General features: G+C 68.4%; 54 protein-coding genes. 18 read left to right on the top strand and 36 right to left on the bottom strand.

Going from position 1 to position 56,266, the window contains the following annotated elements; all coding sequences use genetic code 11:
* Window positions 1–78 precede the first annotated feature (78 nt).
* From C998_RS0100275 to C998_RS0100265, 3 genes are all read left to right on the top strand, one after another.
* The gene (locus C998_RS0100275) at window positions 79–450 is read left to right on the top strand and encodes a DUF5362 family protein (protein ID WP_018868833.1); all 372 of its coding nucleotides are present in this window, start codon (window positions 79–81) and stop codon (window positions 448–450) included.
* 96 nt (window positions 451–546) lie between these two features.
* Window positions 547–1,113, top strand: a complete 567-nt coding sequence (locus C998_RS0100270) for a hypothetical protein (RefSeq protein WP_018868832.1) — start codon at window positions 547–549, stop codon at window positions 1,111–1,113.
* Between the two features lie 59 nt (window positions 1,114–1,172).
* The gene (locus C998_RS0100265; RefSeq protein ID WP_018868831.1) at window positions 1,173–2,612 is read left to right on the top strand and encodes a DUF945 family protein; all 1,440 of its coding nucleotides are present in this window, start codon (window positions 1,173–1,175) and stop codon (window positions 2,610–2,612) included.
* 3 nt (window positions 2,613–2,615) lie between these two features.
* Here C998_RS0100265 and C998_RS0100260 read toward each other — a convergent pair whose 3' ends face one another.
* Complete coding sequence (locus tag C998_RS0100260) at window positions 2,616–3,584, bottom strand: sigma-54-dependent Fis family transcriptional regulator (protein ID WP_018868830.1); 969 nt, start codon at window positions 3,582–3,584, stop codon at window positions 2,616–2,618.
* A 332-nt stretch (window positions 3,585–3,916) separates the two neighbouring features.
* Between C998_RS0100260 and C998_RS0100255 the strand changes: the two genes are divergently transcribed.
* The 4 genes from C998_RS0100255 (at window position 3,917) to C998_RS0100240 (ending at window position 8,800) form a co-directional block, all read left to right on the top strand.
* The gene (locus tag C998_RS0100255) at window positions 3,917–5,902 is read left to right on the top strand and encodes a TonB-dependent copper receptor (RefSeq protein WP_018868829.1); all 1,986 of its coding nucleotides are present in this window, start codon (window positions 3,917–3,919) and stop codon (window positions 5,900–5,902) included.
* Window positions 5,903–5,928: 26 nt separating this feature from the next.
* A complete protein-coding gene (locus tag C998_RS0100250; protein WP_018868828.1) occupies window positions 5,929–6,477 on the top strand; it encodes a copper chaperone PCu(A)C in 549 nt (182 codons plus the stop codon).
* 76 nt (window positions 6,478–6,553) lie between these two features.
* Window positions 6,554–7,096, top strand: coding sequence for an FHA domain-containing protein (locus C998_RS0100245; RefSeq protein WP_018868827.1), 543 nt, complete (start codon window positions 6,554–6,556; stop codon window positions 7,094–7,096).
* Window positions 7,097–7,099: 3 nt separating this feature from the next.
* Complete coding sequence (locus C998_RS0100240) at window positions 7,100–8,800, top strand: serine/threonine-protein kinase (protein ID WP_018868826.1); 1,701 nt, start codon at window positions 7,100–7,102, stop codon at window positions 8,798–8,800.
* Window positions 8,801–8,819: 19 nt separating this feature from the next.
* Here C998_RS0100240 and C998_RS0100235 read toward each other — a convergent pair whose 3' ends face one another.
* The 10 genes from C998_RS0100235 to C998_RS0100190 form a co-directional block, all read right to left on the bottom strand.
* Complete coding sequence (locus C998_RS0100235) at window positions 8,820–9,863, bottom strand: LysM peptidoglycan-binding domain-containing protein (protein ID WP_018868825.1); 1,044 nt, start codon at window positions 9,861–9,863, stop codon at window positions 8,820–8,822.
* Between the two features lie 63 nt (window positions 9,864–9,926).
* On the bottom strand, window positions 9,927–10,769 hold the full coding sequence (locus C998_RS0100230; protein WP_018868824.1) for a PP2C family serine/threonine-protein phosphatase: 843 nt from the start codon (window positions 10,767–10,769) through the stop codon (window positions 9,927–9,929).
* Window positions 10,770–10,916: 147 nt separating this feature from the next.
* The gene (locus C998_RS0100225; protein WP_018868823.1) at window positions 10,917–11,477 is read right to left on the bottom strand and encodes a rhodanese-like domain-containing protein; all 561 of its coding nucleotides are present in this window, start codon (window positions 11,475–11,477) and stop codon (window positions 10,917–10,919) included.
* A 99-nt stretch (window positions 11,478–11,576) separates the two neighbouring features.
* A complete protein-coding gene (locus C998_RS0100220; protein WP_018868822.1) occupies window positions 11,577–12,527 on the bottom strand; it encodes a PDC sensor domain-containing protein in 951 nt (316 codons plus the stop codon).
* Between the two features lie 115 nt (window positions 12,528–12,642).
* Window positions 12,643–12,861, bottom strand: coding sequence for a hypothetical protein (locus C998_RS0100215; protein WP_018868821.1), 219 nt, complete (start codon window positions 12,859–12,861; stop codon window positions 12,643–12,645).
* A gap of 61 nt (window positions 12,862–12,922) precedes the next feature.
* Window positions 12,923–13,927, bottom strand: a complete 1,005-nt coding sequence (gene hypE, locus C998_RS0100210) for a hydrogenase expression/formation protein HypE (protein WP_018868820.1) — start codon at window positions 13,925–13,927, stop codon at window positions 12,923–12,925.
* Window positions 13,924–15,012: a hydrogenase formation protein HypD gene (hypD, locus tag C998_RS0100205; protein ID WP_018868819.1), complete on the bottom strand. Its 1,089-nt coding sequence runs from the start codon at window positions 15,010–15,012 to the stop codon at window positions 13,924–13,926. Before hypD ends, hypE begins: the two co-directional genes overlap by 4 nt.
* Window positions 15,009–15,266, bottom strand: coding sequence for a HypC/HybG/HupF family hydrogenase formation chaperone (locus C998_RS0100200; protein WP_018868818.1), 258 nt, complete (start codon window positions 15,264–15,266; stop codon window positions 15,009–15,011). The genes hypD and C998_RS0100200 overlap by 4 nt, the downstream gene beginning before the upstream one ends.
* Before the next feature lie 4 nt (window positions 15,267–15,270).
* Window positions 15,271–17,619 carry a carbamoyltransferase HypF gene (gene hypF / locus C998_RS0100195; RefSeq protein WP_018868817.1) on the bottom strand — a complete coding sequence of 783 codons (2,349 nt, stop codon included), beginning with the start codon at window positions 17,617–17,619 and terminating at the stop codon, window positions 15,271–15,273.
* Window positions 17,616–17,876, bottom strand: a complete 261-nt coding sequence (locus C998_RS0100190; RefSeq protein ID WP_018868816.1) for a hydrogenase maturation nickel metallochaperone HypA — start codon at window positions 17,874–17,876, stop codon at window positions 17,616–17,618. Before C998_RS0100190 ends, hypF begins: the two co-directional genes overlap by 4 nt.
* Window positions 17,877–18,321: 445 nt before the next feature.
* On the opposite strand from C998_RS0100190, the gene C998_RS0100180 reads away from it, so the two are divergent.
* A complete protein-coding gene (locus C998_RS0100180) occupies window positions 18,322–19,662 on the top strand; it encodes an ethylbenzene dehydrogenase-related protein (RefSeq protein ID WP_018868814.1) in 1,341 nt (446 codons plus the stop codon).
* 71 nt (window positions 19,663–19,733) lie between these two features.
* Window positions 19,734–20,051 carry a hypothetical protein gene (locus C998_RS0100175; protein WP_018868813.1) on the top strand — a complete coding sequence of 106 codons (318 nt, stop codon included), beginning with the start codon at window positions 19,734–19,736 and terminating at the stop codon, window positions 20,049–20,051.
* Between the two features lie 92 nt (window positions 20,052–20,143).
* Here C998_RS0100175 and C998_RS0100170 read toward each other — a convergent pair whose 3' ends face one another.
* Both C998_RS0100170 and C998_RS0100165 read right to left on the bottom strand, forming a co-directional pair.
* Window positions 20,144–21,283 carry an acyl-CoA desaturase gene (locus C998_RS0100170; protein WP_018868812.1) on the bottom strand — a complete coding sequence of 380 codons (1,140 nt, stop codon included), beginning with the start codon at window positions 21,281–21,283 and terminating at the stop codon, window positions 20,144–20,146.
* Window positions 21,284–21,408: 125 nt separating this feature from the next.
* Window positions 21,409–23,454 (bottom strand): hypothetical protein, encoded by a 2,046-nt coding sequence (locus C998_RS0100165; RefSeq protein ID WP_018868811.1) that lies wholly within the window; start codon window positions 23,452–23,454, stop codon window positions 21,409–21,411.
* Between the two features lie 104 nt (window positions 23,455–23,558).
* Between C998_RS0100165 and C998_RS0100160 the strand changes: the two genes are divergently transcribed.
* On the top strand, window positions 23,559–23,933 hold the full coding sequence (locus C998_RS0100160; RefSeq protein WP_018868810.1) for a group 1 truncated hemoglobin: 375 nt from the start codon (window positions 23,559–23,561) through the stop codon (window positions 23,931–23,933).
* Window positions 23,934–24,145: 212 nt separating this feature from the next.
* On the opposite strand, the gene C998_RS0100155 is transcribed toward C998_RS0100160, so the two are convergent.
* The 9 genes from C998_RS0100155 to C998_RS0100115 form a co-directional block, all read right to left on the bottom strand.
* Entirely contained in the window at window positions 24,146–25,270 is a 1,125-nt protein-coding gene (locus tag C998_RS0100155; protein ID WP_018868809.1) for a Fic family protein, read from the bottom strand.
* A 259-nt stretch (window positions 25,271–25,529) separates the two neighbouring features.
* Window positions 25,530–26,003: a hydrogenase maturation protease gene (locus tag C998_RS0100150; RefSeq protein ID WP_018868808.1), complete on the bottom strand. Its 474-nt coding sequence runs from the start codon at window positions 26,001–26,003 to the stop codon at window positions 25,530–25,532.
* A 210-nt stretch (window positions 26,004–26,213) separates the two neighbouring features.
* Complete coding sequence (gene brnA / locus C998_RS0100145) at window positions 26,214–26,423, bottom strand: type II toxin-antitoxin system BrnA family antitoxin (RefSeq protein WP_018868807.1); 210 nt, start codon at window positions 26,421–26,423, stop codon at window positions 26,214–26,216.
* Between the two features lie 25 nt (window positions 26,424–26,448).
* Window positions 26,449–26,721, bottom strand: a complete 273-nt coding sequence (locus C998_RS0100140) for a BrnT family toxin (RefSeq protein ID WP_018868806.1) — start codon at window positions 26,719–26,721, stop codon at window positions 26,449–26,451.
* Window positions 26,722–26,799: 78 nt separating this feature from the next.
* Entirely contained in the window at window positions 26,800–28,098 is a 1,299-nt protein-coding gene (locus tag C998_RS0100135; RefSeq protein ID WP_018868805.1) for a Ni/Fe hydrogenase subunit alpha, read from the bottom strand.
* Window positions 28,095–28,883, bottom strand: a complete 789-nt coding sequence (locus C998_RS0100130; RefSeq protein ID WP_018868804.1) for an oxidoreductase — start codon at window positions 28,881–28,883, stop codon at window positions 28,095–28,097. Before C998_RS0100130 ends, C998_RS0100135 begins: the two co-directional genes overlap by 4 nt.
* Window positions 28,880–29,755 (bottom strand): FAD/NAD(P)-binding protein, encoded by an 876-nt coding sequence (locus C998_RS0100125; protein ID WP_018868803.1) that lies wholly within the window; start codon window positions 29,753–29,755, stop codon window positions 28,880–28,882. Before C998_RS0100125 ends, C998_RS0100130 begins: the two co-directional genes overlap by 4 nt.
* Window positions 29,745–30,218, bottom strand: a complete 474-nt coding sequence (locus C998_RS0100120; RefSeq protein ID WP_018868802.1) for a cyclic nucleotide-binding domain-containing protein — start codon at window positions 30,216–30,218, stop codon at window positions 29,745–29,747. The genes C998_RS0100125 and C998_RS0100120 overlap by 11 nt, the downstream gene beginning before the upstream one ends.
* Window positions 30,215–31,327: a sulfite reductase subunit A gene (locus C998_RS0100115; RefSeq protein ID WP_018868801.1), complete on the bottom strand. Its 1,113-nt coding sequence runs from the start codon at window positions 31,325–31,327 to the stop codon at window positions 30,215–30,217. Before C998_RS0100115 ends, C998_RS0100120 begins: the two co-directional genes overlap by 4 nt.
* 157 nt (window positions 31,328–31,484) lie before the next feature.
* Here C998_RS0100115 and C998_RS0100110 point away from each other — a divergent pair, with 157 nt between their 5' ends.
* From C998_RS0100110 to C998_RS0100100, 3 genes are all read left to right on the top strand, one after another.
* A complete protein-coding gene (locus tag C998_RS0100110; protein WP_018868800.1) occupies window positions 31,485–32,492 on the top strand; it encodes a 2-hydroxyacid dehydrogenase in 1,008 nt (335 codons plus the stop codon).
* Between the two features lie 99 nt (window positions 32,493–32,591).
* Window positions 32,592–34,601: a CocE/NonD family hydrolase gene (locus C998_RS0100105; protein WP_018868799.1), complete on the top strand. Its 2,010-nt coding sequence runs from the start codon at window positions 32,592–32,594 to the stop codon at window positions 34,599–34,601.
* 33 nt (window positions 34,602–34,634) lie between these two features.
* The gene (locus C998_RS0100100) at window positions 34,635–35,936 is read left to right on the top strand and encodes an acetyl-CoA carboxylase biotin carboxylase subunit family protein (protein ID WP_018868798.1); all 1,302 of its coding nucleotides are present in this window, start codon (window positions 34,635–34,637) and stop codon (window positions 35,934–35,936) included.
* Window positions 35,937–36,557: 621 nt separating this feature from the next.
* Here C998_RS0100100 and C998_RS0100095 read toward each other — a convergent pair.
* Complete coding sequence (locus tag C998_RS0100095; RefSeq protein WP_018868797.1) at window positions 36,558–37,571, bottom strand: class 1 fructose-bisphosphatase; 1,014 nt, start codon at window positions 37,569–37,571, stop codon at window positions 36,558–36,560.
* A 191-nt stretch (window positions 37,572–37,762) separates the two neighbouring features.
* Between C998_RS0100095 and C998_RS0100090 the strand changes: the two genes are divergently transcribed.
* The 3 genes from C998_RS0100090 (at window position 37,763) to C998_RS0100080 (ending at window position 40,610) form a co-directional block, all read left to right on the top strand.
* Window positions 37,763–39,028, top strand: coding sequence for a 6-phosphofructokinase (locus C998_RS0100090; protein WP_018868796.1), 1,266 nt, complete (start codon window positions 37,763–37,765; stop codon window positions 39,026–39,028).
* Window positions 39,029–39,121: 93 nt separating this feature from the next.
* Window positions 39,122–39,601: a PA2779 family protein gene (locus C998_RS0100085; RefSeq protein WP_018868795.1), complete on the top strand. Its 480-nt coding sequence runs from the start codon at window positions 39,122–39,124 to the stop codon at window positions 39,599–39,601.
* 7 nt (window positions 39,602–39,608) lie between these two features.
* On the top strand, window positions 39,609–40,610 hold the full coding sequence (locus C998_RS0100080; RefSeq protein ID WP_018868794.1) for a PA2778 family cysteine peptidase: 1,002 nt from the start codon (window positions 39,609–39,611) through the stop codon (window positions 40,608–40,610).
* Window positions 40,611–40,635: 25 nt separating this feature from the next.
* Here C998_RS0100080 and C998_RS0100075 read toward each other — a convergent pair whose 3' ends face one another.
* The 4 genes from C998_RS0100075 to glyQ form a co-directional block, all read right to left on the bottom strand.
* Window positions 40,636–41,280: a hypothetical protein gene (locus C998_RS0100075; protein WP_018868793.1), complete on the bottom strand. Its 645-nt coding sequence runs from the start codon at window positions 41,278–41,280 to the stop codon at window positions 40,636–40,638.
* Between the two features lie 114 nt (window positions 41,281–41,394).
* A complete protein-coding gene (locus C998_RS0100070; protein ID WP_018868792.1) occupies window positions 41,395–42,135 on the bottom strand; it encodes a 1-acyl-sn-glycerol-3-phosphate acyltransferase in 741 nt (246 codons plus the stop codon).
* A 12-nt stretch (window positions 42,136–42,147) separates the two neighbouring features.
* Window positions 42,148–44,229: a glycine--tRNA ligase subunit beta gene (gene glyS, locus C998_RS0100065; RefSeq protein ID WP_018868791.1), complete on the bottom strand. Its 2,082-nt coding sequence runs from the start codon at window positions 44,227–44,229 to the stop codon at window positions 42,148–42,150.
* 91 nt (window positions 44,230–44,320) lie between these two features.
* Entirely contained in the window at window positions 44,321–45,268 is a 948-nt protein-coding gene (gene glyQ / locus C998_RS0100060) for a glycine--tRNA ligase subunit alpha (protein WP_018868790.1), read from the bottom strand.
* A 113-nt stretch (window positions 45,269–45,381) separates the two neighbouring features.
* On the opposite strand from glyQ, the gene C998_RS0100055 reads away from it, so the two are divergent.
* A complete protein-coding gene (locus C998_RS0100055) occupies window positions 45,382–46,572 on the top strand; it encodes a cation diffusion facilitator family transporter (protein ID WP_018868789.1) in 1,191 nt (396 codons plus the stop codon).
* Between the two features lie 218 nt (window positions 46,573–46,790).
* Window positions 46,791–48,200, top strand: a complete 1,410-nt coding sequence (gene glnA / locus C998_RS0100050) for a glutamate--ammonia ligase (RefSeq protein WP_018868788.1) — start codon at window positions 46,791–46,793, stop codon at window positions 48,198–48,200.
* A gap of 176 nt (window positions 48,201–48,376) precedes the next feature.
* Here glnA and C998_RS0100045 read toward each other — a convergent pair whose 3' ends face one another.
* From C998_RS0100045 to C998_RS0100005, 9 genes are all read right to left on the bottom strand, one after another.
* The gene (locus tag C998_RS0100045) at window positions 48,377–48,580 is read right to left on the bottom strand and encodes a cold-shock protein (protein ID WP_018868787.1); all 204 of its coding nucleotides are present in this window, start codon (window positions 48,578–48,580) and stop codon (window positions 48,377–48,379) included.
* Between the two features lie 181 nt (window positions 48,581–48,761).
* On the bottom strand, window positions 48,762–49,517 hold the full coding sequence (locus tag C998_RS0100040) for an SDR family NAD(P)-dependent oxidoreductase (protein WP_018868786.1): 756 nt from the start codon (window positions 49,515–49,517) through the stop codon (window positions 48,762–48,764).
* Window positions 49,514–51,253, bottom strand: coding sequence for a SpoIIE family protein phosphatase (locus C998_RS0100035; protein ID WP_018868785.1), 1,740 nt, complete (start codon window positions 51,251–51,253; stop codon window positions 49,514–49,516). Before C998_RS0100035 ends, C998_RS0100040 begins: the two co-directional genes overlap by 4 nt.
* A 5-nt stretch (window positions 51,254–51,258) precedes the next feature.
* Window positions 51,259–51,564: an STAS domain-containing protein gene (locus C998_RS0100030; protein WP_018868784.1), complete on the bottom strand. Its 306-nt coding sequence runs from the start codon at window positions 51,562–51,564 to the stop codon at window positions 51,259–51,261.
* 27 nt (window positions 51,565–51,591) lie between these two features.
* A complete protein-coding gene (locus tag C998_RS15315; RefSeq protein WP_018868783.1) occupies window positions 51,592–52,794 on the bottom strand; it encodes a methyl-accepting chemotaxis protein in 1,203 nt (400 codons plus the stop codon).
* Window positions 52,791–53,903, bottom strand: coding sequence for a chemotaxis response regulator protein-glutamate methylesterase (locus C998_RS0100020; RefSeq protein ID WP_018868782.1), 1,113 nt, complete (start codon window positions 53,901–53,903; stop codon window positions 52,791–52,793). The genes C998_RS15315 and C998_RS0100020 overlap by 4 nt, the downstream gene beginning before the upstream one ends.
* Window positions 53,900–54,535, bottom strand: a complete 636-nt coding sequence (cheD, locus tag C998_RS0100015) for a chemoreceptor glutamine deamidase CheD (protein ID WP_018868781.1) — start codon at window positions 54,533–54,535, stop codon at window positions 53,900–53,902. Before cheD ends, C998_RS0100020 begins: the two co-directional genes overlap by 4 nt.
* Window positions 54,532–55,356, bottom strand: coding sequence for a protein-glutamate O-methyltransferase CheR (locus tag C998_RS0100010; RefSeq protein ID WP_018868780.1), 825 nt, complete (start codon window positions 55,354–55,356; stop codon window positions 54,532–54,534). The genes cheD and C998_RS0100010 overlap by 4 nt, the downstream gene beginning before the upstream one ends.
* 23 nt (window positions 55,357–55,379) lie before the next feature.
* Window positions 55,380–56,266: methyl-accepting chemotaxis protein (locus tag C998_RS0100005; RefSeq protein ID WP_018868779.1), on the bottom strand; the 887-nt coding region annotated here is incomplete at its 5' end.

Below are 56,266 nucleotides of genomic sequence, written 5' to 3'. Positions count from 1 at the left end.
GCGGTTCGGCTGCTACACTTCGGCAAGGCGTCGGCGGCTGCGGGCGACCTGCCACTGAGGGAGAGAAAAAGGGGAATCATGAACGAGACAACCAGTACGACCGGCGTGCGCGAACTCATCGAGCCGGTTTATCGCGGCAAATTCTGGATGCAGCTGATCGGGGTCATGCTGATCCTGTCCGGGGTGCTCACGGCCCTGTCGATCATCGGCATCATCGTGGCCTGGATCCCGATCTGGGCCGGCGTGGTGCTGATGCAGGCCGCCGGCAGTTTCGCCCGCGCCTACGAGCGCGATGACGAGCTGGAGGCGAAGAATGCCATGGGCCGGCTGCGCACCCACTTCACCATCATGGGCGTGCTCCTGCTGGTCTACATCCTGCTGATGGTGCTGGGTTTCCTGTTCGGCATCGGCGCGGGGATGATGGGCATGAGCGAGCTTCAGGGCATGTAACCCGGGCAGTCGGGCCGCCAGCCGCGGCCCATTGCCTTTTGCGGCCCGTCGTCATAGCTTCTCCGGTATGTTCATCGTCCAGAACGGAGGTTCGTGATGACCCGCTCGCCAGCCGTGCTGTTCGCCGTTTCGCTTCTGCTCCCCGTTCCCGCGCTGGCCGGGCCGGATGCCGGTGAGGCGGAAGCCGATGCCTTCACGCGTGCCTACGCGGATTCCTGCCTGAGCGGAGTGAGCGATCTGGAGGCACTGCGGGCCGAACAGGAGGAAGACGATCTGCTGCGTCCGGAGCTGGCCGCGCCGTTTCTGGGCGGACAGGAAGGCGAAGCCTGGCGTCTGGAGTCCGAGGCCGGGCGTTTCGTGCTGGCCCTTCCCGAGGGTGACACGTTCTGTGCGGTGCACGCGCGTCGCGCCGATGTCGAGCATGCGCACGAGGCGTTCGTGCGTCTGATCTCGGAGGCCCCCGACCCGATCGAGGCCCGTGAGGTCCGCGATGACACCCGGGATGTGCCGGGGCGTGGCCCGACGCGAACCGTATCCTGGGAATGGGCGGTGCCCGAAGCCCCTCTCAAGCAACTGTTCACCCTGAGCCTGGCACCGGCCGACGATGACGGCCGGGGCCAGCTGATGGGGTCGGCGGCCCTGGTGACCGCGGACGACGACTGAGCCCCGGGCGTTGCTCGCCCGGGGCACACTGGCAACACCCACTAAAGAAGGGAGTCATTATGGCAAGTGGACTGGCGAAGGCCGGCGTGGCCGTCGGTGTCGTCGTGCTGGGCGGAGCGGCCTGGGCGGGCGGTGACCGTCTGGTTCAGGCGCAGGCGCAGGACAGCCTGCAGGAGGCGCTCGACCGCTTCGAGGCGGATGCCGCGGCGGTGGACGAGTTCGACGTGATCCGGCTCGCTTATGACCGGGATGCCGGGACGGTCGATTATCGCTTCCGCTACCGCCCGGAGTCCGACAACCCGCTGCACGAGCCGCTGGCGGAACTGCAGGGCACGCCGGAGCCGAGCGTGAGTGCCAGTGGGCGCATGGAGGTCGAGGATTACGGCCTCGCCCGCTGGGTCAGTGGCCAGCCGTTCCGCGCGGCCGGTACGCTGCCGTGGGCCGAGGCGGTGGCGGCCGACCTGCCCGCACTGGAGCAGGATCACTGGGCCACGCTGGAGGTCGCCCATCGCCCCGGGGGCGACACCCGCATCCAGCTGCAGGGCACCGGTTATGACGGCGATCTGCTGATGGCCGGCCAGCATCGCATCGGCGAGCTGTCCTGGGACGCCTGGGAGGCCTCCGCACAGATCGCGGGCGAGGCCGGTCTGCAGGCGCTGCACGCCGAGCTGCCCCGGGCCTGGGTCGGCGTGCCGGGCGAGGTGGATCTGCGGATCGACGGCCTGCGCATGCGCGGCGACAACCTGGTCATCGTCGACTCGCTGTTGGTGGAAGGCGATTCCGAACTCGCGCTGGACGGGATCGAGGGTGAGTTCGACGACGGGTCTTTCCGCATGCGCGACCTGCGTCTGGCGGGGGTGACCCGCGAGACCGATGGTCGCTCGCGCAGTGACCTGAGTCTGGAGCTGGGCGAGACCCGGGCGGAAGGCCTGACCGGTCTGCAGCAGTTCCACGCCGAGCTGCATCTGGACCTCGATGCCGCCGCCGTCCGCGAGGCCGGGCGTCTGGGCCGCGAGGTCGAAGCCGGCGTGCACGCGCTGGAGGATGTGGACGCCCTGTATCAGCAGTGGCTGATGGATACCGCCTCGCACGGGGCCGCTCTGGAGCTGCGGGAACTGCGGGTGGTGGACGCCCGGGGCGATGCCCTGGACGGCAGCCTGACGCTGCGGGCCGGGGAGATCCCGCCGGCCGCCTGGCAGGGCCCGGGATTGCTGGAGTATCTGTCGGGTTCGTTGCAGGCGGGCGTGGACCGGGGGCTGATCCGCACCTCGGTGCGCGAGGACATGGCCCTGCGTGAGCCGCATCGGCCGGCGGCGGAGGTGGATCGCGAGGCCGAGGAGATCGTGGCCATGCTGATGCAGGGCGCGCGCGAGTTCCCGCTGTTCACGGTGGAGGATGACCGGGTCCGGCTGGACGTCGAGGTCGCCGAGGGCATGATCGTGGTCGATGGCGAGCCGATGATGGCGGTCACCGACCTGATGATGCTGCTGCAGGGATAGCGATCAGGCGATCTGGTATTTTTTCATGCGGTAGAGCAGGGTGTCGCGGGTCAGGCCCAGCAGGCGGGCGGCCCGCGACCGGTTGCCCGCGGTCTGTTCCAGGGCCTGGCGGATCAGGTCCATCTCCAGGCGCTCCAGGCTAAGCCCTCCCGGCGGGATCACGAACGGCCCGCCGGCCTGGTCCTGCGGGGTCTGCAGCCAGGCATCGGGCAGATCGCCCGGGTTGACCTCGGCACCGCTCATGAAGATCACGCAGCGCTCGACCAGGTTCTTCAGCTCGCGCACGTTGCCGGGCCAGGGCCACTGGCCGAGCCAGCGCAGCAGTGCGGGCGTGAACCGCGGCGGTTCCACGCCGTGGTGTTCCGCCAGTGTGACGCGAAAGTGTTCGGCCAGGCGGCGCACGTCTCCCTGGCGGCTGCGCAGTGGCGGCATCTCCAGCGGCACCACCTGCAGGCGATAGTACAGGTCGGCGCGGAAACGCCCGTCGGCCACGCGCTGCTGCAGATCCTGGTGGGTCGCGGCGATCACGCGAACGTCGATGTGTTCCGCCTCGGCCGCACCCAGCGGCTGGCATTCCCCGTTTTCCAGAAAGCGCAGCAGCTTGGCCTGGGCCCCGGCCGGGAGTTCGGCGATCTCGTCGAGCAGCAGGGTGCCGCCATGTGCCTGGCGCACCAGCCCCGGTTGATGGTCGTTCGCGCCGGTGAAGGCCCCGCGCCGATGGCCGAACAGTTCGGATTCGACCAGTTCTTCGGGCAGGGCCGCGCAGTTCACCGTGATCAGCGGTCCGTCCGGGCGCCGGCTGCGGGCATGGATGTGACGCGCCAGGTGTTCCTTGCCGGTTCCGCTCTCGCCCAGCACCAGTACCGTGGCATCGGTGGCCGCTACCATGCTGGCCTGACGCAGCACGGCCTGCAGCTCGGGCGAGCTCCCAACGAAATGTTCGGCGGTATTTTCGGCTGATTCGACCAACATCTCCTCCCGGCCGCCAGGCGCTTGCGGCATGACTGCATAGCCTGCCCCAGAGTCCGTGCCCGGGCAAGGGACTCCGTACGCGTCCGGTTCGCAACTGCGGCGTTTCACCCCTCCGCTGTGGCAAATCCCGCACCGGTCCCGGGGGCTGCCGTGTGTGCGTGGCGGTTCCGGCCACCTCCGGTGGTGCTCCCAATGGTGCTTCGGGCGCCGCAGTCCGCCATTCCGGTTTCCCGATCCTTGTTGGTGCCCGTACCTGGCCCCTACCTGGCCCGGTGCTTGCTGGCGAGTCGGTCGCACGACACCAATGACAAGAACAAGGACGGAGAGAAATCATGAAGCATTTGCATGGATTCCGGTGCCGCTGGATCCCCCTGGCGATCGCCGGTGCCGCGGCCGCGCCCGTGGCGGCCGAAGGGCCTTCTGCGCCGCAGGCCGGGGATCCGGCGCGGCTGGCCCCGGTGGTGGTAACGGTTCCCGCCATGGAGGGGCCCGGGCGGATCAGTACCGATCCACGCCAGCCCCGGCTTCCGTTGCCGGCGCATGATGGCGGGGCGTATCTGGCCTCCATCCCCGGATTCGTGACCAGCCGCAAGGGCGGTACCAGTGGCGATCCGGCCCTGCGAGGCCTGGGAGGCTCGCGACTGTCGCTGCTGCTGGACGACGATCCGGTGCTGGGCGGCTGCGGCGGGCGCATGGACCCGCCCACCGCGTATGCCTATCCGCAGGCCTTTGACCGCATCGAGGTGAGCAAGGGTCCGCAGAGCGTGCGGCACGGTGCCGTGTCGGGCGGTACGGTCCGTTTCGAGCGGGACGCGCCGGTGTTCACGGAGGCGGGGGAGGTCACCGGGTTCGCGGGCCTGACCGTCGGGCGTTTCGATCGCACCGACCTGGTGGCGGACGTGGCGACCGGGTCCTCCGCGGGTTATCTGCGTGCCATCGGCACCTTCTCGGATCAGGACGATTACCGCGACGGCGATGGCAACGAGGTCCACTCGCGGTATTCCCGCTGGAGTGGCACCGGGATCGCCGGCTGGCGCCCTGACGAGCAGACCCTCATTGAGTTCACGTATGACCGTTCCGACGCCGAGGCCGCTTACGACGACCGTGGCATGGACGGCGTGCGCTTCGACCGCACCGGCTACAGCCTTGCGCTGACCCGCGATGATCTCGCGCCCTGGTTCGAGACCCTGGAGGCGCGGGTCTTCCGCAACGAGATCGACCATGTGATGGACAACTACACCCTGCGGGAGCCTCCGGGCATGCCCATGGTCAGCTACCCCGAACGCATCACTGAAGGGGCACGGGTGGCCGGGGACTTCCTTCTGCCGCGGGGCATGGTCCTGCATGCCGGGGTCGATTACAGCCGTAACCGCCACAGCGGGAACCGGCTGATGGGGCCGGATGCCTTCGGGTGGCGCGATGTCGCCCGCGAGGATAACGCGCGATTCCGCGATGCGGGGGTGTTCGGCGAACTCGAGATCCCGCTGGATGCGCGGCGCCGTGTGGTCAGCGGTCTGCGGGTTGACCGGACCCGGGCCGAGGCGCAGCGGGACGGCATTGGTGGCGCCAGCGACGGCGACCGCGAGCGTGCGACCGCCACCAGCGGTTTCCTGCGCTACGAACAGGAGCAGGCTCAGCGGCCGCTGGCCTGGCACGTCGGGATCGGACGTTCGGAGCGTGCGGCGGATTTCTGGGAACGCCGGCGGGTATTCGATCTGGATACCGAGGTCCTGACCCAGCTGGATGCGGGCATTGCCTGGAGCGGGCCGCGCCTGCGAGCCTCGCTGTCCGGTTTCTACGGCGAGTTCGACGACTACATCCTGGTGGCGCAGCCCGGGGATCGCACGCGCAACGTGGATGCGCGGACCTGGGGCTTTGAAGCGGACGCGGCCTGGGAGCTGACGTCGGCGTGGACCGTGAACGCGAGTGCCGCCTGGGTGCGCTCGGAGAACACCACGGACGACGTGCCCCTGGCGCAGACCCCGCCGGCGGAGGCAACGCTGGGCGCGGAGTATGCGTCGGGGACGTATTTCGGCGGGCTGCAGGTCCGCGGCGTGATGCGTCAGGACCGCATCCACGAGGATCACGGTACGATCTACAGCCTGGACACCGGAGAGACCTCGGGCTTTGCCACCGTCGCGCTGTACGGCGGGGTGGAGCTGTTCGGGAACTCGCAGCTGACCGTGGGCGTGGACAACCTGTTCGATCGCACCTATAGCGAGCACATCCAGCGCGGCAGTGCCGAACTGGGAGCGGCCACCCGGCCGGTCAACGAGCCCGGGCGGACCGTCTGGGCCCAGTGGAATGTTGAATTCTGAAAAATGAAAGAGTGGAGGAGCATCGCATGATCCATTGGCTGCAGTGTTTTCGCCCGGGCCGTGCGGCCCTGACCGGTGCCGCATTCCTGGCACTGGTCGCCACCGGCGCCACGGCCGGAGAACCGGCTCACGGCACGGACGAGGCCTTCGCCTGCGACTGTCCGGAGGGCCTGGAAATCGTGTCCGAGCCCTGGGTGCGCATGATGCCGCCGGGCATGGGCTCGACCGCGGCGTATCTGACCCTTGCCAACCATACCGACGAGGACATCGAGCTGGTCCGGGGCGAATCGCCGGTCGCCGGGGTCACCGAGCTGCACGACCACGTGCAGGATGACGCAGGCGTGATGCGCATGCGCGAGGTCGAGGCCATCACCATCCCGGCCGGCGGGAAGACCGCGCTGGAGCCGGGTGGCCTGCACGTGATGCTGATCGATCTGCATGAACCGCTGGAGCGGGATCAGCGTGTGTCGGTCACCCTGGAGACGGCCGCGGGCGAAACCGCGCGCTTCGAGGCCACGGTACGCGATGGTGACGGGTCGCGCCATGGCCACGGGTCCGGTCACCACGGGCACTGAGGATTGATCCAGATCGTTGTGACCCTCCCGGGGGTGCGGGCATACTCCATCCCGTATGTCCATTCACGGGGGGAGCATGAACGAGCATTCCGAGGGACGGGGCGAGGGCCGCGACCGTAACGGCCCGCAGGGCACCATGCTGTTTCAGCGCGGCGAACTGCCCGAGGCCCCGCCGGAGCCCGCCGGCACCGAGGTCGAGGAGAGTGACCTGCCGGTGCTGGTGGGGGTCGCCGAGCCGTTCAAGCAGCAACGCCTGCTCATGCGCCCCGGCCGCCATTCGCTGGGGCGTCAGTCCGACAACGACATCGTCCTGCAGGAGCCGAGCGTGTCCTCCCAGCACGCCTGGGTCATCAACGAGGACGGCGAATGCCGGGTGATGAACCTGCTCTCCACCAATGGCACCTGGGTCAACGGCGAGCGGGTGCACGAGGCCACGCTCCGTGAGGGCGACCGCGTGCGCTTCGGCGGGGCCGAATTCGTGTTTCATCACCGGGATCATGCCGGGGCCGGTCTGCCCCTGGCCGGCCGCCGTCCGCGCTGGCGGGCCTGGCTGGCGGGCGGTGCCGCGGTGCTGGTGGTGGCGGTGCTGGTACGGATCGGGCTGGAGGTCCTGGCCTGATTCATGCGGCGCTTCGGCCGGTACGAAGTAGGGGAGGAGCTGGGCCGCGGCGCGATGGCGACGGTCCATCAGGGGTATGACCCGCAGATCCGGCGGACCCTGGCCATCAAGATCCTGCATGACGACTACGCCTGCGATCCGGAATACCGCCAGCGCTTCCTGACCGAGGCCCGTGCCGCGGGTACGCTGACCCACCCGGGTATTGTCACGGTCTTCGACGTGGGCGAAGCCGAGGGCCGGCCGTTCATCGCCATGGAGCTGGTGGAGGGGCAGACGCTGGATGCCTACGCCGAACAGTTCCGTCCGCTGCTGCTGCGCAATTTTCTCAAGGTGGCGCAGCAGCTGGCCGAGGCGCTGGACTATGCTCACCGCCATGGCGTGATCCACCGGGACATCAAGCCGGAAAACATCCTCGTCACCAGTGCCACGGTCAACATCAAGGTGATGGATTTCGGCATTGCCGAGACTTTGTTCGACCCCGAATGGCGCGCCGAGGACCACACCGCGTCGGCCGGGACCCCCCATTACATGGCCCCCGAGCTGATCCGCGGCGGTGATGCCGACGGTCGCAGCGATCTGTGGTCGATGGGCGTGGTGCTGTACGAACTGCTCACCGGGCATCGGCCGTTTCTCGATGGCGAGGCCGGTCGGGTCCTGCAGCGGGTCCTGGAAGAGCCGGTGCCGGAACCCCGGCCGATCATCCGCGACTGCCCGGAAGACCTGGTCGCGGTGGTGCGCCGGCTGCTGGAACGCGACCCGTCCCGGCGGTATCAGTCGGCCGCCGAGCTGCTGGTGGACCTGCAGCGCATCGAGGACGAGCGCGCCGAACGCGAACGCGCCGGAGCCGGGCGCCGCATCGTGCCTCTGCGCCTGCGCTGGACCGCGGTGATGGGGGCTCTGGTCGCGGTCACGCTGGCGGTGGGTGCCTTCCTGGTGCAGCAGAAACAGAACGAGGTGATGACCGACCTCGCTTTCGATTACGGCTCCACGCTCGCGGGCACCATCGCGGTGGAGAGCGCCGAGGATCTGCTGCTGGAGGATTCCATCGCGATGCAGGCGCGCCTGCGCGACATGCAGGCCAATCGCGAGATCGAACTGCTGTCCGTCAGCGATCGGCACGGACGTATCGTCGCCAGCTCCGATCCGGAGGCGCTGGGCGAGCCGCGCAACGAGCCGCCGGCCGAGGATCTTCTGCTCTCGCGCGACGGGCGCACGGTATGGTCCACCGCCGGTCCGGACGGCAACGACGTGTTCCTGTTCGAGGCGCCGGTGCGGTTCCAGGATTTCGAACTCGGGCATCTGCAGGTCGCGCTCAGTACCTCTTCGCTGCAGGAAGCGGGGCGCACCACCATGATGGCGCTGCTCATGCTGACGGTGGTGACCGTGCTGGCGGTGCTGCTGGGCGTCTATGTCTTTGCCCGGCGCCTGCAGGTGCCGATGGAAACCCTGCGCGGCGCGCTGGACCAGATCGCTCAGGGGCGGCTGGATACCCGTATCCGGGTGCGGCGGCGGGACGACTTCGAACGCGTATTCTCCGCCTACAACGCCATGGCGGATTCGCTGGAAGCGCGGGTCAAGCGGGCGGCTGCGGACCCGGCGCCGTCGGGGCACAAGGACGATGCCTCCGCCACGCGGACCATGCCGGTGGCTCCACCGGAACGGCCGCCCGGCGCGGACCCGGGCGGCGACGAACGCAGCGGATAGTCCGCCGCGGTCCGGCCGGTTACTCCATGTTCTCCAGGCGCCGCTGCAGCTCGCGGGCGCGCAGGCGATAGCCTTCCGCCGCGTCGAAGTCGGGATCGAGCTCGAGCGCGGCATCCCACAGCTCAATGGCCCGCTCGAGTTCCTGGTTGCGGTAGTGGACGATCGCGGCGGAGTGCAGGGTCTCCGCTTCCGCGCGCCGCAGACGCGCCAGTTCGGTTCGTGCCGGTTCGCGCCCGGGTTCCGCCTCGAGTGCGCGTTCCAGCCAGTCCCTGGCCGCGTCCGCGTCGCCCCGGTCTCGCGCATCCAGGCCGCGCCGTTCGTAATGGGCCGCCGCGGCCTCCCGTTCCAGCGGGTCGAGCCAGTCGTCCCAGGCCTCCCCGGGGGCGGCCTCCCGGGCGGCCCGTGCGGTCTCGTAGGCCGCTTCGTGACGCCCGGCGTCGAGGTCGGCGCGGATGGTCATGCGGTAGGACTCCCCGCGTTCGCCCGAGCCGTCTTCCGCGCCTGCGTCCAGGGCCTGCAGCTGCTCGTCGAGATCGGGGGTGACACCGGGCTCGCCGCCGTCCTGCGGGTCGGCGGACGGGGGAACGCGCAGCTGCTGACCGACGGTCAGGTGCTTCGGCCGCCGGATGTCGTTGAGCCGAGCCAGGATCACGAACTGCGTGGCGTCGCCGGTGTAGCGCCTGGCGATCAGACCCAGGGTGTCCCCCGCCTCCACGGTATGCCGGGTCTCGCCGTCGGCGAGCAGCGTTTCCGGGTCCTCCTTGAGCTGACGTTGCAGCGAGCGCGCGGTGGGGTCCTCGGGGCGGGATTCCCGGAACTGCTCCAGCATGGCCTCCGCCCGGTCCCATTCGCCTGCCTGCAGCCGGTTCAGGATGCCCGCAAGGGTCGGCGGCGAGGCGCGTTCTTCGTCCGACCGGGCTGCTTCCGGCGGTTCATCCGTCGCTTGCGGGTCCCGGGTCGGTTCCGGGTCTGCGTCCGGTTCCTGTTCCAGCAGTGCACAGCCGCCCGTCAGGGACAGCAGGGACAGCAGCAACAGCGCGCGGACGAAACGGGAGGGGGGCATCGGGCGATCCATTATGTGAACGGCTTCACTTTTTCTGCAGTATACGGGTTCGGTGATTTCCGCTCATCCGCCGCCGACCGGCCAGAACAGGATCGCCAGCACCGCCAGCAGGATGATCCCGCCCAGCAGCGTCGACGGCACCAGCGACCCGCCCCGATGGCGCAGGCGGTCGAAGCCCCGGGGGGCGCCACTGCGCCAGGCGGCCACGGCGATGTTGTCGCCGCGCGGGCCCCCGCGCCTGGCGGCTACCCGCACCGCCTCGTCGAGCCCGCGGGACAGGTCATCGGACACCAGCAGGCCCGCCATCTCCGCCGGCTCGATCTGTTCCCAGAAACCGTCGGTGCACAGCAGGAACGCGGAGTCCGGATGGCGTTTCGCGTGTCCGTGGTCCAGGCGCAGGCCTCCGGGCATGCCCAGCGCCGCGAGCAGGTGGTTCTGATCCGGGTGGGTGGCCATCTCCTGCTCGCGGATCATTCCGGCCTCGAACAGCTCCTGCACCCGCGAGTGGTCGCGGGTGCGTTCGATCAGGCGCGTGCCACGGAAATGCAGCAGGCGGCTGTCCCCGCAGTGCACCCACCACGCACCGGACTCATCGACGAACAGCACCACCAGGGTACTCCCGGGCGGGGCGGTGTCGTCGGTGATTTCCGCGCGCAGGGCGTCGTGGGCCGCGCGGGCAACGGTTTCCAGCCAGCGGGCCGGACGCGTGGGCATGCCGTTGCACTGCTCCCAGTGCGCCTCGATGGTGGCGATGGCGGTATGCGAGGCCCAGGCCCCGGCCGCGTGGCCGCCCATGCCGTCGGCGACGGCCAGCAGTGCGCGGCGACCGTCGTCGGAGACCCGGACGGTGACGGCATCCTGCTGTTCGGGGCGCGCCCCGATGTCGCTGGCGGAGGCGGTTTCCATGTCGAGTCCGGCGGGAGGGATGAAGACCCTGCCATGATGCCGGTTTCGGGGATTGCGGGACACCCCCGGGCGGGAGAGTACGGAACGGGTGACACGGCCCCGGTGGCATCCGGGGCCGCGGAGGATCCGGACGGATCCGGGTGGGGGTCAGTCGCTGCGGTGGATCTTGTCGGCGTTCATCTCGCGGCTCCACGGCAGGCCGGAGTTCTGCCAGCCGTTCTTCAGGCGGAAGCCGGCGCGTTCGCCTTCGCTGATGGCGTCGCCCTGGAAGCCGTTGACCACGTAACGGGCGTTGGGAAAGCCGTTCTCGCGCAGGAATGCTGCGCTGGGCTCCCCGCGTTCGCTGCCGGAGCGGCACATGGTGATGATCGTGGCGTCGCGGTCCAGGCCGCGCTCTTCCAGCGCCGCGTCGATCTGGTCGACGAAGTCGGGGTTACGCGAGGGGTTGAAGCGGTTCTTCTCGTCATCCCAGTCGTGGCGGTCCACCAGCAGGAAGGGGATGTTGAGATCGACCTTGTCGGTGAAGCCCACGAACATGATCTCGACCGGGTCGCGGACATCGATGAACAGGATGTCATCGCCGTCTTCCTGCACCAGGTTGTAGGTCGCCTGCGGCGAGATCCCGAATTCGTGGACGTCGTCGGCCACGGCGGTGGCGGGCAGGGCGAGGGCCAGGCCCAGAGTCAGGGCGGCGAGGGTACGCTGCATGCTTCTCTCCAGTATTTATTAGGGAATCCTAATATACATGCAGCGCCGTGATCCCGGGAAAATGACCCGGCCCCCGAGGGGGTATGAGGCCGGGGCGGATCAGCCGGTCGCCCCCAGCCAGAATTCGATGGAACGCCCGAGGAATTCCTCGGAGGTCATGTAGTGCGAGCCGTCGCAGGAGAAGGTCAGGCTGACCATGCCGTTGAACAGGTTGAGCGACGCGGAACGCAGATACACGGTGTCGTCGGCGAAACGCAGAGTCCGCAGGCCGTCCAGCACCCGGCCGATGTCCCGTTGCGGGATCAGTGCCTCCTCCGGGTAGGGCTCGTGGGGGAAGGCCAGACAGACATCCGGGTCGGCCAGCGACTCGTGGGTCAGGATGCGGTAGCGATACGGATCCTCGGTGGTCCACAGGGTCGCGCGCGAGCTGGAGAAGTGGAACACGCCCTGGAACACGCCCCGCTCGGTGAACAGCTCCTCCAGGATGGCCAGCGCGGTGTCCATGTTGCGGTCCATCAGGCTTTCGGTGCGGCTCTGCTGGAACAGCGTGCCGCGGATCGACGGGTCGCCCTTGATCTGACGCCACTCGCTGGATTCCTCGTACAGGTCTTCCGACAGGTCCGGCAGGTTGCGCAGGTCGAAGTCCGCGCCGAGGAAACCCAGGGCCCGGCCGTTGTCGTCGCGGACAAGCTGCAGGGCGGTCAGCGACGGGCGCCGCCCCAGCAGGCTGATATAGGCCTCGGACAGCAGGAAACCGTCGGCCGGCACGGCCTCCTTCATGTATGGCCGCTGCGAGCGGTCGCGGCCGAAGTGCTCGGGCAGCACGCCGCTGCGGGAGATGTTATCGGACAGCTGGATCCCGCGGGTGTTGAGCGCGTACATGAATGTGGCCTCGGGGATCCGCCGGATCCCGTCCTCCAGGATCGAGTCCAGTTCCTCGCGCCGGGGCCAGGCCGGCACCAGGCGCGCCGCGATCCCGCTCAGCGGCTCATGCAGCCGCTCTTCCAGGTACTCCCGCTGGTGCTCGATGGCCTGTTTCAGTTCGTTCATGGTGCGTTTCCGATTCCTTTTGGTGCGCGCGCATTATCCCCGAACCGGGTTTTCACAGTCGTGACCGGCTCTCCCGAGCATGCACCGGTTTTGTCAGCAGGATTCGTGCCCGCTGTCAGCTCCGCGGGTCTTTCCGCCGGCGCGAGCGCCGCCACAGCCAGGCGCCCCCGATTACGGCGGCCAGCAGCAGGGCTGCGGCCGCGGGCCAGACATGCTCCGGCGAGCTCAGATAATGCAGCAGGGAATGGCCGTCGCCATGACCATGCCCGGGGTGTGCAAGCGCCGAGCTGGCGGCCAGGGCCAGGGGGACAAGAGTGAGGCGACTGAGGCTCATGATCGGTCTCCTGTTGCTGCGTAAACGGGCCGGACAACGATAGCGCGTGCGGGAGCGGCTTTCAGCAGATGCGCGGGAGCTGTTCTCCGGCCGGCAGGACCAGCCGGCGTTCCACGCCGGTGGCCAGGCGACGGATCACCGCGGGGTCGCCGGCCGCGGCCCGGCCGATGGCGACCGCGTCCCGGGTCTCGGGAACGGATCGCAGGACCACGAGCGCCTGCCCCGCGTGATCTTCCGGGACGGACGCGAGGAACCGCCCCTCACAGGCCGAGTGCAGCGGGTCCAGCCCGAGGATCTCGCAGGCCCCGCGCACGTCTTCGCGTACGGGGATGGCCGCATCGTCCAGCACCAGGCGGCAGCCGGAGGCCTCGGCCAGCTCCTGCAGCGCGGCCAGCGTGCCGCCGCGGGTGGGGTCGCGCAGTGCATGTACCGGCACACCGGCGTCCAGCAGGGCCGCCACGCCCGCGGCCACCGACGTGCTGTCGCTGGGAACCGGCGGCTCGAGGCCGAGGTTCTCGCGGGCGGCGAGGATGGCCACGCCATGGCGCCCGAGATCGCCGCTGGCCAGCAGCACGTCGCCCGGCCGGATCGCGCTCGGTTCGATGCCAACCCCGTCCGGGACCACGCCCGCGCCGCTCGTGTTGATGTAGACCCCGTCACCATGCCCGGCCTCCACCACCTTGGTGTCGCCGGCCACCACCTGCACACCACATTCTTCGGCGGCCGCGCTTACGGAGGCGAGGACGCGGCGCAGGTCCTCCAGCGGGAGCCCCTCCTCGAGGATCAGCCCCAGCGTCAGCCACAGCGGACGCGCCCCGGCCATCGCCAGGTCGTTGACCGTGCCGTGCACCGCGAGGCGGCCGATGTCGCCGCCGGGAAAGAACAGCGGCCGCACCACGAAGCTGTCGGTGGTCATGGCCAGGCGCCCGCCTGGCGCATCGAGCACGGCGGCATCGGGGGCGCCGCAGGCGCGGGCGCCCAGGGCCGGCAGGATCACCTCGTCCAGCAGCTTCGCCTGCAGCCGGCCCCCGCCACCATGCGCCAGCCGCACGACCTCGGCGGTCATGTTTCGCCCCGGTAGTGGAGGTAGGCCGCGCAGGCCCCCTCGGAGGAGACCATCGGCGCCCCCAGGGGGTGATCCGGGGTGCATTCGCGGCCGAAGGCCGGACAGTCGGTGGGTCGACTCAGCCCGCGCAGCACCTGGCCGGCGATACAGGGACCGTCTCCTCCGGATTCGGTCCCGGCCAGTTCGAAGCGCTTCAGGGCATCGAAGCGCGCGTATTCCGGACGCAGGCCCAGCCCGCTGGCGGGCAGGCGGCCCATCCCGCGCCACTCGCGTTCCACCGGCTCGAACACGCGGGTGACCGCATCGCGCGCGGCGGCGTTGCCGTCATCGCGGGCGGCGCGGTCGTAGCGGTTCTCCACGCGTGCCTCGCCGCGTTCCAGCTGCTCCACGCAGGCCCGAATCCCGGCCAGCAGGTCCACCGGCTCGAAGCCGGTCACCACGATCGGGGTCCGGAAGCGTTCGGCGATCGTCCGGTAGACGGTTGCACCTTCCACCGTGCAGACGTGTCCGGCGGCCAGAAAGCCCTGGATGCGACTGTCCGGATCGGTGAGCAGGGCCTCCATCGCCGGCGGTACCAGCGAGTGCGAGACGAGCAGCGACAGGTTGGACAGCCCCAGGGCCTCGGCCTGCAGTACCGCGAGCGCGGCGGCCGGGGCGGTGGTCTCGAAGCCGACCGCCAGCAGCACCACCTCGCGCTCCGGGTGTTCGCGCGCCAGGGCGACCGCATCCAGCGGCGAGTAGATCACGCGCACCTCCCCGCCGGCCGCGCGCGCGGCGTTCAGGTCGCCCAGCGCGCCGGGTACGCGCAGCATGTCGCCGAAGGTGCACAGCATCACCTCGGGGCGGCGGGTCAGCAGCACGGCCCGGTCCAGGGTCTCGGTGGGCGTCACGCAGACCGGGCAGCCGGGCCCGTGGAGCAGCTCGACCGAGTCGGCCAGCAGCTCGTCCAGCCCGTGGCGCAGGATCGCGTGGGTCTGGCCGCCGCAGACCTCCATCAGCGTCCAGCGCCGGGTGCAGGCCGCGCGGATCGCCTCGACCTGCTGCAGGATGAGCGCCGGGTCGCGGTATTCGTCGAGGTGCTTCACGGAGCCTCCGGAGCGGACGGATCGTGCCCGGGGATTTCGCGCAGCGCCGCCAGGGTGCGTTCGGCGGCCGCCTCGTCGACGGTGGCGATCGCGATGCCGGCGTGCACCAGCACGTAGTCGCCCGGCCCGGCCTCCGGCGTACAGGCCAGCGACACCGTGCGCGTGACCCCGCCGAACGCGACGCGCGCCTGGCGGAACAGCGGGTCGTCCGCCTCCTCCACATGGTCGATGCGGCCGGGGATGGCCAGGCACATGGTCTCAGTCTCCGTCGGTGGTTCGCACGGGCGAGGTCGCCCGTCTTGCAATCACGGCCTGGCCGGTCGCCAGCCCGCCGTCGCCGGGCGGGATGCGCTGCGGCCAGAGCGGGCGGAAACCGGCCGCCCGCAGGGCGTCCACGCATTGTTGCAGCAACCACCGATTCTGGAAGCATCCGCCGGTCAATGCCACGGTTTCCCGGTTATTGGCGCGGGCCGCCGCGACCGCGAATCCCGCGAGCGCCCGGTGCAGCCGCGTGGCCATGCGTGCGGGCGCGTCCACCGGCCGCGCCGGGCGTTCCGCGAGCAGGGCATCGACCAGCGGGGCCCAGTCGCCCTGCCAGGGGGCAAGGTCGGTATCCAGCGTGATCGCGTCTGTATCGCCGTACTGTGCAGCATTGTCTGCGGGCCCGGCTGCCTCCGCGGCTTCCTGCACGCGCAGCGCGGCCTGGCCTTCGTAGCCGGCGGCGATGCGCAGGCCGCTGAGTGCCGCGACCGCATCGAACAGCCTTCCCGCACTGGAGGTCACCGGGGCGTTGATCCCCCGGTCCAGGCAGGCGAGCAGCGGCTGCCATTCCGCTGCGGTGAACAGGGCGCGCGCGGGGCTGGCCTCGAGGGTCGCGCGATCGCCGTGGTACCGGGCATGCAGCAGACCCAGCAGCGCGCGCCGCGGTTCGCGCATCGCGGCCTCGCCTCCGGCCAGGCGGAACGGTCGCAGATGCCCGCTGCGCCGCCAGCTCCCGTCACGGTCGAGACTCAGGCACTCGCCGCCCCACAGCGTACCGTCGTCGCCCAGCCCGGCCCCGTCCCACACCAGGGCCAGCGCCGGTTCGCGCACGCCGTGCTCCGCGAGGGCCGCCACCGCATGGGCATGATGATGCTGTACCCGCGTGAGCGGCAGGTTCCAGGTTTCGGCCAGGCGTGTGGACGCGTAATCCGGGTGCCGGTCGCAGGCGATCCGTTCGATGTCCACCCCGCAGAGCTCCCCCAGCGCCCGGGCCTCGCGGTTCAGCCGCTGTAATGCCGTGTCGCTTTCCAGGTCGCCGACATGGGCGCCGACCACCACTTCGTTCGCGAACGCCAGGGCGGGCGCTGCCTTGAGCTGCCCGCCCAGGGCCAGGGTCACCGGCCCGGGCGCAACCGCGGGCTCCCCCGCAGGCAGTGGCACGCGCGTTGGCATGCAGCCGCGCCCCAGTCGCAGGCACTGGGGTTCGCCGGCGGCGACCTGGAACACGGAGTCGTCCAGCGCCCGCGCGACCGGCCGGTCGTGATCCAGGATCGCGTCCGCGATATCGCCCAGCCGGGCAACCGCCTCGTCGCCTTCCACGCACAGGGGCTCGCCGCTGCGGTTCCCGGAAGTGCAGACCACCGGTTCGCCGAAGTCGTCCAGGAGCAGGAGGTGCAGCGGGGTGGACGGGCGCATCAGTCCGCGACGCCCGAGACCCGGGGCGACCTCCTCGGCCAGCGGCGCCTCCGGCCGGCCCTCGACCAGCACGATGGGGGCCTCGGGGGATTCCAGCAGCGCCTGCTCGACCTCGTCGATGCGGGCGAGCGATGCCGGTTCGGCCCGGCCCGGCAGCATGACCGCCAGCGGCTTTTCCGGCCGCTGCTTGCGCCGGCGCAGCCGCGCGACCGCATCCGGTCGGGTGGCATCCACCAGCAGCTGGAAGCCGCCCGTGCCCTTGAGGGCCAGAATGCCCCCTTCGCGCAGGATGTCCACCGCCGCGCGCAGGGCGGCGTCGCCGGTGCTCCGCGCGTCCCCGTCCGGCGTGCGCAGCGTGAGTTGCGGGCCGCACTCCGGACAGGCCATGGCCTCCGCGTGGAAGCGCCGGTCCTCCGGGGCCTCGAATTCGCGGAGACACGCCGGACACAGGGCGAACCCGGCGAGCGTGGTCCGCGCCCGCTCCCAGGGCAGGCCGGTCGTGATGCTCCAGCGCGGTCCGCAGTCGGCACAGGCGGTGAACGGATAGCGGAAGCGCCGCGCAGCCGGATCACGGATTTCGGCCCGACACGCCGGGCAGGGCGCGCGGTCGGGGGCCAGTGCGGGAGCGCCCCCGCCGGCGGCATGATGGGTGCGGACGTAAAAATCCGCATCCCCGAGCGGCGGAATCGTGGTGGCGGTGATCAGGTCCACGCGTGCGGCCGGCGGGCCGTCCTCGTCCAGGGAACGGCGGAACGACTTCAGTGCCGTCTGCGGCCCTTCGATCTCGATCACGACCCCTTCCGCGGTGTTCGCGACCGCCCCCGTCAGCCCCAGCCGACGCGCCTGACGGGCGACGAACGGCCGGAAACCGACGCCCTGTACCCGGCCTGCGACGATCAGGCGCCAGCGCGCACGAGCGCGGTCGTTCACACCACGTCCAGGTTCCGCAGCAGGATCTGCTGGGCTTCGGGGTGGGTGTCGTCGTCCGAGGTCTCCACCTCCAGTTCGGCGCCCTCGGCCACTGTGCCGCGGGTGCCGTCCTCGAAATGCTCGCGGAAATGCTCCGGCGTGATATGCGACAGCGCCCCCAGCCACACCCGGACCCGGGTCACGCGCTCGGCATTGTTGTCGGCCGCCACCTGCTCGATCTTGCGCAGCAAGTCGGCCATCAGCGAAAACTCGTGCATTGCCCGTTCCTCGTCTCGTCTTGCATGCGTTTGGTGAACCCGGGGAATCGTGGACCAATGTACACCTGAGCCGCTGTTCCCGTATCGCAGTGCCCGGACGCATCGCAGCTACTCCGCCCCGTTATGGTCGGGCATCGCCCGTGGCAGGATGGCGGTCTCAATCTTTGTCACAAGGAAGCACCATGGGCAACCTGGACGCCACCCGTCTACTGCTGTCGGTGCGATTGCTGGCCAGCATGTTGTTTCATGTCCGGCAGGTTCCTTCCGGCGGCCGCTGACCGGTCTGCAGATGGGTTTTCCATACGGTTTGCGGGAACTTTTTCCCGTATCCATGATCAGGCTGGATTAGGGCCCGTGGTCCGGTGCCGGTGTCGGGAGAGCGACGTGGCACCCGGCCACGGAGCAAGGAACACATTCAGCACGATGTTCGACAGGAGCGTACTCCATGAAGCGAACCCTGATTGCCGCGGCCGTCTCGTTGACCCCGATGGTGGCGACCGGCGAGCCGGTCAAGGTCGACCTCGACCGCAACGTCTACATCCCGGGGGAAGACCTGGACCACGCCACGCTGAACGTGGCGGCCACCTATGACGACGAGAAGGTCCGTATCCATTACGAATACGCCACCGACGACCCGAGCTGGTACCACCAGTACTGGGTCTACCAGGGGGATGGCGAGTGGGAGCGCTACGGCAGCGGCGCCGGCCCCGACGAGCACGGCCTCTACGAGGACCGCATCTCCATGCTGCTGGACGACGGCGGCGTCGACGGCTTCGACCGCTACGGTGGCTGGATGACCGCCCACGACGGTATGCGCGCGCTGACCTCCGAAGTCGACGGCGACAAGGTCGAGGCCCACCCGAAGCTGGGCGAAGAGATGGGCCGCAGCGACGTGCGCAAGTACCTGCCGCAGACCCGCACCACCGAAGACCCCACCGAGAAATCCTGGGACGCCATCCGCGACGACGACGAGCTGGCCGCGCTACAGGAAGAAGGCGTCTTCCTCGACCTGTGGCAGTGGCGCGCCCACCGCAGCCACCCCATGGGCGTCGCCGACAACGGCTACGTGCTCCACTACCGCCTCGGCTCCGAGGGGCGCGGCATGTACACCACCAACTGGGACGACGACGCCGGTCAGCCGGCCTACATGCTCGATCCCGAAACCACCGGCAAGCGTGCCCTCGACTGGGACCGGCTGGTGAACCGCGAGTATGACCAGGACGACCCCTACTTCATCTCCGAGGACAACGCGGTCGCCTTCGACCCCGACCACGACTGGCAGGAGGGGGACGTGATCCCGCAGCGATTCCTGCGCCAGCCGTCGGGCAGCCGGGGCGCCATCGCCGCCGAGGGCGGCTACGAGGACGGCGCCTGGCAGGTGCGCCTGACCCGCACGCTGGAGGCGCCGAACGCGCAGGACAGCAAGTCGCTGGAAGAGGGCGGGATCTACAACGTCGCCTTCGCCGTGCACACCGGCCAGGTCGGCGCCCGCTGGCACCAGGTCTCGCTGCCGCAGACCCTCGGCCTCGGCGTCGACGACGCGGACATCGTGGCCACCCGGGTCGACGACGTCACAGCCGCCAACGACGACCTCGCCTGGACCGAGCTGCCGGTGATGTACCCCGGTCAGGCGACCTGGCAGTGGCTGCACAGCGACCACCCGGGCGCCGAGGAGGTCCGCTCCGGCGAGGTGAGCATCCACGACGAGCACGTCGCCGACGAGCTGCGCGGGTTCATCATCGCGGAAGAGCTGCGCATGCTCGAAGCCGACGGGGCGCGCGACTGACCCGCCCGTGCCGCCGCACGCGTCTCCGGCGCGTGCGGCGGGCCCCCCGCAACCGACCTGGCAGCGTCCCCATGCAGATCCATATCGACACCCCCGACCTGATGACCCGCGTGCGGCTCGAATCGCGCTGGCGCGCGGCCGGTGCCGAAGTGACCGGCAGCGGCGAGCCCGCAGCCCCCGACCTGATCGTGATCGACCTGGGTGCACGGGACGTCGGGAGTGTGTCGACCTGGCGTGAACGCTGCCCGGATGCCGCCATCCTCGCCTTTGGCCCGCATGTGGAAGGGAGCATGCTCAAGGCCGCGCGTGAGGCCGGAGCCGACGAGGTGGTGGTGCGCGGCAAGGTCGCCGACCGCGTGGCGAAAAAGATCGCCGACGACACGGCCTAGCTCAGTCGGGCAGCGGGCGCATGCCCGAGGCCGACCGGGTCGTCCGCTTCAATGCACTCTCCGGGCCCCTGAACTCCCGGGAGGGCAGGGTGTCAGGCGGAAGCCGATGCCGTGCCTTGGCAGGCCGACAGCGCGCGCAGGCGGCGACGCTGCATCTTGAGGCGATACTCCAGCTCCTTGAATCGGGTGCGCAGTTCCGTGCGCAGCCAGCGGTCGTTCAGGGCCTCGCGTCCGGCCCGCATGTTGTCCGCCTGCACCTGCTGCCACTGGTTCACCGTATCGCGGAAGTGCTGGTATTCGCGTTCCACGGTCGCGCGCCAGGTGTCGTGCACCGGCCCGGCCGCATCGGAGTTCAGCAGGCGGCGGAATTCGGTGTGCAGCCGCGCGCGCAGGATCTTGAAGCGCGGCGTCCAGCGCCGGTCATGCACCAGCCCCGTCCAGGCCAGCAGGTTGATCAGCCACTTCGACGGGTCGTACTGCCACCAGCGCACCCCGTTGCGATAGTCCGCCTGAAAGGCATGGTGGAAGTTGTGATACCCCTCGCCCCAGGTCAGCAGGGCGACCAGGCCGTTGTCCACGGCGGTATTCTCGTCACTGTAGGGGCGCCATCCCCACCAGTGCGCCAGGGAGTTGATAAAGAACGTGAAATGGTGACTGAGCACCAGCCGCAGCACGCCCGCCAGCAGCAGCATGCCGATCACGTCCCCGAACACCAGCCCCAGCAGCAAGGGCAACCCCAGGTTCAGCCCCCACACCAGGGTCCAGTAATGGCGGTGCTGCCACATCACCACCGGATCCTTCGTCAGGTCCTTCGCGCGTGAATAATCGGCCCGGCTGGCGGGCCAGTTGCGCAGCATCCATCCCATGTGGGCGTGCCAGAAGCCGCGCCGGATGGAGTGCGGGTCACGGTCCACGTCATCCACGTAGCCATGATGCACGCGGTGCCGCGCGCTCCAGTTGTAGATGCTGTTCTGCAGTGCCAGCGCCCCGCAAAGCGCCAGAATCACGCGCAGCGGGCCGCGCGCCTTGAAGCTGCGATGCGCCCACAGCCGGTGATAGCCCACGGTAATCCCCAGGCCGCCGAGCACCATGAAGATCCCGAAAAAGGCCCAGGCCGCGCCACTGAAGCCCTGCGTCAGGCCCCACCAAGGGACCAGCGTGAGGGCGGCCAGATTGCTCGCCAGAAAGAAGATCGCGGTGGTCCGGGCAATCGGCGGGGTCGGTTCGGACATCGAAAGATACCTGCTGACGATCGGGGCAAGCGCCAATGCTTGCCCCTTCATGTTCGTTCAGACCACGTTGCGAGCAAAAAATGCCCGACGGGGCGTAAAACCTGCAGGGCCCAGGGGGCCGGCGGTCAGATCTGCCACTTGACCGGCGCTCGGGGGTCGGGCTCATAGGCGAAGTAGGTGCCGGTGCGTACGGTCCGCTCGAGGTGTTCGCCGAGCGCTGCATGGTGCTCGGCGATTCGATCGAGGGCGTAACGCAGTGACCGGGTTGCACTGGTTCGTGCCCGTTCCACGCCATCTCCCACCGTTCGGGCGCGGTCGCTCAGGCCCACGCCGCGGCGCAGCTCGTTGATCAGAAACTCGCGGTCGGCGCGGGCCAGTTCTGCCCGGTGAAGGTCGTTGTTGGCCTCGGCCTCTTCGATATCCGCTTCCGTTTCGGCGAGTCGTTGCCGATAGGCTTCGCGCGCCTTCGAGTCGAACACCTCCAGTCCCGCCTGGGCATCGATGTGCAGATCTTCCGCAGGGGGCTCGACCGGCAGTGCCCCGCGTTCGGCAGACACCAGGTCGAGGACGTGGAACTCGCGACCGGGTTCTGCCAGCAGGCGCTCCAGATAGCGCATGCCCTTGAGATCTTTGAGGCGCACGGTGGTGCCGGCGTACGTCACCGTTCGCATCTCCGCCTCCCGGCTGAAGATGCAGCGTTCGGGCTCGGGTTTTATCCCCGCAGGCTCCTCTGGCGCCCGTTCGCGTGCGAGTTCGGCCCAGGGAGTGGCGTTGAGGTCCCGGAATGCGCTACAGGCGGCCTCGAACTCCTGCTCGGCCGCCCGGCGGTCGTCTGCTGCGCGATAGGCTTCGGCCAGTTCGATGCGCAGGGTTGCTGCATCAAAGGGCATTCGCAGCGAGACCCATTCAGTGACGGCGCTACTCAACAGCCGGATGGCTTCTGCGGTTTGCCCGTCGTGGAGCGCCAGACGCCCCCGGGCCGCGACGGCTGCGTTGCGCAGTGTGTGGCTTTGATAGGCCTCCGCGGTGGCCTCCAGATCGGCTGCGGCGGCGCGCGCCACATCCGCACGCCCGGCGGCCAGTGCGATCACCACCTCGGCATCGCGCAAGGGGGCCCGCCGCAGGGCGCCGGTAGGCGGGCGCTCTTTCGAAGGGATGTCGAAAGGATGTTCGAGTGCGTTCTCGATCATCGAGAAGGCTTCCTCGATGCGCCCCTGGGCCAGCCGCAGCCACGCAAGCCCCGGCTGGGGAAGCCAGGCGTTCTGGTAGGCAGCCATGAACGCCTCTTCGGCCCCGGCGAAATCGCCCTTGCGCAGGCGCGCGTTGCCCAGTTCAGTGAGAGGCCAGCCGTACTCGCGGCGCATCCAGGGTCGCAGCTCTTCGCATGCGAGCAACGCCTCCTGTTCGGCCGCATCACAGGGCCCCCGCAGGCGCATGATCTCCGCCTGGTGGACCCGGCAACGCCCGCCAAGCCCCCCGAAGGCGGCGTCGTGCCGCCAGCGTTCCATGGCTTCGGTCCACTGTTCGGCACGGTCGTGTTGCCCGATCCACTGCATCGCACAGATGACCTCGCACCACATCTGTCCGGAGGTCAGGGGATCGAGATTGCCGGCGCTCAGCTCAACGGCCACATCGTCCAGCGCACTCAGCCCTTCGTCGACTGCGCCATCATGGATGCGGACTCTGGCGTGGGCTACCTGTCCGATGATTGCCGGGGCCTTCAGGCCGTGCCTGCGCCCCCCTTCCATCGCCTTTCGCGCCCAGTGCCCGGTCCCCGGCATGTCGCCGCACATCAGACGTTCGTAGGTTCTTACCGCAGCGATCCACGCCCGGACCGGGTTGTCCGGTGCATCCGCGACCAGGCGGTCTGCCCGAGACAGCCAGGCGCGCACGGGTGCCATCAGGCCCGAATCCATCATCAGATACATGCCCACGTTTACGGCGGCCCGGGCCGCCTCGCAGGGCTCATCATTCTCGAGATGAAGGCGGTACAGGTCGCCATACGCGGCCAGAGCCCCTTCCAGGTCTCCGTCTCCATATGCCGCCATGGCCCGGAGTTCCAGCAGCTCCGACGAAGGCGGGAGGGTGAGGTCGTCAATCAGCTCGCGCGCCCGGGCAAAGTCACCGGCGTCGAGGGCCGCGCGTACCTGTATCAGATCTGGATCCGCCATCTCTCACTTCTCCTTGTCCGTCTCGTGACAGGAAATGTCACGCCTTCCGTGTGGATGCTCGATGCATCTGTTCCGTTTTAACCAGAGCATAGGGAGTAGTTGTCATGTCCGAAACCGAAACGCTTTACGACCGGCTCGGTGGCCAGGCCGGAATCGACAAGCTCGTAAACCGCATTGTCGAGCTTCACCTTCAGAACCAGACGGTGGGGCCCCGATACTGGGCGCTCGACGACGATCAGGTGGACCATGCACGGGAAAAGGTCAAGGAGTTCCTCGCGGCCGGATCGGGCGGACCGGTGGAGTACACCGGGCGATCCATGCTGGAGACACATACCGGCATGAACGTCAGCGTGGACGAATTCGTGGCGGTACTCGACGACATCGTGCAGGCCATGCAGGAGATGGATTATCCGCGTCCGGTCTGCGACGAAGTTCTCGGTATTTCCTATTCCCTGAAGGAGGAGATCGTCCACAAATAGGCCAGCCTCGGGCTGCCCTTTTCGTCCGACGTAAAAATGGAAACGGGGCCGGGTCTCTCGTCGTATCCGGCCCCTTTCTTCTCACGGACCCGGATAGACCTCGCGAATGAACTCCCCCGGGTCGGAGAGTGCGGCCCACTTCTGTCGCCACGGAAAAATGCGTGTCTGCCGTCCGAGCGCATCCAGCACAGGCCTTTGAATGCAGAAAGGAGTCAAACGCGGACGAGCCGCATCAGGGACTCGAAGCGATAGACGGCCGAACGGCGGCCAGCAGCCTCGCGCACCGGCTGCAGAAGGCCTTCTTCAAGAAGCACACGGGTAAAGCGCGCGGCTGTTTGTCGGGGAATTCCCGCGGACTGTGTGAAGTGGCTGTTGCGAAAGACCGGCCAGGTGAACAGGTAGTCGAGTGCAAGGACGGAATACCGGGAGCCGAGAACATCGGCAAAACGGACTTTCATTTCCTCGTAGTGATCGCGAATGGAGCGGGCCACGTCCGTGTTCCTCCGGGCCTGTTCACGCACGGCGTCCAGAAAGAAGCAGCACCATTCCTCCCAGTGGCCGCTGGCCGATACCTCGCGTAACCGGGCAACATACTCGTCCTTTTGCTCTTCGAAGTAGCGACTCACATAGAAATGTGGCGCGGATATGGCTCCTCCGTGCCACAACATCAGCGTGATCAGCATCCGTCCCACGCGGCCGTTGCCGTCCTTGAACGGGTGCAGGGCCTCGAACTCCGCGTGCGCCAGCGCGGTGCGGAGCAACAGCGGTACATCGTCGCTGGCTATGAACGCGAACAGCGTCTGCACGCCGCTGACCAGCTGTTCGGGTGTCGCGGGAACGAAACGGGCCTCCCGGCTGCCGCGTTCACCGACGTAATTCTGCTTCGTCTTGTACTGGCCGGGTGATTTCTCCGCCCCCCGCCCGAACGAGAGAAGCTGCTGGTGGATGCTGCGAATCAGGCCCTCGGAGAGCGGGTAGCCGTCTTCGAGCTGTGCCTGGGCCGTATTGAGGGCCCGTCGGTACAGGGCCGTTTCGACAACGTCGGATCGGTACAGTCCGGTGGCCCCGGTCTCGTTTCCGTCCTGCTCCGCTTCCAGCTCCAGAATCTCGTCGAGCGTGCTGATGGTGCCTTCCATGCGCGAGGAGATCACGGCCTCCTGGCTGCGTAGCGGGGCCAGGAAGATTTCGCTGTTATGGATGTTCTGCAGGGTCTGGTCGTAGCGCGCCAGCGCATCGGTTGCGGCCAGCAACGACGGCATGAGACGGCTGTAATCGAGCGGCCGCGGCGGGAAGTCACCCGTGTGGTAATGCACGGCGCGAGTACAGTCGATGTTCATGTCGCCCACGCTGATTTGTGATTAACTAATGACTGGATTTGAGCAACAAATGGCTTTGTCGTCAACAAGAAGACCCCAACAGAGTTTGCGTTCAATAATGGCCGGATTATTAATCTCAATGGGGCTTGCCGGCATTCCGTTACTGTCAAACTTGTTTGTTGTTCATTCGGCGAGGTCGGTGAGCGACAAGCGTGCCACGTTTCCTGATCGGCCCCGAATCCCGGACCAAGGCGGTCGTTTGCCGCTGGACCGAATCGATTCAGGGGGTGCCGCGAGATCCGGATACCGCCTCGGCGAGATCGCCCGTGATTCGGCTGACGACCCGGGCAAGGCTGTCGCGGATCTCGGGCGAGAGGCCGGCGCCATCTTCGAGGCGGGCGAGCTCGATGCCGTGGACGATGAGAGTGTCCGGGAGCTCGTCCAGGGAGCGGGCGAGCTCGACGGCCTCGGCGAGGCCGATGCCGTGGGAGGAGTAGCGGGCGCCGCGCGGCAGGGGCTCGCGGGCGTCCAGGCGGTGGAGGGTGCCGGGGGTGGCGCCGGTGACGATGGCATCGACGAGGACTACCGGATCGTGGCCCTGCCACAGCTCCATCAGTTCGGCGGGCTCGCCGTGGCTTTTCGCGGTGGCGAGACCCGGGGTATCGGCCAGTGCATCCACCACGGCGTGGCCGATGCCGTCGTCGCCGCGCCAGGGGTTGCCAATGCCGATCACCAGCGCCTCTTTGTCGGTCATTGGCATGTCGGGAGCGGCAGCGGATGCCTCTTGCGGGTGTTCAGGTGCTACAGGGGTGTTTCTTGCCGCCTTGAGAGTTTCTTCGCGGTGTTCGTCGCTCAGGTCCGATCGCCGCGCGTCTGCCTCGGAAGCCGCAGGCAGCCGTTTTCCCGGTGGGGTCTGTCCGGGGGGTCGTGCCACGGGGCGCTCCTGGTCGATACCTGGCGGTGGCTAACGGGGCGTGCTCTCGCTTTTCCGGGCGGCAGTGGTCGTTTCCAGCCGCTCCGCCAGCCAGATCTTGATGATGGATTGACGGGTGACGCCCAATCGGCTGGCTTCCCGGTCCAGGGACTCGATCATCCAGTCCGGGAAATCCACGTTTACCCGCCGCTGTTTGCGCAGCGGTCGTTGGGCCCCGGACAGATCCAGGGCATCGGTCATCTCTTCTCCGCTGTCAAAGCGCTCGTCAAATGTCTTCGCTTTCATACAGCGCTACCTCTTCTTTGCGCGACCTGCGTACCGAAATGATACGGACGCAGGCCTCTCGGTGAGTGACAACGGCGGTCCAGTGCCTCCTTTCAATGCGACCGATCACCAGAAAGCGGGGTTCGTCCTCCGGGCGGCCGGGGACCTCGAGCAGATCGGGGTCACGCCAGAGGGCCTGGGCGGTCACGAAGTCGATGCCATGTTTCTCCAGATTCGATCGACTCTTCCGTTCGTCGAACTCGAATGAATGCATGGTGTAGAAATTATACCTTTATTCTATCAAACGGGTCCTCACTTGCGCAGAGCCAAGGGTTCCGTTTTGTGCAGGGCTTCACCGGCGGTCGACGGTGAGGTCGAGGAAGTGGGTGGCGCAGGAGATGCAGGGGTCGTAGTTGCGGATGGCGACCTCGCAGTGGTGGCGCAGTTCGTCGTCCGGCAGGTGGAGGTGGGTCTGTACCAGTTCGCGCAGGTCGGCCTCGATGGTGGGCTGGTTGACCGAGGTGGGCGGGACGATTTTCGCATCGGTGATCAGGCCCGCGTCGTCGGTAGTGTAGCGGTGGTAGCAGATGCCGCGCGGGGCCTCGGTGGCGCCGAAGCCGGTACCGGCGCGCGGAGTGACCGGCAGCGCGGGTTCGGCCGGTGCGGCCCGGTAGCCGTCGACCAGGCGCAGGGCCTCCTCGAAGGCGAGCACGATCTCGATCATGCGCACCTGGATGCTGCGGAACGGGTTGCGGCAGGCGGCGCCCAGCCCGGCGCGCTCGGCCAGTTCGGCGGCGCGCGGGGTGAGGCGTTCGCGGTTCAGTGCGAAGCGCGCCAGCGGACCCATGAAGACCGGTTCGCCGCTGTCGGAGCGGTGGCTGTGCAGGGCGTTGGAGTGGGCGACGTGCTCCTCGGTGAAGACGTCGTCGTAGTCGCGGATGGCGGCGTCCAGGCCGCTGCCGGAACCGAGCCGGCCGTGGGTGATCGGGTATTCGTCCGGGTGCACCAGCGACACGAACTCGTAGTCGCGCTCCAGGTTCGGGTAGTCGAGGGTGGCGAGGAATTCGGCGACCTCGCAGGACGCCTCCAGGCCCCAGGCCAGATCCTCGCGCAGCCCGGCGACCTCGTCGGGCGTCGGCGTGCGGTAGAAGCCGCCGACCCGCAGGTTGACCGGGTGGATCTCGCGCCCGCCCAGCAGGCGCAGGATGGAGTTGCCGATCTTCTTGATGCGCAGGCCGTTGCGCACCATGTCCGGGTGGTCCTTCGCGGCGGTGACCGCGTCGGGATAGCCGAGGAAGTCCGGCAGGTGGAGCATGAACACGTGCAGCGCGTGGCTCTCGATCCATTCGCCGCAGTAGGCCAGCCGGCGCAGGTCCTGCAGCACGCCGTCCACGGTCACGCCGCAGACGTCCTCCATCGCCAGCGAGGCGCCCATCTGATAGGCGATCGGGCAGATGCCGCAGATGCGCGCGGTGATGTCCGGGGCCTCGCGGAAGTCGCGTCCGCGCAGGAAGCCCTCGAAGAAGCGCGGGGCCTCGAAGATCGACAGCTTCACCTCCTCCACGCGGTCGCCCTCGGTGCGCACGTACATCGCGCCCTCGCCCTCCACGCGCGCGAGGTAGTCGACTTCGATGGTGCGGGTCTCGCTCATGGTCCGTTTCCTGATTCTTCGCGCTCGCTCTCCTCGCGGAAGGCGTCGGCGCCGGCATTGAAGGTGCGGTAGAAGCGCACGCGGGTGGCGCGCTCCATGCCGAGGGCCTCCAGCTGCCCGGACAGGCCGGGCGCGTTGGGCGTCTCCTTGGGGCCGAAGCAGCCGTAGCAGCCGCGGTGGCAGCCGGGGCACAGCGCGCCGCAGCCGGCGTGGGTGACCGGACCCAGGCAAGGCGTGCCGTGGGCGACCATCACGCAGACCTGTCCCGCCCGCTTGCACTCCTCGCAGACGCTGGCGCTGGAGACCTGCGGGCGGCGGCCGTAGAGGAAGGCGCTGATGACCTCCAGCAGCTGGTACTTGTCGATCGGGCAGCCGCGCAGCTCGAAGTCCACCGGCACGTGCTGGCTGATCGCATCCGAGGTGGCCAGGGTCGAGATGTACTCCGGGTGGGCGTAGACCTGACGGGTGAACGCCTCGACATCGGCGAAGTTGCGCAGGGCCTGGATGCCGCCGGCGGTGGCGCAGGCACCGATGGTGACCAGGAACTTCGAGGCGCGGCGGATCTCGCGGATCTCTTCGGCCGCCTCCGGTGTGGTGATCGAGCCCTCCACCAGCGTCAGGTCCCAGGGCCCGTCGATGCGGGTGCGCGTGGCCTCGGGGAAATGGGCGATCCGGATCCGGTCGGTGACCGCCAGCAGCTCGTCCTCGCAGTCCAGCAGCGAGAGCTGACAGCCGTCGCAGGAGGCGAACTTGAACACCGCGAGGGTAGGCTTTTCCCGACTCATAGCTCGCGTATCCGGAAGGCCGGTTCCATTACCGGGTAGGGAAACACGGGGCCGTCGCGGCAGACGAACTGCGCCCCGATCTGGCAGTGCCCGCAGAAACCCAGCGCGCAGCGCATGTTGCGCTCCATGGAGACAAAGATGTCTTCCGGCTTGACACCGCGGCGCTCCAGCGACGACGCGGCGAAGCGCATCATCACCTCCGGGCCGCAGACCATCGCCAGCGTGTTGCGCCGGTCGAAGCCGCCGCGGTCGATCAGCTGGGTGACCACGCCGACATCGCCGCGCCACGCGGCCGTGCCGCGGTCCACGGTGATGCGCAGGTCGAGATCGTCGCGCGCGCCCCAGGCCTCCAGCTCGTCACGAAAGATCATGTCACCGGGCGAGCGCGCGCCGTAACAGATCACCACATGACCAAAGTCGTCGCGCCGTTCCAGCGCCGCATGGATCACCGGCCGCAGCGGGGCCAGGCCGATGCCGCCGGCGACCAGCACCAGATCGCGGCTATGGGCCTGCTCCACCGGCCAGGCGGTACCGAACGGCCCGCGCAGGCCGACCACCGCGCCGGGTCCCAGATCCTGCATCGTGCGGGTCACGCTGCCCACCGCGCGGGTGGTATGCACGATGCCTCCATCCGCGGTGATCGCGGACACCGAGATCGGCACCTCGCCCACGCCGAACAGGTAGAGCATGTTGAACTGCCCGGGCGCCGGCGGCGGCCCCGGTTCGACCCCCGGTTCGGGGTACAGCGTCCAGCTGAACACCTCGTTGCTGGCGACGTCCGGGCGCACCGAATGGATGCGCCAGGGCTGTGGCGCCATCGCCTGTTCCGGCAGGGCGCTGTCGGCGCGGGGCTGCAGGGTCTCAGGTGCCATCCCCGGGCCCTCCGTGACTGTAGATGTCCAGCGCCTGCAGCCGCGCGGCCTGCAGCCGCTGCACGATCAGTGCGGAGAAATGTTTCATCAGCATGTAGCCGAACGCCGGGTCGGCCTCCATATGTTCACGCAGCACGCCGGCATCGAAGTGCAGGGTTTGCAGATCGGTGATCGCCCGGGCGTCGTAACTGGCGCGATACGGCGGTAGCAGCCACGACCAGCCGAGGATGTCGCCGGGCCCCAGGGTCTGGAAGGTCACGCAGCCTTCGCGCAGCGGGCTCTCCAGCGCGACCTGGCCCTCGCGGATCAGCCAGAAGGTCTCCGTCGGCTCGTGGTCGCGCATCAGCCGCGTGTCCGCCGGGTAGCTGAGCTTCGCGGCGCAGGCCGCCAGCAGGCGCCGGTGTTCCGGCTCCATGTCGGCAAAGAACGGCTGGTCTTCGAGGATCGCCAGCAGCTCGTTCATGCCCGGCCCTCCGGGTCGCGGCGCACCGCCGTCACCTCCTCGGTGATGTCGATGCCCACCGGGCACCAGGTGATGCAGCGCCCGCAGCCGACACAGCCGGAGGTGTCGAACTGATCGTGCCAGGTCGCGAGCTTGTGGGTGATCCACTGGCGGTAGCGTGCGGCTACCGAGTCGCGGTGGGCGCCGCCGACCAGATGCGAGTGTTCCTGGTTGAAGCAGGAATCCCAGCGCCGCACGCGCTCGGTGCGCTGGCCCTCCAGATCGGGCACCTCCTCGACCTGCGAGCAGAAGCAGGTGGGGCAGACCAGGGTGCAGTTGGAGCAGGACAGGCAGCGCTCGGCCGTCTCCTCCCAGCGCGGGTGTTCGAAGGCCCGGTTCAGCACCTCGCGGGCGTCGCCGGGCATCTGCCGGCCCATCTTTTCCGGGGCCTCGGCCCATACGCGTTCGGCGGCGGCCTGCTCGGCGTCCGTGCCCGGGCGCGGCTCCAGCCGCTCGAGCATCGCGCGCCCGGCCTCGCTCCCGGCCTCGGCGACCAGGAAATGCTGCGTGGCATCGATTACCTCGGTCAGGGCCAGGTCGAAGCCCTCGCGGGCGCGCGGTCCGGTATCCATCGAGGCACAGAAGCAGGTGCCGCCGGGCTCCGCGCAGTGGGCCGCGACCATGAACACGTCCCGGCGCCGCGCCGCATAGCCGCGATCCTGCACCGCCTGTCCGAGGAATACCCGGTCCTGCACGCCGATCGCCGCCAGCTCGCAGGCACGCATGCCGATGAACGCGCGCGGCGGGGCGTCGGATTCGCCCGGCTCGGTGGTAAAGCTGCCGTCCGCCTGGCGGGTCAGCCGGAACAGGGTCTCCTGCGGGGGGAACAGGTACTTCTTCCAGGAATGCGGGCCGACCACGTAGCCGAACAGGGCGCCGTCTCCGCGCTCGCGCAGGCGGTAGTGGCCGGGGGCGTGTTCGTCGGTCCAGCCCGCCGGCAGGTCGTCGAGCCCATGCACCCGGTCGTAGACGATCGCGCCGTCGCGCCGTGTCGGACCCACCACCTCGTAGCCATCAGAGGCCAGCAGGCGGATCAGCGTATCCACGGCTTGGGGTGCGATCACTTCCACGGGCCACTCCCGTTCCCGATGGGACGCTTTCCATATTGCGCCAGAAGCCCCACCGGGCCAACCCCCGGCCGCCCCGACGCGCATCCGTGGCCCCGGTCGTGCGAAGCTGTAGGCCATCAGTCAGGGCCCGACCCGGGCCAGCCACCGGAGGAAATGGATGAAGGTCGCCGTATTCAGTGCCCAGCAACACGATCAGGAGCATCTGGTGCCGATGCTGCGCGAGGCCGGCATGGAGCCGGTACTGGACGAGCGCCGCCTGACACCGGAAACGGTGGGCGACGCGGCCGGTGCGGATGCGGTCTGCGCCTTCACCAACGACGACCTGTGTGCGGCCACCCTGGACGGGCTGCAACGTCACGGCATCCATGTGGTGACCCTGCGCTGCTCGGGCCACAACAACCTGGATGACGAACATGCACGCCGCATCGGCATGCGCGTGGCCCGGGTCCCGGCGTACTCGCCGAATGCCATCGCCGAGCATGCGGTGGCGCTGCTGATGACCCTGAACCGGCATACCCACTTCGCCTGGAAGCGCACCCGGCGCGGCGATTTCCGGCTGAACAACCTGGTCGGCTTCGACGTCGCGCAGCGCAACGTGGGGATCGTCGGCACCGGCAAGATCGGTGCGGCCTTTGCCCGGATCATGCTCGGCTTCGGGGCCCGCGTTCGCGCGATGGACCCGTACCCGGATCCGGAACTGCAGGCCGCCGGCGTCACCTACACCGACCTCGACGAACTGCTGGCGGCCTCCGATGTGGTCTGCCTGATGTGTCCGCTCACGCGCGACAACCACCACATGATCAATGCCGACACGCTGGCGCGCATGCCGCGCGGGGCCATCCTCATCAACACCGCGCGCGGGGCGCTGGTGGACACCGATGCGGTGGAGGCCGCGCTGGATTCCGGCCAGCTCGGGGCGGCGGGCCTGGATGTCTACGAAGACGAAGGCCCGGTGTTCTTCCGCGACTGGACCGGTACCCCGGGCGGTGTCCCCGATGCCCGGCTGGTGCGTCTGACCCGGCGCGACAACGTACTGATTACCGGCCACCAGGCGTTTCTCACCCACGAAGGATTGACCGGCATCGCCGAGACCACCGTGCACAACCTGCAGGTCCTGGCGCGTGACCCGGAAGGCCACGAGGAACTGCCCGGCCGACTGGTGTGACGAGGGTCTTCGGGGAGCCCGTTCGCGGCGCTTGATTTTCCCGGGCCGGACTCATATATGACTGGCATGCGCGTGCCATTCCGGCAGGGAGGACAGAAGATGAGCGAGGTCGACGGTGCAAGGGTCATCGAGAACACCTGGATCACCCTGAGCGACGGCTGCCATCTGGCCGCCCGCATCTGGCTGCCGGAGGACGCCGAGCACAACCCGGTGCCGGCGATCCTCGAGTACATCCCCTACCGCAAGAACGACCACAAGGCCCTGCGCGATGCGGAGGTGCACGGGTTCTTCGCCGCGCACGGCTACGCCGGGGTGCGCGTGGACCTGCGCGGCAGCGGCGACTCGGAGGGCGTGCTGCGCGACGAATACCTGCAGCAGGAACTCGACGATGGCCTCGAGGTGATCCGCTGGATCGCGCAGCAGCCGTGGTGTTCCGGCAGGGTCGGCCTGTTCGGGCTGTCCTGGGGCGGCTTCAACGGGCTGCAGCTGGCGGCCCTGCAGCCGCCGGAACTGGGGGCGGTGATCTCGGTTTGCTCGTCGGATGACCGCTATGCCGACGACGTGCACTACATGGGCGGCTGCCTGCTGACAGACAACCTCTCGTGGGCCTCGACCATGTTCGGTTTCAATTCCTGCCCGCCGGATCCGCAAGTGGTCGGCGAGGATCGCTGGCGCGACATGTGGCGCGAGCGGCTGGAGGGGTCCGGCCTGTGGATCCGCAACTGGCTGGAGCACCAGCGCCGCGACGACTACTGGAAGCACGCTTCGGTCTGCGAGGACTACAGCGCCATCCAGGTCCCGGTGATGGCGGTCAGCGGCTGGGCCGACGGCTACTCCAATGCGGTGTTCCGCCTGCTCGAGCACCTGCAGGTACCGCGCGCCGGGCTGGTGGGGCCCTGGGGCCACAAGTATCCGCACATGGGCGGGCCGGGGCCGACCATCGACTTCCTCGGTGAATGCGTGCGCTGGTGGGACCACTGGCTCAAGGGCATCGACCGCGGCGTGGACGCCGATCCGATGGCACGGCTGTGGCTGCACGACGCGCGCAGCCCGCTTGTCCCGGAGATCACCGGTGAATGGATCGCCGAGCAGCGCTGGCCCAGCCCCAACATCCACTACCACGAGTTCGGGCTGGCCCGGGGGCGCCTGGTTACTGGCGGCGAACGCACCGACGAAGCGGACACCCTGACCATCCGCAGCCCGCTGAGCGTCGGGCTGTTCGCCGGCAAATGGTGTTCCTACGCCGAGACCACCGACCTGCCTTCGGACCAGCGCCTGGAAGACGGCGGCGCACTGGTGTTCGAGACCGATCCGCTGGACGAAGACTTCGACCTGCTGGGCGATACCGAACTGGAACTGGAGATCGAGGCCGATCGTCCGGTGGCGCAGGTCGCCGCGCGCCTGTCCGACGTGGACCCGGAGGACCGGGCCACGCGCGTCACCTTCGGCATCCGCAACCTGACCCATCGCGAAGGCCACGCGGAGCCGCAGCCGCTGGAGCCCGGGCAGCGCTACCGCGTCCGCTTCCGTCTGAACGAGGTGGGCCAGCGGTTCCGCCGCGGCCATCGCATTCGCCTGTCGATCTCCAGCTCCTACTGGCCGCTGGCCTGGCCGGCACCGGAACCCGCACGTCTGACCCTGCATCTGGAAGGTTGCTGCCTGCATCTGCCGGAACGTCGGGTCGGCGCCGATGCCCCCGTCCCGCGGGATCTCGGCGAGCCGCGGCATGCCCCCACCCCGGGGCATACCCTGCTGGCCCCGGCCCATCGCGAATGGAAGATGGAACACAACCTGGCGACCAACGAGGTCGCCCTGAACGTGATCAACAACGACCCCGTACTGCAGCTGCATGTCAATGACCTGACCTTCGGCCGGGAGGTGCACGAGCGCTACAGCTACCGCAGCGAGTCCTACGACACCGTGCGCGGCGAGGTGGTGCAGACCCGGCATTTCCGGCGTGATGACTGGTCGGTGCGCACGGTGACCCGCACCGTGCTCACCTCTACCCCCGACACCTTCCGGATCCGCGCCACCCTGGACGCCTACGAGGGTGATGTACGCATCTACGCGCAAAGCTGGGACGAGAGCATCCCGCGCGACCTGGTGTAACCCGACAAATACCGGGAAACCGGGAGGGAGAGCATGAGCGAAAAGAAGCACGTTTTTGTCGTTGGCATGGATGCCTTCAACCAGGCCAAGCTGGAGCGCCTGCCCCAGGCGGCCGAATGCGAGTTCCACTCGGCCCTGGATTTCAGCGACATCCGCAACGTCGAGTCCTTCGACATGGAGGCGCTGATCGAACGTGCGGCCGGCAACATCGAGGCGGCCGGCGTGCCGGTGGATGCCATCGTCAGCTTCTACGACTTCCCCGGCACCGTGATGGTCCCGTTGCTGGCCGAGCGCTTCGGCGTGCCCGGCCCCTCGCTGGAGGCCGTGCTCAAGTGCGAGCACAAGTACTGGAGCCGGCTCGAGCAGCGCAAGGTGATCTCCGACCATATCCCGCGCTTTCGGGCCTTCGACCCGCATGACGAGAATGCGTGGTCGAAACTCGACATGCTGCCGCCGTTCTGGATCAAGCCGATCAAGTCGTTCCGTTCGTTCCTCGCCTTCCAGATCAACGACGAGCGCCAGTTCCGCTCCGTCATGCAGATCTGCCGCGAGAAGGGAGGTTTCATCGGCGGGCCGTTCGCCTGGCTGATGCAGCGCTCCGGCGCCCCGCCGGAAATCGCCGAGATGCCCGAGAGTTTCGTGGCTGAATCGCCGATCGGTGGCTGGCAGTGCACCCTCGAGGGATACAGCTACAACGGGCAGGTGAATATCTACGGCGTGGTCGACTCGGTGACCGAACAGGACGGCTCGTCGTTCTCGCGCTACGAATACCCGTCCTCGCTGCCGCTGGAGATCCAGCACCGCATGATGGATCTCGCGCGGCTGGCGGTGCAGCAAACCGGCCTGGACAACTCGCCGTTCAACGCCGAGTTCTACTACGACCAGACCGGCGACCAGGTGTGGCTGCTGGAGATCAACCCGCGGATCTCCCAGGCTCACACCGACATCTTCGAGAAGGTCCACGGCATTTCGCACCATTCCGTGATGGTGGACCTGGCGCTGGGACGCAAGCCGCGGCCGATGGAGCGTAACGGCGAGTTCAACGTGGCCGCCCATTTCATGTTCCGCACCCATGAAGCCGGCCGCGTGCGGCGTATCCCCAGCCCCGAGGCCATCACCCGGCTGAAGACCCGCCAGCCCGGCACCGAGGTCAAGATCCCGGTGAAGCCCGGCCAGCACCTCAAGGACCTGCAGGGCCAGGACATGTACAGCTTCGAGATCGCCAACGTGTTCATCGGCGGCCGCGACCGGGCCGACCTGCTGGACAAGTACGACGAGGCCCTGTCGGTTCTGCAGTTCGACATCGAGAAGGACACCGAGGCGGTCATCACCTGATCGTCGGGCCGGATCGGCGAGAGGGCTCGCCTCCCACCGGTTGATGCCTCACCGGGCTGGATCGGCGAGGGGGCTCGCCTCCTACCGCGATTGATGCCTCCCCGGGCCGGATCGGCGAGAGGGCTCGCCTCCTGCCGGTTGATGCCTCACCGGGCCTGATCGGCGAGGGGGCTCGCCTCCTACCGCGATTGATGCCTCCCCGGGCCTGCTCGGCGAGGGGGCTCGCCTCCTGCCGCGATTGATGCCTCCCCGGGCCTGATCGGCGAGGGGGCTCGCCTCCTGCCGCGATTGATGCCTCCCCGGGCCTGATCGGCGAGGGGGGGCGCCTCCTGCCGGTTGATGCCTCACCGGGCCGGATCGGCGAGAGGGCTCGCCTCCTACCGGTTGATGCCTCCCCGGGCCGGATCGGCGAGGGGGCTCGTCTCCTGCCGCGGTTGATGCCTGACCCGTAGGAGGCCGGCCCTCCGGCCGATCGGCGTCACGGGCTGCCAGCCGGCGCTGGCTCTCGCGCGGCCCGAACCTCCGTACGGGCCAGCAAAAAAGGCCCGGTCCCCCGAAGGGGCCGAGCCCTGCAATGCCGGGTCGGCAGGCCGCGAAGTCCTCGCGGCCGCCGGGGCGCGGTCAGCCCTCGTTGTGGTAGCGGGTCACGCGCTCCACGTCGTTCTTCGCGCCCAGCACCACCGGCACGCGCTGATGGATGTCCTTCGGCGGGACGTCCATGATGCGCTGGCGCCCGGTGGTGGAGGCACCGCCGGCCTGCTCGACGATGTAGCTCATCGGGTTGGCCTCGTACATCAGGCGCAGCTTGCCTTCCTGGCCCTTGGCGGTGGTCTTGGAGTCCAGCGGATACATGAAGACACCGCCGCGCGACAGGATGCGGTGCACCTCGGCGACCATGGAGGCGACCCAGCGCATGTTGTAGTCCTTGCCCAGCGCGCCTTCCTTGCCGGCCAGGCACTCGTCGACGTAGCGCTTGATCGGGGCTTCCCAGAAACGCATGTTCGACATGTTGATGGCGAACTCCTGGGTGTCCTCGGGGATGTGGATCTTTTCCTTGGTCAGCAGGAACTCGCCGAAATCCTTGTCCAGGGTAAACATGTTCACGCCCTGGCCGGTGGTCAGCACCATCATGGTGGACGGGCCGTACAGGCAGTAGCCGGCGGCCACCTGGGTGGTGCCGGGCTGCAGGAAGTCCTCGGTCTTCGGGTTCTCGACACCCTCCGGTGCCTTCAGGATGGAGAAGATGGTGCCGACGGAGACGTTCACGTCGATGTTGGAGGAGCCGTCCAGCGGGTCGAACAGCACCAGGTAGTGGCCGCGCGGGGCGTCCTTGGGCAGCTCGAGGATCTCGTCCAGCTCCTCGGACGCCAGACCGGCGACATGACCGTTGTGCGACAGCGCCTCGATGAACACCTCGTTGGTGATGATGTCCAGCTTTTTCTGGGTCTCGCCCTGCACGTTCTCCGAACCGGCGGAGCCGAGGACGCCGACCAGGTCGCCCTTGTCGACCAGTGCCGAGATCTTCTTGCACGCGGTGGCGATGTCGTTGAGCAGGCCGGTGAACTCGCCGGTGGCGCCCTGGATCCCGCGCTGGGTTTCGATGATGTAGTTGGTCAGTGTCGTGCCGATATGCATATTGCCGATCCTGATGGTTGTGAGTCCGTGCGACATCGGGGCACTCTTGGGGGCAGGCGGTTGCGCACGCTGCTGGCGCGAACCGCGCCGTCCGGCCCGTGTCCTAACCGGCACAGTGTAGCAAAAGCGGGCGCGGGGGCCGATTCCGGGGCCACGAGGCCCGATGAGCAGGGACATCCAGGGAGAGACACATGCCGCAGAACGCACTGTACGCCCAGTCCGGCGGGGTCACCGCCGTCATCAACGCCAGTGCCTGGGGGGTGATCGAGGCCGTGCGCGGTCATCCGGCGCATTTCGGGCGGATCTACGCCGCGCGCGACGGGATCCTGGGCGCGCTGCGCGAGGAGCTGATCGATCTCGACCACGAGGACCCGCTGACCCTGCAGGCGCTGAAGCACACCCCCGGCGGTGCCTTCGGTTCCTGCCGCTTCGATCTGGGCGATCCGGACACCCACCCCGAGCAGTACGAGCGGCTGGTGGAGGTCTTTCGCGCCCACGATATCGGCTATTTCTTCTACAACGGCGGTGGTGGTTCCATGGATACTGCCCTCAAGGTCGCGAAGATGGGTGACCGCATGGGCTATCCGATCACCGCGGTGGGCGTGCCCAAGACCATCGACAACGACCTCGCCATCACCGATTCCAGTCCGGGTTTCGGTTCGGCGGCCAAGTTCATCGCCACCACCGTGCGCGAGGCCAGCCTGGATGTGGAGTCCATGCACACCAGCTCGACCAAGGTCTTCATCCTCGAGGTGATGGGGCGGCATGCTGGCTGGCTGGCGGCCGCCGCCGCGCTGGCCCAGGAGTTCGACGGCCAGCCGCCGATGCTGATCCTGTTCGCCGAGACGCCGTTCGACGAGGCGGATTTCCTGGATCACCTCAACCGCACCATCGAGCGCCACGGCTATTGCGTGGTGGTGGTGTCCGAGGGCCTGAAGAACCCCGACGGCAGCCTGTTCTCGGTGGCGCAGAGCCACGACGTTTACGCCTACACCCAGCTGGGCGGCGCCGCGCCGCGGTTGTCCGAGCTGATCCGCGAAAAGACCGGGCACAAGCTGCACTGGGCGGTGGTGGACTACATCCAGCGGGCCGCGCGGCACATCGCGTCGAAGGTGGACGTCGACCAGGCCTATGCCTGCGGGCGTGCCGCGGTGGAGGGCGTGGTGGCCGGCGAGCACAGCTTCATGCCCATCATCCGGCGCGATTCCACCCAGCCCTATCGCTGGAGCATCGGGCGTACCTCGCTGGAGAGCGTGGCCGACATCGAGCAGGGCATGCCGCGCGAATACATCACCCCCGACGGTTACGGGATCACGCAGGAGGCGCGCGACTACCTGCGCCCGCTGATCCAGGGCGAGGACCAGCCGCCGTTCGAGCGCGGACTGCCCGCCTATCCGCGCATCCGCGGCGAACTGCTGCCGAAACGCTGTCCGCCGTTCGACGTGGATCACGACTGAGCCTGGCGGATCGTTCGCGGGGCTTGGCGCGCCCCGTTACGAGCGTAAGATAGGGAGCACGTTTGCCCATCCGAGCCTTCGAGGAGGCCGTCCATGTCGATTCCGAGCATCTCGCGTTTGCGTCGTAACCCGTCCGTATCCGGCATGCTGGCCGGTTGTTGTGCCCTTGGCCTGGCCCTGCTGCCGGCCACCTCCGTGCTGGCCGAAACGGCCGAGCGCGCGCAGGGGGCGTCCGCAAGCGGCGATGACACCGGGCAGATGGTGGGTACCCGCGCCCTGATCGATCAGGCGCAGGCGGAGGACACCCGGGCGCAACTGCTGGAACGTCTGGAAGAGGCGTCCGTACAGGATCAGCTGATTGCCATGGGCGTGGATCCGGAACAGGCCCGCGAGCGCGTCGCCCGGCTGACCGACGAGGAGCTGGCGGAGCTGGAAGCGCGCATGGACTCCGAACCGGTGGGGGCCGCCGGCGCCCTGGGCGTGGTCGCCATCGTGTTCCTGGTGTTCGTGATCACCGACGCCCTGGGCGTGACCGACATCTTCTCCTTCGTCCAGCCGCCGCGCGACCGGTAGTCACCGCGTGATCCTCCGGGGACTCGCGGCGCTGCTGCTGGCCGCGTTGCTGGCCGGCTGTGCGACCGCGCCGCAGAGCCGCGACCTGGCGGGTGCGCCCGGGGCCCTGCCGGATCTGCCGCCGCGCGTCGAGCTGAGCGACACCCCGTTCCATCCGCAGGAGGGGTACCAGTGCGGCCCGGCCGCGCTGGCCACGGTGCTCGAGGGGCGCGGTCTGGACGTGTCGCTGGAAGGGCTGATCGACGAGGTCTACCTCCCCGCCCGCGAGGGCACCCTGCAGGCCGAGATGCGTGCGGCGGTGCGCGCGCGCGATCTGGTGGCGTATCGCCTGGAGCCGGATCTGGAAGCGGTCCTGCGCGAGGTCGCGGCCGGTCATCCGGTGGTGGTGTTCCAGAACCTCGGGCTCGCGATGTTCCCGGAATGGCATTTCGCGGTGGTCATCGGCTACGACCTCGACGCCGGCGAAATCATCCTGCGCAGCGGCCCCCACGAACGTCACGTGAACGAGTTCGCCCGCTTCGAACGGACCTGGGCGCGCGGCGAGCGCTGGGCCTTCATCCCCGTGGCGCCGGACGCGCTGCCGGCCACCGCGGAGCCGCTGAACTGGCTGCGCGCGGTCAACGAGCTGGAGGTCATCGGCGCACTGGAGAGCGCGGCCACGGGTTACCGCACGGCGATCGACGCATGGCCCGATCACCCGGTGGCCTATGTCGGTCTGGCCAACGTGGCCATGGCGCAGGATGACCCCGAGGCGGCCGAGTCTCCGCTGCGCGAGCTGATCGAGCGTGACCCCGGGGTGGACGCGGCCTGGAACAACCTCGCCCATGTCCTGCTGGCGCGGGACTGTACGGAACCCGCCCGGGCGGCGGCCGCCTGCGCGGTGGCGCTGAGCGGGGGCGAGGACGCATCCCCGTATGCCCCGACCCTGCGGACGCTGGAGCGGGCGGCTCCGTCCGGCGGGGCATGCGACCCCGTCCCGGACTGCCCGGCGGATCCGCGCGCCGACTGATGCGGGCACGCGGCTCGGCGCGGCGTCAGTCCTCGAACAGCGCCTCCACCCGCGCGTGGATGTGCTGGTCGGCATCCGGGCCGATGTGCGTGGTCTCCGGATCGTGGCGGTCGCAGAACGCCCAGGCGAATTTCAGGTCCTTGATCCCCAGCGAGCCGAACAGCCGCGCCTCGGCCGAATGGTCGGTGGCCTCGGGGATCACCGTGGGCCAGCCGTCCTCGCCCGGGGTCAGCGCGGGACCGAAGAAGATCGCCCCCGGCAGATTCTTGATCCGCAGGGCGCAGGTGCCCTCGGTGACGCCGCCCATCGGCAGGAAGTCGATGGTGCGCGACAGCCGCTGCTTGCGGTTGAACGGGGTATCCACGGTGCCGCCGGCGGCGCGGATCGCGGGTGCCTCGGCCTCGTAGGCCAGCACCTCCAGTCCGGCCTCGCGCCAGGCCTCCAGGTCGCGCGCGCCGCGGTGGCTGGGCAGGAACAGCCAGCGCGGCTCGGTGAGCGCGCGCAGTTCCTGCAGCAGGGCATCCGAAAACGGCGGGGCGTTCACCAGGATCCCGCCCATCTCGCGGTCGTCGATCAGCCAGACCGCCGGCTCGTCATCGCCGACGCGGTGGATGTTGCGTTCGCGCAGTTCGACCAGTGCCGGACCGATCGTTCCGGGGGAAGCGGACATTCGGGCGTCTCCGGGTTCCTCTGGGGTGTAGCCGGGGAGATTGCGGGCTTCCTGCCCCGCGCGCAATTTGGGCCGGACTCCGGCGGGGGATCGCCGGGCCGCCGGATCACAGGATCACTGCTCCCGCGGGGTGGCCTCGTCGCGGGGTTCCAGCTGCGCCATCTCGCTTTCGATCCAGTCCTCGGTCAGCGCCAGCACCTCGGCGGCCGAACGACCCTGCGTCTCGATCGGCGGCCCCACCGAGACCTCGATGGTCCCGGGGTGGCGCAGGATCCCGTGCCGCGGCCAGTATGTACCGGAGTTCAGCGCCACCGGCAGCACCGGGTAACCGCCGCGCGCGGCGAGCTGGGCGCCGCCCTGACGGTAGCGCCCCTTCTCCCCCGGGTTCATGCGCGTGCCCTCGGGGAACACGATCACCCACAGACCCTGGTCCAGCCGCTTCTTGCCTTCCCGGAGCAGGCCCTCCAGGGCCTGGCGACCGGCACTGCGGTCGATCGGTACCGGGTTGAGCATGGCCAGGGTCCAGCCGAACAGCGGGATGCGCATCAGCTCGCGCTTGAGCACCCAGGTCTGGCGCGGGAAGATCGACACGAACGCGAGCGTCTCCCACGCCGACTGATGCTTGGACATCACCACGTGAGGACGCGAGGTGTCCACGTGTTCCAGGCCACGAACCCGGTAGCGCACCCCGCAGGTCACCCGCAGCCACCAGATGTTGAAGCGGCCCCACTGGATCAGGACGCGGTAGCGGCGTTCATGGGACAGCGGCCAGATCAGCAGCGGCATGATCAGGCCGTAGACCAGCGACGAGCTGATCAGCCCCGCCTGAAACAGGAGTGCCCGCAGATAGCGCATCGCCCGTCTCCTTCAGCCGGTGGCCAGCCGCCCGATGTCCGCCACGGTCTCGAAGGCCTGGCGCAGTTCGCGCAGCAGGGCGAGGCGGTTGCGGCGTTCGGCGGCGTCTTCGGCCATCACCATCACCCCGTCGAAGAAGCGGTCCACGCGCTCGCGCAGCCCGGCGAGTTCGCCCAGGGCGCGCACGTAGTCGCCGTCGGCCACTGCCGCGTCCACCGCCGGGCGCACCGCCAGCAGACCCTGGTGCAGCTGGCGTTCCTCGTCGGCCACCAGGGTGTCGGGCTCGAGCGTGCCGGCGGCCTCGTCGCCGGCCTTGCGCAGCAGGTTGTGGATGCGCTTGTTGGCCGCGGCCAGGGCCTCGGCCTCCGGGCGTTCGCGGAACTGCGAGACCGCGCGCACGCGGCGGGCGAAATCCAGTGGCTGGTCGGGGCCGACCGCGCCCACGGCCTCGATGGTCTCGTGGGCATGGCCCTGTTCCAGCAGGTAGCCGCGCAGGCGCTCGACGATGTATTCGCGCACCGGATCCACCGCCTGGTCGGCCTCGGCCACGCGTTCGCGGATCGGCTCGGCGGCCGCGGTGAGCAGCGGGGTCAGGGTCAGCGGGAGTTCCCGTTCCACCAGGATGCGCACCAGACCCAGCGCGGCCCGGCGCAGGGCGAACGGGTCCTTGGTGCCGCTGGGCTGCTTGCCGATGGCGACGATCCCGACCAGGGTGTCGAGGCGGTCGGCCAGCGCCAGGGCCTGGGCCAGCGGGCCGTCCGGCAGCTCCGAGCCCGACTGGCGCGGCCAGTAGTGCTGCTCGATCGCGTCGGCGACCGCCTCGTCCTCGCGGTCGTGCAGCGCGTAGTAGCGCCCCATGGTGCCCTGCAGTTCGGTGAACTCGAACACCATCCGGGTCAGCAGATCGCATTTGCACAGCCGCGCGGCGCGCGCCGCCTGCTGCGCATCCAGATCCATCAGGCCGGCGAGGCGCTGCATCAGCGCTTCCAGGCGCTGCGACTTGTCGCGCAGGGTGCCCAGGCGCTTCTCGAACACCACCGCGCCGAGCTCGTCGAGGCGTTCTTCCAGGCGGTGCTTGCGGTCCTGCTCCCAGAAGAATTCGGCATCCGCGAAGCGCGGGCGCAGCACGCGCTCGTTGCCGTCGCGCACCGCCTCGGGATCGCGCGACTCGATGTTGCTGACGACGATGAAATGGGGCTGCAGGCGGCCGGCCTCGTCCACCACCGGGAAGTATTTCTGGTTGTCCTGCATGGTGGAGATCAGCGCCTCCTGCGGGACCTCGAGAAAACGCCGGTCGAAGCTGCCGCCCAGGGCCACCGGCCATTCCACCAGCGCGGTGACCTCGTCCAGCATGTCCGGGTCGACCAGCGCGCGCCCGCCCAGCTCGCGGGCGGTGGCGTGGACCTGCTCCAGGATGCGTTCGCGACGGGCCTCGAACGAGGGCTCCACGCGGCCTTCGGCGCGCAGCCTTTCGGCGTAGTCGCCGGGGCCGGCGAGCTCCAGCGGGGCCGGGTGGTGGAAGCGGTGACCGCGCGTGTGGCGGCCGGCCCCCTGTTCCAGCACCGTCAGCGGCAGGACGTCGGGTCCGTGCAGCACCACCAGCCAGTGCACCGGGCGCACGAACTCCGTGGTGCTCTCGCCCCAGCGCATGCGCTTGGGCGTGGGCAGGTGCTCCAGGGCGCCGTCCAGCATGTCGGGCAGCAGTTCGCCGAGGGCCTGGCCCGGCTGCATGCGGCGGAAGATCAGGTATTCGCCCTTGCCGGTGTCCTCGCGCTCGAGCTGGTCCACCTCCACCCCGCAGGACGAGGCGAAGCCCTGCGCCGCGCGGGTCGGCTGGCCCTGGTCGTCGAAGGCGGCGGCCACGGCCGGGCCACGGCGTTCCTGCAGCTGGTCGGGCTGGCGGCCGGGCACCGCGGGGAAGCGCACGGCCAGGCGCCGGGGTGTGGCGAAGGCCTCGGGCTCTCCGGGCTCCAGCCCGGCGTCGCGCAGGCGGGTGGTCAGGCCCTCCGCCAGGGCGTCGCGCAGGCGCGCGAGCGCGGCCGGGGGCAGTTCTTCGGTGCCGAGTTCGATCAGAAGTTCGCGGGCTTCGTCCATGTTCGGTCCAGTCGGGTTCCGGTGGGCCCGCGCGCCCGTTTCGGGGCGGCGGCGGGCACGGGTTCGGGGCGCGCCCCGGTGGCGGGTGGCGTCAGGCGGCGTCGGACTTGCCGGTGTCGCCCGGGGCGCACAGCGGAAAGCCCAGCGCCTCGCGCGATTCATAGTATTTCTGCGCCACGTTCCTGGAGAGCTCGCGCACCCGCAGGATGTAGCGCTGGCGCTCGGTGACCGAGATCGCCCCGCGCGCGTCCAGCAGGTTGAAGCTGTGCGAGGCGCGCAGCATCTGTTCGTAGGCCGGCAGCGGCAGACCCAGCTCGATCATGCGGTCGCTCTCCGCCGCATGGTGGTCGAACGCGGCGAACAGGGCATCGCGGTCGGCGTGCTCGAAGTTGTACTTCGACTGCTCGACCTCGTTCTGGTGATAGACGTCGCCGTAGGTAACCGCGCGCCCGTCCGGGCCGACGGTCCAGACCAGGTCGTAGACGCTCTCCACGCCCTGCAGATACATCGCCAGGCGCTCCAGCCCGTAGGTGATCTCGCCGGAGACCGGGTGGCAGTCGATCCCGCCCACCTGCTGGAAGTAGGTGAACTGGGTCACCTCCATGCCGTTCAGCCAGACCTCCCAGCCCAGCCCCCAGGCGCCCAGCGTCGGCGATTCCCAGTTGTCCTCGACGAAACGGACGTCGTGGGTCAGCGTGTCGAAGCCCAGCGCCTCCAGCGAGCCGAGATACAGGTCCTGGATGTCGGCCGGGGAGGGCTTCAGCAGCACCTGGAACTGATAGTAGTGCTGCAGGCGATTGGGATTGTCGCCGTAGCGGCCGTCGGTCGGGCGTCGGCTGGGCTGCACGTACGCGGCGCGCCAGGGTTCCGGCCCGATCGAGCGCAGGAAGGTCGCCGGGTGGAAGGTCCCGGCGCCCATCTCCATGTCGTAGGGCTGCATCACCACGCAGCCGTGGTCGTTCCAGTAATCCTGCAGTCGACGGATCAGGTCCTGGAAGGTGGGACTCGCGGTCTCGGTTTGGTCGCTTGCGTTCGCCATGGCTGGGGGTCCGGAGCGGATCAGGGGCGGCAGTATATCGGCCCGTGCCCGGGTGCGGCCACCGCCGGGCGGGTCCATAATGGCCGCATTGACGCATCCCGGACGGAGGGATGATGGCCACCCCCGAACAGCAGCCAGCCGACGATCCGCGTGACGGGCGTTACCGCGACACCCGCCGGGTGACGCTGACCGGTGCCGCGGTGAATTCCGGTCTGGCCGTGACCCAGCTGACCAGCGGCTGGCTGCTGAACTCCCAGGCGCTGATCGCCGATGGGGTGCACACGGTCTCGGATCTGGTCACCGATGCCGTGGTGCTGGTCGCCGCGGGGCAGGCCGCCGCCTCCCCGGATCGCGACCATCCCTATGGCCACGGCCGCATCGAGACCCTGGCGACCGTGGTCGTCGGCCTGTTCCTCGCGCTGGCGGGGCTGGCCATCGCCTGGGGCGCGGGGAGCCGCCTGCTGGGGCCCGAGCCGTTCAGCGGACCGGCGCCGCTGGCCATCATCTTTGCCGTGTTGACCCTGGTGGCCAAGGAAGGCATGTACCAGTACACCCGACGGGTGGCGCGGCGGCTGGGCTCGCGCATGCTGGAAGCCAATGCCTGGCACCACCGCACCGATGCGATCTCCTCGGTCATCGTCCTTCTGGGGGTCGCCGGCGCGGTGGCCGGCTGGCCGTGGCTGGACGCGCTGGCGGCGCTGCTGGTGGCCCTGTTCATCCTGCATGTCGCCGGCCGCCTGATCCGCCGCAGCGTGGCCGAGCTGATCGACACCGCGCTGGAACCGGAAAAGGTCGAGCGCATCCATCGCACCATCCTGGACGTGCCTGGCGTAAAGGATGCCCACATGCTGCGCACCCGCCGCTCCGGCGACGACGCGGTGGCCGACGTGCACGTGCAGGTCGCGCCGATGATCTCGGTGTCCGAGGGGCACCGCATCGCCGATGCCGTGCATCGCGCGGTGACCGAGGATGCGGGCGAGGTCAGCGACATCACGGTGCACGTGGACCCGGAGAACGACGAGGAGCAGATGGCCAGCTCGCGGCTGCCCCTGCGCCCCGATCTGGTGGCCGGCCTGCGCGAGGCCTGGGCCGGTTTCCCCGAGCTGGAGGCCCTGGAGCACCTTTCCCTGCATTATCTCGGCGGGCGGGTGCATGCCACCGTCACCCTGCGGCTGGATCCCGCACGGACGGGAGCCGCCCTGCAGGAACGCGCCGAGCTGCTGACCCGGCAGCTGCGGGAACACCCCGCGTTGGGGCCGGTACTGGGACAGGTGACCGTGCTCTACCGGCCTTGCACCGAATAAGGGCGCACGCCGCGCGGTAGCACTATAATAGTGCATCCTGTGCACTGCGGGTGTGCGGCATTCGGCCGTGGTGGCGCAGAGATGGGCGCAGGGGCGCCCCGAACCGGGGCTTGCAGGCTGGCACGCCACCTGCATGACCAACGGGCAGACGCCGATCGGCCCCAGGCGACCGCACCGGCATCGACCGTCTCAAACTGAAGACCAGAGGAGTCCTCATTATGTCCGCAGCCGAAGTGCTGAAGCAGATCAAGGAACAGGAAGTCCGCTTCGTCGACCTCCGTTTCACCGATTCCAAGGGCAAGGAACAGCATGTGACCCTGCCGGCCCACGACCTCGACGAAGACGCCTTCGAGGAAGGCAAGATGTTCGACGGGTCCTCCATCTCCGGGTGGAAGGGCATCAACGAATCCGACATGATCCTGATGCCGGATTCGGGGTCCGCGGCCATCGACCCGTTCTTCGAGGACATGACCATGAACATCCGCTGCGATGTCGTGGAACCGGCCACCATGCAGGGTTACGACCGCTGCCCGCGCTCGCTGGCGCGTCGCGCCGAGGCCTATCTGCAGAGCACCGGCATCGCCGACACCGCGCTGTTCGGTCCGGAGAACGAGTTCTTCGTGTTCGACGACGTGAAGTGGGGCTCCGACCTCTCCGGTTCCTATTGCCGCGTGGATTCCCAGGAGGCCTCCTGGAACTCCGAGCGCGTGTATGACGACGGCAACATCGGCCATCGTCCGGGCGTGAAGGGTGGCTACTTCCCGGTCCCGCCGGTCGACAGCCTGCACGACATCCGCTCGACCATGTGCGAAGTGATGAGCGAGATGGGCCTGACCACCGAGGTGCATCACCACGAGGTGGCGACCGCCGGCCAGTGCGAGATCGGCGTCGGCCCGGCGACCCTGACCAAGAAGTCCGACGAAGTGCAGATGCTCAAGTACGTGGTGCAGAACGTCGCCCACATGCACGGCAAGACCGCCACCTTCATGCCCAAGCCGATCGTCGGCGACAACGGCTCCGGCATGCACGTGCACCAGTCGCTGTCGAAGGACGGCAAGAACCTGTTCTCCGGTGATCTGTACGGCGGCCTGTCCGAGACCGCGCTGTACTACATCGGCGGCATCATCAAGCACGCCCGCGCGCTGAACGCCTTCACCAACCCGTCCACCAACAGCTACAAGCGTCTGGTGCCGGGCTTCGAGGCGCCGGTGATGCTGGCCTACTCCGCGCGCAACCGCTCGGCGTCCATCCGCATCCCGTTCGTGATGAGCCCGAAGGCCCGCCGCATCGAGCTGCGCTTCCCGGACTCCACCGCCAACCCCTATCTGGCGTTCGCCGCGATGCTGATGGCCGGCATCGACGGCATCCAGAACAAGATCCACCCGGGCGAGGCGATGGACAAGAACCTCTACGACCTGCCGCCGGAAGAAGAGAAGGGCATCCCGCAGGTCGCCCATTCGCTGGAACAGGCCCTGGAGGCGCTGGACGGCGACCGCGCGTTCCTGACCCAGGGCGGGGTGTTCACCGACGACATGATCGATGCCTATATCGATCTGAAGATGGAAGACGTCACGCGCATGCGCATGACCACCCATCCGATCGAGTTCGACATGTACTACAGCCTGTAAGCCCCGCGGGCTTTACGGCCGTCAATCGGGCCCCGGCGTTCGCGCCGGGGCTTTTTTTTGGTTCCGCTCCGGGCGAACCTGCGCGGCCTGCGCGGAAAGCGCGCACAAAAAAGGGCCGCCCGAAGGCGGCCCTCTGCTTCCCGAAGCGCGCCCGGAGGCGCGCAGTGCGGGGAGTCTTACAGCGCGGTCACGTCACCCGCGGCCAGACCCTTGGCGGTTTCCTGAATCTCGAAGGAAACCTTCTGGCCTTCGGCCAGGGTCTTGAAGCCCGAACCGTTGATCGCGGAGAAGTGCACGAACACGTCCTTGCCGCCATCATCGGGGGTGATGAAACCGAAACCCTTGCTCTCGTTGAACCACTTAACAACACCGGTATTCACAACTACTTACCTCATCATGTAACTAAAGAAACGTGATTGCGGAACGCTACCAACAGATCAACGGGAGCACTGGTCCAGAAAACTGGGGACTTCCTTGGAGTTGCTGCTAACCGCGAATCACGTATTCGACTATACGCTCCTGTGTCGGCAAAAGCCAATGGGGTGTGATGAAGTTTTCCTGTCAGCGCCGACCGGTCAGGCGCGCGTATTCTTCCGGGTCGTTGAGTGCACGGATGTCCACGAAGCTGCCGGACGGCTGTTCGCGCAGCCGAGGCAGTACGTCGAGGATGTCGCGTGCCGCGGTTTCCGGTTCCGGCATGGTGCGGGTGCCCCGCGCGGCCTTCAGCCGCTGCAGGGCAGTGAAGGTCTCGCTGTCGGCCTCGTCGCACAGATAGTCCTGCATCGCGGTGTCGATCAGACCCGGTGCGAGCGAGTGCACGGGCACGCCGGGGAATTCGTGCGAGTAGAGCTGCATCAGCATGTTCAGCGCGGCCTTGGACAGCGAATACCCGCTCCAGCCGGCGTTGCCGAACACCGCCGCCCCCGAGGAGATGGCGACGATCTGGCCGACCGGGATCTCGCGCGTCAGCAGACGATCCAGGATCACCTTGTTGGCAAACGTGTTCACGTCCATCAGCAGGCGCAGTTCTTCCATCGGGGCATCCGGCATGCGCTGGATGTGTCCCAGCAGGCCGGCATTCAGGATCACGAGGTCCAGCCGGGTGGCGCCCTGCAGCAGCCGGTCCATGGCCTCCGGGATGGCGTCGAAGTCCGCGAGGTCGACCTGTGCGTCGCCGGCGACTCCGTCGTCAGGGCAGCCGCGGCGGCTCATGCCGTAGACCGCCGCGCCGTCGGCGGCGAGGACCCGGGCGAGTCCGAGGCCCAGGCCGCTGGAATTGCCGGTAATCAGTGCCGATTGCGGAGTGGTCGATGTCATGTCTGCTCCTCGCTGATTGGTTCCATCCAGGCGTACTCGGCCTCCACCACGTTGCCGCTCCCGAGGTGCCGCATCTGCCGGCACAACCGGTGCACCAGGGTCAGGCCGCGCCCCCACAGCCTTTCGTCGCTCTCGCCCTCGAGAGCCCGCCGCACCCGTTGGTGGTCGAAGCCCGCGCCACTGTCGCGCACACGGATGCGCACGCAGTGCCAGTCGTCCGTGCGGCGGTAGCGCAGGCTGATGCCGATGCGCCCTTCCAGGCGCTCGAGTCCTTCCTGGCGCAGGCGATAGTACTCGGCAAAGCCTTCCGCGGTGGCCTTCATCTCGGAAGACAGGCCCAGCACGCCGTGTTCGAAGGCATTGTTGCAGAGCTCGGCGACCACCGTCTGCAGGGCCTGAACGTGTTCGCCGGGCTCCGGGAACCAGCGCCGGAGCTGCTGCCGGGCCTCTTCCGCGACGTCCACGCGGGCCAGCTCGGCCCCGGCGGCCTCCATGGACCAGCGTCGGTTGCCGGTGGTGTCCGGGGGGGCCGCGACACCGGTTTCCAGCACGACCTCGGGGGCGCAGGTGATCGCGACCGCGGTGATGTCGTCGGCCGGTGACGCATCCCCCATGTGCCGTGACAGGGCATCGCCCAGCCGTGCGATCCGCTCCGGTGGGCGCTCCGGATGGCACAGACAGGCATGCAGGCGTGCCTCGCCGAACGGTTCACCGGCGGTGCCTTCCTCTTCCAGAACCCCGTCGGTGACGATCAGCAGGGTCTCGTCGGCGGCGATGGCGTGACGCCGGGGGCCGTGGTCCAGCTCCAGCCGGGGCAGGATCCCCAGCGGCATCGCCTGCGAGGGCAGGCTGCGCAGTTGTCCGTCGCCGCCGCACAGCAGGGCATCCGGCAGGCCGCCGTTCCAGGCGGTCAGGGTCTGCCCGTCGGGCTCAAAGGTGACCAGCACGGCGCCCATGAACATCGACGGTGGCAGAAAGCCGTGGAGCACGTGGTTGAGCTCGAAGACCAGCTCGGTGTCGCCCACGCCTTCGCGCGTCAGTGTATGGAAGGTCTCCGAAACCGGATAGGTGCCGATGGCCGCAGCCAGGCCATGCCCGGTGAAGTCCCCCACCAGTACGCGCAGGCCGCCGTCCGGGGTGAAGTCCGACAGCACCACGTCGCCGCTGAAGGTGGCGGCGGCCCACTGGCGTACGTGCAGCCGTTCGTCGCCCACGTTGCGCCCGGTGATGGCGCGCGAGAGCACGCTCTCGGCGGTCTCTTCCTCCCATGCCTGGCGCGCCCGGGCCCGGTCCAGGGCCTCGTTGCGCTCGCGCAGCCCGTGGTGCAGGTCGCGCAGGCGCTCCATGGCGTGGATCTTGGCGCGCAGCACCGAGAGGTTGAGGGGCTTGCTGAGGAAGTCGTCGGCACCGGCGCGGATGCCGCGCAGCAGGGAGTCCTCGTCGTCCAGGGCGGTCAGCATGATTACCGGGATGAAACGATCACCGCACTCGTGCTTGATCTGCCGGGTGGACTCGAAGCCGTCCAGCCCCGGCATCATCACGTCCATCAGGATCAGGTCCGGGGGAGCGTTGCGTGCCTGCTCCACGGCCTGGTGGCCGTCGGTCGCCTCCTCGGTGTCGTAGCCGGCGCCGGTCAGCATCATCTTCAGCAGGCGCCGGTTGTGCTTGTCGTCGTCGACGATCAGCACACGCCCCTCGCCGGACGCCAGCGGCACGCTTTCGGGGAAGGCGCTCACGGACGTCACTCGATGGTGAACAGGCGACCGAAATTGGCGATGTCGAGCACCTTGCGCACCCCGCCGGACGCCCCGACGATGCGCACGTCGGCGCCATCGCCGCCGGCGTGTTCCCGCAACAGCAGCAGCATGCCCAGCGCGGAGCTGTCCATGTACTCCGTCTGCGACAGGTCGATGACGTAGCGCATGCCGGCGCCGCGGGTCTCGCGGTAGGCGCTGCGGAAGTCCTGGTGCTGGTCAAAATCAAAGCGACCGTGGATGGCGATGCGCAGTTCGCTGCCGTCCGTCGATGTCCGGGTCTGGATGCTCATGCGGTCTCCGTCGGGAGTTTTCGGGGGTCAGAAGAGTTCAACGTCGCCGGTGTCCAGGTTTTCCTGATTCACGGCGCGATGATGACGGGTCTGGCGATCCTCGCGCCAGGCGCGCACGCGCTCGGCCATCGCGCGGGCATCGTCGGTGGAGCGTGCCTCGTGGAGGATCCCCTGCAGTTCGTGCAGATGGGCTAGGGCGTCTTCGGCGGTGCCCAGAGACTGACGCGCGATGTCCTCGAACTGCAGCGAGCGAACCGCGGTGGCGACCGCCTGGTTCATGCGATCGGTCAGCTCCGCCTCTTCCCGCAGCCGGTTTTCCATGTCCTCGGTGGCCTCGCGGGCGTATTCGAACAGCGAGCCGACGCGCTCCTTTTCTTCCATGCTGTCGCTCATGTCGCGCGAGGCCATGGCGTGGACCGTGTCGTGCACCTGACGGATGCTGCGGCGCGCCTCCTCGATCTGCTTGCGGATGTCCTCGTGAAAGGTGGCCGAGCGCTTCGACAGGTTGCGGACCTCGTCGGCCACCACCGCGAACCCGCGCCCGGCCTCGCCGGCCCGTGCGGCCTCGATGCTGGCGTTCAGGGCCAGCAGGTTGGTCTGGTCGGCGATCTCGCCGGCACTGTCCAGCAGCTTGAATACCCCGTCCATGTGCTGGTTCATGTCCGCCATGTGGTGCGCGCTCTCGACGCTCTGCCGGCTGACCTCCACCAGGGTGTCGATGAACATCTGCAGGGTCTCGTCCGACTGGCGGGTCAGGTCGCGCAGGATTTCCGGCTGGGATTTGCCTTCTTGACCGGCGCTATTCTGGCTCGCCAGATCGGAGCTCATCAGTTCCTGCTGGCGTTCGGCGATCTGGTGCATGTCGCTGAAGCTGTCTCCCAGTTCCTTCACCGCGTTCTCGATCAGCCCCTTCTGCCGGGTGATCTCCTGATCGATCTGGTCCAGTTCGAAGCGCATCGCCTGGTCGATCTCGTCGGACAGTTCCGCGCCGCCGGCCACGTGGTGGGCGGCTTCCTGCTCGCCGTGGCGGGTGGCGTCCGCGTCCGGGGTGTGCCACAGGGCGACCACCAGCGCGGCCCCCAGCAGCAGGGGCACCACCAGCAGGCTGGCCGCCGCCGTCGCGCCGGCCAGCCAGACGCCCGCGATGCCCGCGAGCAGGGTGGCCACCAGGGCAATCGCCAGGCCCCGCTGCAGCTGCGGCTGTGTCAGACGTTGTTTCCAGTCATTCATGACGTGTCTCCTCCGTTGGCCCCCGCGTCGGCCTTATTGTGGTGATCCTCAAGAAGTGCCTGGGCGATCTTGCCGAGTGGGAGCACCTGAACTGCAGCGTCGGCCTTAACTGCCGCGCCGGGCATGCCCCACACCAGGCTGGTGGCCTCGTCCTGGGCGATGGTGTGGGCACCGGCCTCGCGCAGCGCCAGCAGCCCGCGGGCGCCGTCGTCGCCCATGCCCGTCAACAGCGCGGCCACGGTGTTGGAGCCGGAGGACTGAGCGGCGGATTCGAACAGTACGTCGACGCTGGGGCGGTGCCGGTTCACCGCATTCTGGTCGTCCAGCCGGCAGATATAGCGGGCCCCGTCCCGGTCGACACGAAGGTGATAGTCGGTCCCGGGAGCGATGAAGACATGTCCCGGCATGATCACATCCCCGTCCTCCGCCTGTTTCACCCGCAGCGCGGTGCTGCGATTCATGCGCTCGGCAAAGGCCTGGCTAAAGCCCGCCGGGATATGCTGGGTGATCACGATCCCGGGTGAGTCCGGGGGCAGTCCCATCAGCACCTCCTTGAGGGCCTCGACGCCGCCGGTCGATGCGCCCAGTGCGATGACGCGGTCAGTGGTGCGAAAGCGCCGGGTGCCCCCGCCGGCGTTCGTCCTTGTGGCCGGTGTCGCGGTTCCGGCCGGCGTGCTGCTGCGCGCCTGTATGCGAATACCCGAGGCCGCGCGGATCTTGTCGATCAAGGTCCCGCTATAGGCTTCGAGAGCATGCGAGACATCGACTCCGGGCTTGGTTACGAAATCCACCGCGCCGATTTCCAGCGCCTGCAACGTTACGTCAGCCCCGGCCTCGGTCAGCGAGGAGACCATGACCACCGGCATGGGGCGCAGGCGCATCAGATTGCGCAGGAACGTGATGCCGTCCATCTTCGGCATCTCCACGTCCAGGGTGAGCACGTCCGGGTCGTGCTGCTTGATCTTCTCGCGGGCGTCGTACGGATCGGCCGCGGTTTCCACCACTTCGATATCCGGCGCCTGATCGAGGATCCGTGCCAGCAGCTTGCGGATCAGGGCCGAGTCGTCGACCACGATCACACGGATGGGGCGGGCCTGCGTTGTGCTCATTCGAACAGCTCCACGTCGCCGGCCAGGTCCTCGCCTTCGAGGCGGCGGCGGTAGTCCTGCTCGCGTTCGAGCAGGGTGTTGTTGTGCAGGGACACGAGCTTTTTCAGCCGCACCCGTCCGGAGGCGGGGAAGAACACCACCTTGCGCGGCCACGGGCCGCCCACGTCCTCGGCCAGAATCTCGAGCCCTTCCTCGCGCGCGTAACGGCGCAGAAACGCGATGTTGCGCGCGCCCACATCACTCATGCCCGCCATTACGCGTCCGCCCCCGAACATCTTGATGCGCAGGTCGTCGCGCTCGGCGCCGAGCTTGAGCAGCTCGTTCACCAGGAACTCCATCGCGTGGGTGCCGTAACGCGTGGCATTGGAAACCGCCGGGCCCCAGCCGCTGTCGCGTTCGCCTTCCGGGAGCATGAAATGGTTCATGCCACCCACCCCGGCCTCCGGCGACCATACGCAGGCCGACACGCAGGAGCCCAGGACCGTGGTGATCAGCTCGGTCGACGACACCGAAACATAGCATTCCCCGGGCAGCAGTTTGGCCGCCGGGGCATTATTCAAGCGGTCCCAGTAGCGGTTGATGTGCGCGAAGGCACCATCATGCAGCTCGGGAATGTCGGGATGGCGGGTCACGGCGAGGTCTTCCGGTAAAGCGTTTTGTCCAGCAGCCGGAAAGTATCCGTTACCTTGTACAGCGATTCCGAATGGCCAATGAACAAATAGCCGCCGGGGCGCAGGATGGTCGCGAAGCGTTCGACCAGCTCTTTCTGTGTCGGCTTGTCGAAATAGATCAGGGTATTGCGGCAGAAGATTGCATCCAGAGGCCCTCGGATGGGCCATTCGTCGAACAGGTTGAGTTTCTGGAATCGGGCCATCGAGCGCAGGTCATCGCGGATCCGGACCTTCCCGTCCTGCGCGCCCTTGCCGCGCAGCAGCCAGCGCCGCTGGCGTTCGCGCGCGATACCGGTGATGCGACTGGCATCGTAGATCCCGGCATCGGCATGCGCGACCACGCGCGAGTCCACGTCGGTCGCGAGGATCCGTGCCGCATCTGTCGAGCCGGCGGCATCGGCCAGGGTCATTGCGATGGACCACGGTTCCTCACCGGTGGAACAGCCGGCTGACCAGATCTTCAGCGGTCCGTCCGGATTGGCCCGGCGCATCTCCTCGAGCACCGATCCCTCCAGCATTTCGAAGTGATGGGGCTCGCGGAAGAATGCCGTGAGGTTCGTTGTGAGTGCATTGACGAATTCCTCCAGTTCCGCGTCATCTCCCTGTTCCAGCCGGTCCAGATAGACGTCGAACCGGTTCAGACTCAGAGCACGCAGCCGCCTCGAAAGCCGTCCGTAGACCAGCTCCCGCTTGCTCTCGTTGAGCATGATTCCGGTGCGTTCGCCGATCAGACGGGCGACGCGTCGGAAATCGCGGTCGCTCAGACTCTCGAAACCGGCCATTCAACAACCGTCTCCCTCAGCCATCAGAACTCTTCCCATTCTTCGTTGCGGTCGTTCTTTGCGCCGGCCTGTGTGCGAGAGGTGGTGGCCGGTTTCTTTTCCGGCGCCGGGGTCTTGCGGCGGCCTGCGGAGGCGGATTGGCGTGCCGGCCGCGCACTTTCCTTGTGAGCGGGTTCGCGGGCCTGATCAGCATCCGCCTCGCTGTGGGAGCTGTTGAAGAAAGCCATGAGCTCCTGCAGTTCGTTGGCCTGATTGTCGAGGGACTCGGAGGAGGAGGCGGCCTCTTCGACCAGGGCGGCGTTCTGCTGGGTGACCTCGTCGAGCTGCGAGATGGCTTTGTTGATTTCCTGGAGGCCGGTGGTCTGCTCCTCGGAGGCGGCGGCGATCTCGGAGATGATGTCGGAGACCTTTTTCACGGACTCGACGATCTGTTCGAGGGTCTTGCCGGACTCATCGACCAGTTTGCTGCCTTCCTGGACCTTGTCGACGGAATCGGAGATCAGGGACTTGATCTCCTTGGCGGCCTGGGCGCTGCGCTGGGCGAGGTTGCGGACCTCGGTGGCGACGACGGCGAAGCCACGGCCCTGTTCGCCGGCGCGGGCGGCCTCGACCGCGGCGTTGAGGGCGAGCAGGTTGGTCTGGAAGGCGATTTCGTCGATGACGCCGATGATGTCGGAGATCTTTTTCGAGGACTGGGTGATTTCGCCCATGGCTTCGACGGTCTTGCCGACGACTTCACCGCCCTCCTGGGCCTTGTCGCGGGCTGCGATGGCGAGCTGATCGGCTTGTTTGGCGTTGTCGGCGTTGGACTTCACCGTGGAGGTGATCTCCTCCATGGAGGAGGCCGTTTCCTCCAGCGACGAAGCCTGCTCTTCGGTGCGCTGGGACAGATCCGTGTTGCCTCGGGCGA

The organism is Thioalkalivibrio sp. ALgr3 (assembly GCF_000377325.1).
Classification (GTDB): domain Bacteria; phylum Pseudomonadota; class Gammaproteobacteria; order Ectothiorhodospirales; family Ectothiorhodospiraceae; genus Thioalkalivibrio.
Note: the sequence above shows the minus strand (reverse complement) of the source record. Positions and strands in the feature narration are given on the sequence as shown.

Bases quoted from the DNA above. Each gene is read 5' to 3' on its own strand.
- C998_RS0100275 (WP_018868833.1), top strand. From the start codon at position 79: ATGAACGAGACAACCAGTACGACCGGCGTGCGCGAACTCATCGAGCCG.
- C998_RS0100270 (WP_018868832.1), top strand. From the start codon at position 547: ATGACCCGCTCGCCAGCCGTGCTGTTCGCCGTTTCGCTTCTGCTCCCC.
- C998_RS0100265 (WP_018868831.1), top strand. From the start codon at position 1,173: ATGGCAAGTGGACTGGCGAAGGCCGGCGTGGCCGTCGGTGTCGTCGTG.
- C998_RS0100260 (WP_018868830.1), bottom strand. From the start codon at position 3,584: ATGTTGGTCGAATCAGCCGAAAATACCGCCGAACATTTCGTTGGGAGC.
- C998_RS0100255 (WP_018868829.1), top strand. From the start codon at position 3,917: ATGAAGCATTTGCATGGATTCCGGTGCCGCTGGATCCCCCTGGCGATC.
- C998_RS0100250 (WP_018868828.1), top strand. From the start codon at position 5,929: ATGATCCATTGGCTGCAGTGTTTTCGCCCGGGCCGTGCGGCCCTGACC.
- C998_RS0100245 (WP_018868827.1), top strand. From the start codon at position 6,554: ATGAACGAGCATTCCGAGGGACGGGGCGAGGGCCGCGACCGTAACGGC.
- C998_RS0100240 (WP_018868826.1), top strand. From the start codon at position 7,100: ATGCGGCGCTTCGGCCGGTACGAAGTAGGGGAGGAGCTGGGCCGCGGC.
- C998_RS0100235 (WP_018868825.1), bottom strand. From the start codon at position 9,863: ATGCCCCCCTCCCGTTTCGTCCGCGCGCTGTTGCTGCTGTCCCTGCTG.
- C998_RS0100230 (WP_018868824.1), bottom strand. From the start codon at position 10,769: ATGGAAACCGCCTCCGCCAGCGACATCGGGGCGCGCCCCGAACAGCAG.
- C998_RS0100225 (WP_018868823.1), bottom strand. From the start codon at position 11,477: ATGCAGCGTACCCTCGCCGCCCTGACTCTGGGCCTGGCCCTCGCCCTG.
- C998_RS0100220 (WP_018868822.1), bottom strand. From the start codon at position 12,527: ATGAACGAACTGAAACAGGCCATCGAGCACCAGCGGGAGTACCTGGAA.
- C998_RS0100215 (WP_018868821.1), bottom strand. From the start codon at position 12,861: ATGAGCCTCAGTCGCCTCACTCTTGTCCCCCTGGCCCTGGCCGCCAGC.
- hypE (WP_018868820.1), bottom strand. From the start codon at position 13,927: ATGACCGCCGAGGTCGTGCGGCTGGCGCATGGTGGCGGGGGCCGGCTG.
- C998_RS0100200 (WP_018868818.1), bottom strand. From the start codon at position 15,266: ATGTGCCTGGCCATCCCCGGCCGCATCGACCATGTGGAGGAGGCGGAC.
- C998_RS0100190 (WP_018868816.1), bottom strand. From the start codon at position 17,876: ATGCACGAGTTTTCGCTGATGGCCGACTTGCTGCGCAAGATCGAGCAG.
- C998_RS0100180 (WP_018868814.1), top strand. From the start codon at position 18,322: ATGAAGCGAACCCTGATTGCCGCGGCCGTCTCGTTGACCCCGATGGTG.
- C998_RS0100175 (WP_018868813.1), top strand. From the start codon at position 19,734: ATGCAGATCCATATCGACACCCCCGACCTGATGACCCGCGTGCGGCTC.
- C998_RS0100170 (WP_018868812.1), bottom strand. From the start codon at position 21,283: ATGTCCGAACCGACCCCGCCGATTGCCCGGACCACCGCGATCTTCTTT.
- C998_RS0100165 (WP_018868811.1), bottom strand. From the start codon at position 23,454: ATGGCGGATCCAGATCTGATACAGGTACGCGCGGCCCTCGACGCCGGT.
- C998_RS0100160 (WP_018868810.1), top strand. From the start codon at position 23,559: ATGTCCGAAACCGAAACGCTTTACGACCGGCTCGGTGGCCAGGCCGGA.
- C998_RS0100155 (WP_018868809.1), bottom strand. From the start codon at position 25,270: ATGAACATCGACTGTACTCGCGCCGTGCATTACCACACGGGTGACTTC.
- C998_RS0100150 (WP_018868808.1), bottom strand. From the start codon at position 26,003: ATGACCGACAAAGAGGCGCTGGTGATCGGCATTGGCAACCCCTGGCGC.
- brnA (WP_018868807.1), bottom strand. From the start codon at position 26,423: ATGACCGATGCCCTGGATCTGTCCGGGGCCCAACGACCGCTGCGCAAA.
- C998_RS0100140 (WP_018868806.1), bottom strand. From the start codon at position 26,721: ATGCATTCATTCGAGTTCGACGAACGGAAGAGTCGATCGAATCTGGAG.
- C998_RS0100135 (WP_018868805.1), bottom strand. From the start codon at position 28,098: ATGAGCGAGACCCGCACCATCGAAGTCGACTACCTCGCGCGCGTGGAG.
- C998_RS0100130 (WP_018868804.1), bottom strand. From the start codon at position 28,883: ATGAGTCGGGAAAAGCCTACCCTCGCGGTGTTCAAGTTCGCCTCCTGC.
- C998_RS0100125 (WP_018868803.1), bottom strand. From the start codon at position 29,755: ATGGCACCTGAGACCCTGCAGCCCCGCGCCGACAGCGCCCTGCCGGAA.
- C998_RS0100120 (WP_018868802.1), bottom strand. From the start codon at position 30,218: ATGAACGAGCTGCTGGCGATCCTCGAAGACCAGCCGTTCTTTGCCGAC.
- C998_RS0100110 (WP_018868800.1), top strand. From the start codon at position 31,485: ATGAAGGTCGCCGTATTCAGTGCCCAGCAACACGATCAGGAGCATCTG.
- C998_RS0100105 (WP_018868799.1), top strand. From the start codon at position 32,592: ATGAGCGAGGTCGACGGTGCAAGGGTCATCGAGAACACCTGGATCACC.
- C998_RS0100100 (WP_018868798.1), top strand. From the start codon at position 34,635: ATGAGCGAAAAGAAGCACGTTTTTGTCGTTGGCATGGATGCCTTCAAC.
- C998_RS0100095 (WP_018868797.1), bottom strand. From the start codon at position 37,571: ATGCATATCGGCACGACACTGACCAACTACATCATCGAAACCCAGCGC.
- C998_RS0100090 (WP_018868796.1), top strand. From the start codon at position 37,763: ATGCCGCAGAACGCACTGTACGCCCAGTCCGGCGGGGTCACCGCCGTC.
- C998_RS0100085 (WP_018868795.1), top strand. From the start codon at position 39,122: ATGTCGATTCCGAGCATCTCGCGTTTGCGTCGTAACCCGTCCGTATCC.
- C998_RS0100075 (WP_018868793.1), bottom strand. From the start codon at position 41,280: ATGTCCGCTTCCCCCGGAACGATCGGTCCGGCACTGGTCGAACTGCGC.
- C998_RS0100070 (WP_018868792.1), bottom strand. From the start codon at position 42,135: ATGCGCTATCTGCGGGCACTCCTGTTTCAGGCGGGGCTGATCAGCTCG.
- glyS (WP_018868791.1), bottom strand. From the start codon at position 44,229: ATGGACGAAGCCCGCGAACTTCTGATCGAACTCGGCACCGAAGAACTG.
- glyQ (WP_018868790.1), bottom strand. From the start codon at position 45,268: ATGGCGAACGCAAGCGACCAAACCGAGACCGCGAGTCCCACCTTCCAG.
- C998_RS0100055 (WP_018868789.1), top strand. From the start codon at position 45,382: ATGGCCACCCCCGAACAGCAGCCAGCCGACGATCCGCGTGACGGGCGT.
- glnA (WP_018868788.1), top strand. From the start codon at position 46,791: ATGTCCGCAGCCGAAGTGCTGAAGCAGATCAAGGAACAGGAAGTCCGC.
- C998_RS0100040 (WP_018868786.1), bottom strand. From the start codon at position 49,517: ATGACATCGACCACTCCGCAATCGGCACTGATTACCGGCAATTCCAGC.
- C998_RS0100030 (WP_018868784.1), bottom strand. From the start codon at position 51,564: ATGAGCATCCAGACCCGGACATCGACGGACGGCAGCGAACTGCGCATC.
- C998_RS15315 (WP_018868783.1), bottom strand. From the start codon at position 52,794: ATGAATGACTGGAAACAACGTCTGACACAGCCGCAGCTGCAGCGGGGC.
- C998_RS0100020 (WP_018868782.1), bottom strand. From the start codon at position 53,903: ATGAGCACAACGCAGGCCCGCCCCATCCGTGTGATCGTGGTCGACGAC.
- C998_RS0100010 (WP_018868780.1), bottom strand. From the start codon at position 55,356: ATGGCCGGTTTCGAGAGTCTGAGCGACCGCGATTTCCGACGCGTCGCC.